The organism is Salinicola sp. DM10 (assembly GCF_017306975.2).
In the GTDB taxonomy this organism is placed as follows: Bacteria; Pseudomonadota; Gammaproteobacteria; order Pseudomonadales; family Halomonadaceae; genus Salinicola.
In genome coordinates this window covers 56,392-98,292 of sequence record NZ_JAFLEN020000008.1, presented here as the reverse complement: position 1 = coordinate 98,292, position 41,901 = coordinate 56,392, and the positions used below count along the sequence as shown (strand labels likewise).

29 protein-coding genes (1 of these 29 only partly in view) are annotated in these 41,901 nt (G+C 66.5%); 10 read left to right on the top strand and 19 right to left on the bottom strand.

Annotated features, from left to right (window positions below; genetic code table 11):
* The first annotated feature begins 389 nt into the window (after positions 1 to 389).
* Both rlmM and tusA read left to right on the top strand, forming a co-directional pair.
* A complete protein-coding gene (gene rlmM, locus J0A90_RS18290) occupies positions 390 to 1,460 on the top strand; it encodes a 23S rRNA (cytidine(2498)-2'-O)-methyltransferase RlmM (RefSeq protein WP_207034698.1) in 1,071 nt (356 codons plus the stop codon).
* A 20-nt stretch (positions 1,461 to 1,480) separates the two neighbouring features.
* Positions 1,481 to 1,726 carry a sulfurtransferase TusA gene (gene tusA / locus J0A90_RS18285; protein ID WP_035469728.1) on the top strand — a complete coding sequence of 82 codons (246 nt, stop codon included), beginning with the start codon at positions 1,481 to 1,483 and terminating at the stop codon, positions 1,724 to 1,726.
* Positions 1,727 to 1,742: 16 nt separating this feature from the next.
* Here the strand turns inward: tusA and J0A90_RS18280 are convergent, their stop codons facing one another.
* Both J0A90_RS18280 and J0A90_RS18275 read right to left on the bottom strand, forming a co-directional pair.
* Complete coding sequence (locus J0A90_RS18280; RefSeq protein WP_207034696.1) at positions 1,743 to 2,438, bottom strand: hypothetical protein; 696 nt, start codon at positions 2,436 to 2,438, stop codon at positions 1,743 to 1,745.
* Positions 2,439 to 2,675: 237 nt separating this feature from the next.
* Positions 2,676 to 4,124, bottom strand: a complete 1,449-nt coding sequence (locus J0A90_RS18275; RefSeq protein WP_233076920.1) for an MATE family efflux transporter — start codon at positions 4,122 to 4,124, stop codon at positions 2,676 to 2,678.
* A gap of 111 nt (positions 4,125 to 4,235) precedes the next feature.
* Between J0A90_RS18275 and J0A90_RS18270 the strand changes: the two genes are divergently transcribed.
* Complete coding sequence (locus J0A90_RS18270; protein ID WP_207034694.1) at positions 4,236 to 4,796, top strand: elongation factor P hydroxylase; 561 nt, start codon at positions 4,236 to 4,238, stop codon at positions 4,794 to 4,796.
* A 22-nt stretch (positions 4,797 to 4,818) separates the two neighbouring features.
* Here the strand turns inward: J0A90_RS18270 and J0A90_RS18265 are convergent, their stop codons facing one another.
* Positions 4,819 to 5,295, bottom strand: a complete 477-nt coding sequence (locus tag J0A90_RS18265) for a hypothetical protein (protein ID WP_207034692.1) — start codon at positions 5,293 to 5,295, stop codon at positions 4,819 to 4,821.
* A complete protein-coding gene (locus J0A90_RS18260) occupies positions 5,292 to 6,167 on the bottom strand; it encodes a TatD family hydrolase (protein WP_233076919.1) in 876 nt (291 codons plus the stop codon). Before J0A90_RS18260 ends, J0A90_RS18265 begins: the two co-directional genes overlap by 4 nt.
* A 142-nt stretch (positions 6,168 to 6,309) precedes the next feature.
* Here J0A90_RS18260 and J0A90_RS18255 point away from each other — a divergent pair, with 142 nt between their 5' ends.
* On the top strand, positions 6,310 to 8,259 hold the full coding sequence (locus tag J0A90_RS18255) for an ATP-binding cassette domain-containing protein (RefSeq protein WP_207034688.1): 1,950 nt from the start codon (positions 6,310 to 6,312) through the stop codon (positions 8,257 to 8,259).
* A gap of 74 nt (positions 8,260 to 8,333) precedes the next feature.
* Here the strand turns inward: J0A90_RS18255 and J0A90_RS18250 are convergent, their stop codons facing one another.
* Positions 8,334 to 8,789 carry a universal stress protein gene (locus J0A90_RS18250; RefSeq protein ID WP_207034686.1) on the bottom strand — a complete coding sequence of 152 codons (456 nt, stop codon included), beginning with the start codon at positions 8,787 to 8,789 and terminating at the stop codon, positions 8,334 to 8,336.
* 202 nt (positions 8,790 to 8,991) lie between these two features.
* Between J0A90_RS18250 and J0A90_RS18245 the strand changes: the two genes are divergently transcribed.
* On the top strand, positions 8,992 to 9,513 hold the full coding sequence (locus tag J0A90_RS18245; protein WP_207034684.1) for a preprotein translocase subunit YajC: 522 nt from the start codon (positions 8,992 to 8,994) through the stop codon (positions 9,511 to 9,513).
* Positions 9,514 to 9,522: 9 nt separating this feature from the next.
* Here J0A90_RS18245 and slyA read toward each other — a convergent pair whose 3' ends face one another.
* Positions 9,523 to 9,975 carry a transcriptional regulator SlyA gene (gene slyA / locus J0A90_RS18240; RefSeq protein WP_207034682.1) on the bottom strand — a complete coding sequence of 151 codons (453 nt, stop codon included), beginning with the start codon at positions 9,973 to 9,975 and terminating at the stop codon, positions 9,523 to 9,525.
* A 77-nt stretch (positions 9,976 to 10,052) separates the two neighbouring features.
* Positions 10,053 to 11,180: a DUF5924 family protein gene (locus J0A90_RS18235; protein WP_233076918.1), complete on the bottom strand. Its 1,128-nt coding sequence runs from the start codon at positions 11,178 to 11,180 to the stop codon at positions 10,053 to 10,055.
* 237 nt (positions 11,181 to 11,417) lie between these two features.
* Here J0A90_RS18235 and fadB point away from each other — a divergent pair, with 237 nt between their 5' ends.
* The 3 genes from fadB (at position 11,418) to J0A90_RS18220 (ending at position 15,496) form a co-directional block, all read left to right on the top strand.
* Positions 11,418 to 13,586, top strand: a complete 2,169-nt coding sequence (gene fadB, locus J0A90_RS18230) for a fatty acid oxidation complex subunit alpha FadB (RefSeq protein WP_207034680.1) — start codon at positions 11,418 to 11,420, stop codon at positions 13,584 to 13,586.
* Positions 13,587 to 13,612: 26 nt separating this feature from the next.
* Positions 13,613 to 14,788, top strand: a complete 1,176-nt coding sequence (gene fadA, locus J0A90_RS18225; protein ID WP_207034678.1) for an acetyl-CoA C-acyltransferase FadA — start codon at positions 13,613 to 13,615, stop codon at positions 14,786 to 14,788.
* A 231-nt stretch (positions 14,789 to 15,019) separates the two neighbouring features.
* Positions 15,020 to 15,496 carry a YbhB/YbcL family Raf kinase inhibitor-like protein gene (locus tag J0A90_RS18220; RefSeq protein ID WP_207034675.1) on the top strand — a complete coding sequence of 159 codons (477 nt, stop codon included), beginning with the start codon at positions 15,020 to 15,022 and terminating at the stop codon, positions 15,494 to 15,496.
* An 84-nt stretch (positions 15,497 to 15,580) separates the two neighbouring features.
* Here the strand turns inward: J0A90_RS18220 and J0A90_RS18215 are convergent, their stop codons facing one another.
* From J0A90_RS18215 to J0A90_RS18190, 6 genes are all read right to left on the bottom strand, one after another.
* Positions 15,581 to 16,465 carry an LD-carboxypeptidase gene (locus J0A90_RS18215; RefSeq protein WP_207034674.1) on the bottom strand — a complete coding sequence of 295 codons (885 nt, stop codon included), beginning with the start codon at positions 16,463 to 16,465 and terminating at the stop codon, positions 15,581 to 15,583.
* A gap of 28 nt (positions 16,466 to 16,493) precedes the next feature.
* The gene (locus J0A90_RS18210) at positions 16,494 to 18,650 is read right to left on the bottom strand and encodes a bifunctional diguanylate cyclase/phosphodiesterase (protein WP_207034672.1); all 2,157 of its coding nucleotides are present in this window, start codon (positions 18,648 to 18,650) and stop codon (positions 16,494 to 16,496) included.
* Between the two features lie 114 nt (positions 18,651 to 18,764).
* Positions 18,765 to 19,157 (bottom strand): MAPEG family protein, encoded by a 393-nt coding sequence (locus J0A90_RS18205; RefSeq protein ID WP_207034670.1) that lies wholly within the window; start codon positions 19,155 to 19,157, stop codon positions 18,765 to 18,767.
* An 86-nt stretch (positions 19,158 to 19,243) separates the two neighbouring features.
* Positions 19,244 to 20,689 (bottom strand): TolC family protein, encoded by a 1,446-nt coding sequence (locus J0A90_RS18200; RefSeq protein ID WP_207034668.1) that lies wholly within the window; start codon positions 20,687 to 20,689, stop codon positions 19,244 to 19,246.
* Positions 20,689 to 22,053, bottom strand: a complete 1,365-nt coding sequence (locus tag J0A90_RS18195) for an HlyD family type I secretion periplasmic adaptor subunit (protein ID WP_207034666.1) — start codon at positions 22,051 to 22,053, stop codon at positions 20,689 to 20,691. The genes J0A90_RS18200 and J0A90_RS18195 overlap by 1 nt, the downstream gene beginning before the upstream one ends.
* Positions 22,050 to 23,789, bottom strand: a complete 1,740-nt coding sequence (locus J0A90_RS18190) for a type I secretion system permease/ATPase (protein ID WP_207034664.1) — start codon at positions 23,787 to 23,789, stop codon at positions 22,050 to 22,052. Before J0A90_RS18190 ends, J0A90_RS18195 begins: the two co-directional genes overlap by 4 nt.
* A 770-nt stretch (positions 23,790 to 24,559) precedes the next feature.
* Between J0A90_RS18190 and J0A90_RS18185 the strand changes: the two genes are divergently transcribed.
* Positions 24,560 to 31,948, top strand: coding sequence for a carbohydrate-binding protein (locus J0A90_RS18185; protein ID WP_207034662.1), 7,389 nt, complete (start codon positions 24,560 to 24,562; stop codon positions 31,946 to 31,948).
* A 136-nt stretch (positions 31,949 to 32,084) separates the two neighbouring features.
* On the opposite strand, the gene holA is transcribed toward J0A90_RS18185, so the two are convergent.
* The 3 genes from holA to leuS all read right to left on the bottom strand — a co-directional run bounded on the left by holA (position 32,085) and on the right by leuS (position 36,342).
* On the bottom strand, positions 32,085 to 33,143 hold the full coding sequence (gene holA / locus J0A90_RS18180; protein WP_207034660.1) for a DNA polymerase III subunit delta: 1,059 nt from the start codon (positions 33,141 to 33,143) through the stop codon (positions 32,085 to 32,087).
* 30 nt (positions 33,144 to 33,173) lie between these two features.
* Positions 33,174 to 33,662 (bottom strand): LPS assembly lipoprotein LptE, encoded by a 489-nt coding sequence (lptE, locus tag J0A90_RS18175; RefSeq protein ID WP_207034658.1) that lies wholly within the window; start codon positions 33,660 to 33,662, stop codon positions 33,174 to 33,176.
* 94 nt (positions 33,663 to 33,756) lie between these two features.
* The gene (gene leuS, locus J0A90_RS18170; protein ID WP_207034707.1) at positions 33,757 to 36,342 is read right to left on the bottom strand and encodes a leucine--tRNA ligase; all 2,586 of its coding nucleotides are present in this window, start codon (positions 36,340 to 36,342) and stop codon (positions 33,757 to 33,759) included.
* Between the two features lie 246 nt (positions 36,343 to 36,588).
* Between leuS and J0A90_RS18165 the strand changes: the two genes are divergently transcribed.
* Positions 36,589 to 37,137 carry a zinc ribbon-containing protein gene (locus J0A90_RS18165; RefSeq protein WP_207034656.1) on the top strand — a complete coding sequence of 183 codons (549 nt, stop codon included), beginning with the start codon at positions 36,589 to 36,591 and terminating at the stop codon, positions 37,135 to 37,137.
* A gap of 177 nt (positions 37,138 to 37,314) precedes the next feature.
* On the opposite strand, the gene J0A90_RS18160 is transcribed toward J0A90_RS18165, so the two are convergent.
* From J0A90_RS18160 to lnt, 3 genes are all read right to left on the bottom strand, one after another.
* Positions 37,315 to 38,718, bottom strand: a complete 1,404-nt coding sequence (locus J0A90_RS18160; RefSeq protein WP_207034654.1) for an MFS transporter — start codon at positions 38,716 to 38,718, stop codon at positions 37,315 to 37,317.
* A gap of 136 nt (positions 38,719 to 38,854) precedes the next feature.
* Positions 38,855 to 40,222 (bottom strand): VOC family protein, encoded by a 1,368-nt coding sequence (locus J0A90_RS18155; RefSeq protein ID WP_207034652.1) that lies wholly within the window; start codon positions 40,220 to 40,222, stop codon positions 38,855 to 38,857.
* Positions 40,223 to 40,477: 255 nt separating this feature from the next.
* Positions 40,478 to 41,901, bottom strand: partial view of an apolipoprotein N-acyltransferase gene (gene lnt, locus J0A90_RS18150; protein WP_207034650.1) — the 3' portion only. 61 nt of this gene lie beyond the right edge of the window; 1,424 of the gene's 1,485 nt are visible here — the last part of the coding sequence; its start codon lies beyond the right edge, outside the window — the gene reads right to left on this strand; it ends in the stop codon at positions 40,478 to 40,480.

The window sequence follows — 41,901 nt, the reverse complement described above, 5'->3', positions numbered from 1 at the left end:
AACCGCTTAGCGCCGATGGTAGTGTGGGGTCTCCCCATGTGAGAGTAGGTCATCGTCAGGCACCTATACCGAACCCCCGGCTCATGCCGGGGGTTCATTCGTTTAGGGGTCTCTCTATGGAGAGTAGCGGAGCGCCGCCCGGGTCCTAGTCAGGCACCTATACCGAACCACAGTCTCGATAGAGACTGGGGTTCACTCGTTTCTGGGTCTCTCCTGACGAGTAGCGGCGTGGCCCAATAGAGCGCCGAATAAAAGATCCGTAGGCATCGATACAGACCCTCAGTCTTGCCGAGACTGGGGGTTACTTTTTTTGGGTTCGAGGCGGGCCCAGCACAACACATGGTATCGTGTCGCCCACGATTGATGAGTATTCGAGAGAAGAGGCGAGTGTGAGCCAAGTCCCCAATGCATGGCTGCTTTACTGTCGAGCCGGTTTCGAATCCGACCTGGCTGCGGAGATTACCGAGCGCACGGCGGCGGCCGGTGAGCCGGGGCGTGTCGCCCTGGCTGAACCCGATAGCGGCTTCGTCTGCTGGCAGACCGAGTCGGGCCCGGCCAACAGCGTGCATCGCCAGCTGCCGCTGGCGTCCCTGGTCTTCGCGCGTCAGTCGCTGGTGGCCTTCATGCCGCTGACCCTGGACCGGGAAGATCGGATCTCGCCCATTAGCCGCCTGGTCGAGGAAAGCGGCTGGAGCTTCGAGGCGGTCTGGCACGAGACTCCGGATACCAATGATGGCAAGGCACTGGGGCGCTTGGCGAAGTCACTCAGCCGCTCGCTGGAGAGTGCGCTGAAGCGCGGCGGCGGGCTGCGCCGTAAGGCCGGCGGTCGACGGTTGCATCTGTTCTGGCTGGCCGGCGATCGTGTCCAGATAGGGATCAGCTTTCCCGGCAATCGTAGCGAGCATCCCGGCGGCGTGCTGCGCCTGCGCCACCCCGCCGATGCCCCTAGTCGCTCCACGCTCAAGCTGGAGGAGGCCTGGCATACCTTTATCCCGCGGGAGAGTTGGGAGGCCCGGCTCTCTTCCGCGATGCAGGCGGTCGATCTCGGCGCGGCTCCCGGCGGCTGGACCTATCAGCTGGTGCGCAAAGGGCTGTTCGTCTATGCCATCGATAACGGCCCCATGGACAAGGCCCTGATGGCCACCGGCCAGGTCGAGCATCTGCGCGAGGATGGCTTCGTCTGGGAGCCGCCTTATCGTCTGGACTGGCTGGTCTGCGATATCGTCGACAAGCCGATGCGGGTGATCGACATGGTCGAGCGCTGGCTGATGCGGCGCTGGTGTCGAGAAGCGATCTTCAATCTCAAGCTGCCGATGAAGAAGCGCTGGGACGAAGTGCGGCGCTGCCTGATCCGGTTGGAGGAGACGCTGCATGCCAATGGTGTCAGCGCGACCATTGCCTGTCGCCACCTGTATCATGATCGTGAAGAAGTCACCGTGCACGTGCGGATCGACGGATGACGGCGCCGGAGGAGGGCGACATGCAGAGTCAGGACACAGCGCAGGAAGAGACGCTCGACACCCAAGGGCTTTACTGCCCGGAGCCGATCATGCTGATGCACAACAAGGTGCGCGATATGCAGCCGGGGCAGATTCTGCAGGTGATTGCCACCGACCCCGCGACGACGCGCGACATTCCCAAGTTCTGCAGTTTTCTGGGTCACGAGCTGATCGAGCAGAGCGAAGAGGAAGGACGCTATCGCTATCGGCTGCGGCTCGGCGGCTGAGCGTGGACGGCCGGGCTCAACTGCCCGGCATCACCATCAGTGCCAGTGCTTCCAGCGTGTCCGGGTCTTCGTTGCGAATACGATTGGCGATATAGCGCTGGAAGAAGTAGAGGGTCTCGTGCCGGCTACGCCCGGGATAGAGGCAGTCATCCCCCGGCAGCACCGGTAGCGAGGCGACGCGGTTATCGTCGACCAGCATGGCATCGACGCTACCGTCGCTGTAAAGGTGCCAGGCGACGATCTGCTTCAACTGCCAGGGACGCCCATCGCTGTCCATGCACAGGGCGTGGGTGCCCTGGGTCTCCGGCAGTTGCTGGGTCAAGGAGATTTCCGGCGTCTCTTCATAGTCGAAATAGGCCGCGGCATGCTCGAGTTCGGCGATCTTGTGCTCCGGGGCGAGGTGGAAGATCTCCCGCGTTTCGGGGTCGCGGTAGCCGACGAAATGACCGTACTCCGGGTCATCGAGTTCGTGGCAGGCGCTGAGACTCTCCATCCATGGCACCAGTCCCACCACTTCGCCATCCTCCCTCAGTCCCCAGGCCAGAAGTGGCATGGCGTAAAGGGTGTCGGGCTCGGACGCGAGATAGTAGAGCATTTCCAGCCCGTCGAGCTCGGGCGACAATCTGACCAGCCGCTTTCTTGCCCTTAGTCGGTGCCTCATGGTCTCAAGATCGATGATCTGCGCGGAGCGGGGGGAAAGTTGGCTTCCCATGGCTACCCTCCTGGTCGGCAATCGGTCGGCTTGGGCCTCGGAACCACCTGCAGCCGCTGTGGTTATATCACTCGCTGTTGCCTCGTGTGGCTGGTTACCGCGTCACGCCACTGTCTAAGATCTGCTCGCTACCCCTTGTCTGTCTATCACTTATCTATCATCTATAGCTACTGTCACGACATACGACCACTGTCATGAAGGCTTGAGGTCACTATTAGCATAGCCTCTGCCGGGGTGTTAAGCCCCGGCTGTCGATTTTCCAGCGTCGTGTGCGACCTGGCGCGATGTGCGGCCCTTGGCCAGCAGACGCCAGCCCAGCATCAGGGCGGCTGCGGTCAGGCCCGCGTTGAGGCCGATCCAGTAGCCATAGATGCCCAGCTCTGGGATTCCTGCCAGGCCACGCCCCAGGGTATGCCCCACGCCCAGCCCGATGATCCAGTAGGCGATCAGGGTGATGCCCATCACCACCCGGGTGTCCTTATAGCCGCGCAGCGCACCCGCCAGATTGACCTGCAGTGAGTCCGAGACCTGGAACAGCATCGCCAGCAGAATCAGCGAAAGCGCCAGTGACTGCACGGCGCTATCGGCGCTGTAGAGGGTGACGATGGGACGCGCCAGCAGCCACAATACGGCGCAGTTGAACAGCGCCAGCAGCAGACCCACGGCCACCCCGTTCCAGGCCACGAAGCGGGCTTCCCCCGGGTCGCCGGCCCCCATCCGGTTGCTGACCCGTACCGTCAGCGCCATGCTCAGCGACAGCGGCAGCATGAACAGGATCGAGGTGACGTTGAGCGCGATCTGGTGGGCGGCGACGGTGACTTCACCGAGATAGGCCACCAGCAGCGTGATCACGGTGAACAGCGTGACCTCGAAAAAGATCGCCAGCCCGATGGGCAGACCGATATAGAGTAGCTCGCCGATCTCTTTCAGACGCGGCGCGGTCGGCGCGGTCCAGATCACTACCGGGGCGTAAGCGCGGCTGCGGCGGGTGTACCAGGCCATGCCCAGACACATTGACCACATCGACAGTGCGGTGGCGATGCCACAGCCCAGCGCGCCCAGCGCCGGCAATTGCTGCAGCGGCGCGGGCACGCCGCTACCCAGCAGTTCGACCAGCCCCGGGCCGCCGTAGATCAGCAGGTAGTTGCTGGGCACGTTGACCGCCAGCCCGATCAGGCTGATCCACAGCGCCGGGCGCGTGTGATGCATGCCGTCGGAGAAGGCGCGCAGCGCCTGGTAGAGCGCGACCGCCGGAATCCCCCAGGCGACGGCACCGAGATAGTCGGTGGCCAGGGCCGCGACCTCGGTGGGCACCTGCATCCAGCGGAACACCAGACTCGAGCCCAGCCCGAGGATGAGGGCTGCGAGGCAGCCGAATACCAGTGCGACCCACAGCGCCTGGTGCACCTTGGCGCGCACGTGCTGGGGCCGGCCGGCACCCATCTGATGGGCCACCAGCGGTGTCAGACCCATCAGCGTCCCGGTCATCAGCAGCATCATCGGCACCCACAGGCTGGCCCCGACCGAGACCGCCGCTAGGTCGGTGGCGCTGGCCCGCCCGGACATGATCACATCGGCAGCGCTCATGCCGGACTGAGCCAGCTGGGCGCCGCAGATCGGCAGACTCAGACGCAGCAGCGCCGCCGTTTCGCGACGCCAGCGCGGCAGGCGGGGTAGGGTCGACACGGCTCGCTCCTTGACCGGACGGACAGGGCGGGAATATTAGCAGGAGTCGCTGGGGGATGCTCGGCGCCGGGCATGGACTTACGTATACTGCCGGCCGGTCCAGGAGGAGTCATGGTGCACGCAATCGACGATGTCATGGCGCTATTCGATGGGGTCTTCGCCGACACCTTCAATACGCGTCTGGTCAAGGGCGGCGACGAGCCGATCTATCTGCCCGCCGGTGGCGATGTCGGCTATCACCGTATCGTCTTCGCCCACGGTTTTTTCGCCAGCGCCCTGCACGAGGTGAGCCACTGGTGCATCGCCGGCACGGCGCGGCGCCAGTTGGAGGATTACGGCTACTGGTACGAACCGGATGGCCGCGATGCCGACCAGCAGGCGGTGTTCGAACAGGTCGAGGTCGCCCCGCAGGCGCTGGAGCGGCTGCTATGCGAGGCCTGCGCCAAGCCCTTCGAGGTCAGCGTGGACAATCTCGATGGCGTCGCCGTCGACCGCCAGGCCTTCGCCGCCAAGGTCGCGGCACGCGCCGAGCGCTATCGTGATCAGGGCTTGCCGCCGCGTGCCGAGGCTTTCGCCGCCACGCTGCGGGCGTTCTACCGTCGAGGCGAGATGCGTGACGTGGCGATCACTGCCGGTCGTGCGCGGCTGGCAGCGGTGCTCACCAGCGCTTGATCACCGCTGCCAGCCGCAGCCATCAACCCTGGGTCAGGCGCTGGTGCAGATAGAGCATCACCTGGACTTCGTGCTCCGGGCGCAGTGGCTCCAGCCCCAGCTCGCCGAAAAGCTCGCCACGGGCGCGCGACCACTCGCCGGGCGATAGATCCGGGTAGAGAATCTCCGCCGGTGCCAGTTCGACGAACGGGTCGACGCCGAAGTCGTCGAACATTCGCGACAGCGCCGCTTCGTCATCCTGCACGCCGGCGGTATAGAGCGTCTGGCTGAAGTGGTCGTTCTCCAGCTCGCGCAGCACGTCCAGCGGGCTCACGCCGAACTGGCGCAGCTCGTCCAGACCGTAGCCACCGAGCGAGAGCAGCTCCTCGTCGAGCCAGTCATCATCGGGCTGGATCAGAGTGTGCTTGACCTGGCCGTTGGGCAACGCCCAGGCGATCGCCAGCGGTATGGCGTTGTCATCGCCGGTCTCCACGGCAATGAAACCGGGAAATTCGCTCATGGCTCGAAAGTCTCCTGCAGACGGAAGAAGCGGCTGGCGGTCCGGGTGGTGACGCGGGCCAGCGTCTCCTCGTCTTCGCCGCGCCAGCGCGCCAGCTCCCTCACTATCCAAGGTAGCAGAGCCGGCTCGTGGCGACGGCCCTTGATCTTGGCCGGCAGATTGCGCGGTAGCAGATAGGGGCAGTCGGTCTCCACCATCAGGCGTTCGGCGGGCACCTCGGCAATGAACTCACGCAGATGGTGGCCGCGACGCTCGTCGCTCAGCCAGCCGGTCTGGCCGATGTGCAGATCGAGGTCGAGATAGCCGTAGAGGATATCGCGTTCACCGGTGAAGCAGTGGATAACCGCGTCGCTCAAGCGGTGGCGCCACTCGTGCAGCATCTCCAGCATGCGTCGGCCGGCGTCACGCTCGTGGAGGAACAGCGGCAGCCCGGACTCCGCGGCCAGCGCCAACTGCGCCTCGAAGGCCCGCACCTGTTCCGCCGGCGAGGAAAAATTGCGATTGAAGTCGAGCCCGCATTCGCCCACTGCCACCACCCGGGGCTGGGCGTGCAGTTCGCGCATACGACGCTCCAGCGCGGCATCCCAGTCGGCGGCGTGGTGCGGATGTACGCCGGCGGTGGCCCACAGGTTGGGGTAGCACTGGCTCAGCTCGCAGGCACGCTCGGAACCATCGGGGTCGGCGCCGGTCACGACCAGGGCGCGCACGTTGGCCGCCTCGGCCCGGGCGAGTACTGCCGGCAGATCTGAGGCGAAGCTCTCGTGGGTGAGGTTGGCGCCGATGTCGACCAGTGCCGCGGGGGCGGAGAGGCGCAGCGCTTCGGGGAGCGGCGAGTCGGCGGCGGACAGGGCATCGGGGGGCGTGTCGCTCAAGCGGCACTCCTTTGCGGTGGGTGTTTCGAAGCCGCCCATTGTAGAACGCCGGCCCCGCGAGTGCAGCCTGCTATCGGTGCAGCCGTCCCGGCAGGGTACAATGGCCGGCGATCATGCATGCATCACCACCGAGAGGATCAACGTGGCCCTGCTTCGCCTGGAACAACTGCAACTCGCCTACGGGCACCACAGCCTGCTGAATGGCGCCGACCTGGTCATCGAGAAGGGCGAGCGTCTGGCGCTGGTCGGCCGCAACGGTACCGGCAAGTCGACCCTGCTGCGACTGATCGCCGGCGACAATCAGGCCGACGACGGCCACGTCTGGCGCGCGCCGGGGCTCAAGATCGGGGTGCTCGAGCAGGCGCTGCCGGACGCCGATCAGGCGACGATCTTCGAGGTCGTGGCCCAGGGGCTGCCGGAGACCGGTGCCCTGTTGACCGAGTATCACCAGCTGGTGGCCCAGGCCGAGCCCGACATGCGCCGCCTGGAAACGCTGCAGACCCGTCTCGAGGCGCTCGACGGCTGGTCCTTCCATCAGCGTATCGACACCGTGCTGACCCGGCTGGGCCTGCCGGCAGATACCCTGATGAGCGATCTTTCCGGCGGCTGGCGGCGGCGTGTGGCGCTGGCCCGGGCGATGGTCGCCGGCCCCGATCTGCTGCTGCTCGACGAGCCCACCAACCACCTCGACATCGACACCATCGCCTGGCTCGAAACTCAGCTGCTGGCCTTCGAGGGCGCGGTGCTGTTTATTACCCACGACCGCGCCTTCCTGTCGCGGCTGGCGACCGCCATTCTCGAGCTGGATCGCGGGCGTCTGGGACGCTATCCCGGCGACTATGCCACCTATCAGGCGCAGAAGGCGCATGAACTCGAGGTCGAGGCGCGCGAGCGTGCCGAGTTCGACAAGAAGCTGGCCCAGGAGGAGAGCTGGATCCGTCAGGGCATCAAGGCTCGGCGCACGCGTAACGAAGGGCGCGTGCGTGCGCTCGAGAAAATGCGCGACGAGCGCGCCCAGCGGCGCGAGCGCACCGGCAAGGCGTCGTTCCAGGTGGACAGCGGCGAGCGCAGCGGCAAGCGCGTGGTCGAGCTGAAGGGCGTTACCCACGGCTACGCCGAGGCGCGCGGGGGCGACGGCATCGTCATTCGTGATCTGTCGCTGGAGATTCAGCGCGGCGACCGCATCGGGCTGATCGGACGCAACGGCGCCGGCAAGACCACTCTGCTCAAGATCCTGCTCGGCGAGCTGACCCCGAGCGCCGGCGAGGTGCGGCTGGGTACCAACCTGAGCGTGGCGTACTTCGATCAGCTGCGCGCGGGGCTCGAGCTCGACAAGAGCGTCTACGACAACGTTGCCCAGGGCAGCGACAAGGTCAGCGTCGGCGGCAAGGACAAGCACGTCATCAGCTATCTGCAGGACTTCCTGTTCACCCCGGAGCGGGCGCGCCAGCCGGTGCGCGCACTCTCGGGCGGGGAGTCCAACCGCCTGCTGCTGGCCAAGCTGTTCACCCAGCCGGCCAATGTGCTGGTGCTCGACGAGCCCACCAACGATCTCGATGTCGAAACGCTGGAGCTGCTCGAGGAGCTGCTCCTGGACTTCGACGGCACGCTGCTGCTGGTCTCCCACGACCGCGCCTTCATGGACAACGTGGTCACCGGCGTGCTGGCGTTCGAAGGCGATGGGGTGGTGCGTGAATACGTCGGCGGCTACAGCGACTGGGTGCGCCAGGGCGGCAAGCTGCCGCCGGCGCCCTGGGAGCAGCCGGCGGCCCCGGTGGACGCCGAGGCTGGCAAGGCGAGAGACGCCGCGCAGGGCGAGAGTCAGCCGGCAGCCCCCGCGGCACCGGAGAAGCGCCGCCAGAAACTCTCCTACAAGCTGCAGCGCGAGCTGGATGCGCTGCCGGCGACGATCGAAGCGCTGGAGACCCGCGTGGCCGAGTTCGAGACGCGCATGAGCGACCCGACCTTCTACCAGCAGGAGAGCAGCCAGGTCACTGCCACGCTGGAAGCGCTGGCGCAGACTCAGGCGGAGCTGGACGCGGCGATGGAGCGCTGGATGGCGCTGGAGGCCATGTCGGAAGGAGAGAGCTGAAGCGAAGGAGAGAGCTGAAGCCTCGATGTCGAGAGGCCCATCGCGCGCCGTGGCGCGATGGGCGGGGTACCGGGTTACTCGGCGCTTTCGCCATCCTTGCCCACGCGCACCGCGAGCACATCGCACTCTGCGCCATGCAGCACGCCGGTGGAGGTGGAGCCCAGCAGCAGCGCGAAGCCGTGACGGCCGTGGGAGCCGACCACGATCAGATCGACATCGTGATCCTTGGCGAAGCGCTGGATCTCGGTATCGGGCATGCCGATCACGATGTGCTGATCCTCGCGCGGAATGTCGTAGGGATCGGCGATGTCGCCCAGACGCTGGGTGGCATGCTCGTCCAGCTGGTCCTGAATGCTGGTCAGATCCATCGGAATGTCACCGCCGTAGGCAAAGCCGAGCGGTTCCAGCGTGTGCATGATCGAGAGCTTGGCCTGATTGCGGCGGGCAATCGGGATCGCGCGCTCGAGCACCTTATGCGAATCCTTGGTGAGGTCTACAGCGACCAGCACGTGGTGATATTCGTTGCTCATGGGTGAACCCCCCATCCGGCGAATGACAATACCCACTCTAAGCTGGGTCCATTGGGCGTACAACGGCGGCGACGCGCGCAGGCCGCGACGTGCTGCCGCAGCCGATCATCGTTCATGCCGGCGCTGGGCGCAACGCTTTGTAAACACGACCGAAATCCCGCAGTCGGGGTGGCGGGAACAGATATTGGGGAGAATAGGTGGTATGGCGGTACTGGGATTTCTGCTGGTGGCGGTGCTGTTGATGCTGTCGCCGATGATGTGGTTGCGCCCGAGTCGGGCGGAGTCGCTGCGTGGGCGGCTGAGGCGGCACGCCAAGGGCAACGGCGGCGAGCTGTCGTTCGCCAAGGCGCCGTTGGCGCAGCCGGATCTGCCGCTGACCGGCTATCGGCTGCGTTACCCCGGCACGCTCACCGGTAGCGACTTCACCCTGGTCAGGGACCGGGTCGGCAGCGATGCCCTGGCCCCGGCAGCCATGGGCTGGCGCTGGCGGCAGGCACCACTGCCGTCGCTCGATGCCGAGCGCCTGGCCGCGCTCGAGGCGTGGCTCGAGACGCTTCCCGAGGATGCGCTGGCGGTCGAGTCGCATCAGCACACGCTGTGCGTCTGGTGGCAGGAGGCGGTGGAACTGGCGCGCTTCGAGCGCGAATGGCCGAGCTGGCAAGCGATGCGCGATACCCTCGCAGGCAGCGGCAACCCGGCGCTACCGCCCGCCCGGCCGAGTTGAAAGGCGGGCTCAGCCGGCCCGGTTCTGCTCCGACTGGCGCTGCAGCGCCACGCCGTTCTTCTCGATGCGATCGAGCATGCTCTCGAAGGTATCCATCTCTTCGGCGCTGAAACCGGCCAGCATCTCGTCGCGCACCTCGTCCACGATCGCCTCGATCTGCTCCAGCAGCGGCGCCGCCTCTTCGGTGAGGTGCAGGCGTTTGGTACGGCGATCTTCGGCGCACGGGCGGCGCTCGATCAGATTCTGCTCGGCCAGCTGGTCGAGCGTGCGCACCAGTGAAGGCGCCTCGACGCCGATCGCCCGGGCGAGGTCGCACTGGGCCTGGCCGCCGCCCATGCGGCGCAGATTGTAGAGCGTCACCCAGCGGGTCTGGGTCAGTCCCAGCGGCGCCAAGCGTTCATCGATGACGGCACGCCAGAGTCGTGGAAGGCGCGCCAGTTTGAAGCCGATATGTTGCGGCATAGCGGATTACCTAAAATCGTGAACGTCCTAACATTCTCCAAAGCGCCGCAGGATAATGCAAGTCGTGGCGGCTGCGGTCACTCGCCGCGGCTGCCGAGCAGATGGCGAATGTTCCAGCCGGGAATGCCCGGGGGCCGATGGATACGCCCGTCGGCGCGGGTGGCGTCGGCGTCGTCGGCCACCGTGAAACGCAGGGTACCGATACGCTGACCGACCGCGGTGGTGACGTCGATCTGCCAGCGCCCGCTGACATCGCCGCTGAAATTCTGCTTGTGGGTCCAGGCGCGGTAGCCCTGGTCGCGTCCGCCGTGGATGATCAGGGCGATACGCTCCACCACTCGGCCGTCGTGGCGCCAGACGTGGTAGATCTTCTCGCGTAGGCCGCGCGGGGCACGAATCGCGGTGTAGGCGTAGAGGCCGCGAGCGCGCAGGTTCTCCGGCGTCAGCACCATCTCGCCACGCGGCGTGCGGGCGGCGGTGTCGAAGCCCGGCGAGAGCGCGCTGCCCGAAAGCCACAGCGTCGCCGGCGGGATCCAGGCGCGTCCGCTCCAGGCGATGCCGCCGAGCAGGATCAGCAGGCCGAACATCGCCAGCCAGCGCACCGCGCCCGCGGGGCGCAGCAGGCCGATCAGGCTGGGCAGGCTGAAGAAGGTCATGGCGGCGATCGCCAGCACCAGGCTTTCACCGGTGGTCAGGCTGAACATGATCGGTAGTGTCACCAGCATGACCACGAACACGCACAGCGAGTGGAGCAGAAAGTAGAGCCAGCGGTGACGCTGGGAGAGGCCGAAGTAGAGCGGATCGAGAATCGCCAGCAGCGCGCAGCCCACCAGCAGGCCGGTGAACAGCGCCTGGCCGCTGGCCCAGATCGTGGTCGCGAGGAAGAAGGGCAGGCAGAAGAACAGCGTTTCCTGGTGCACCATCTGGGTGATGAAGGTGGTCACCGCGCGGGGCAGCCCCGACTGCCTGCCGCGCCGCGAGAGCCAGCGGCTGGCCACGCTCTCGACGATCAGCAACAGCCAGGTCAGCAACAGCCCGATCGCCAGCACGGCGCCCAGCCACTGCTGGCGGTTGACCAGGAAGAACCCCAGCAGGCCGAGTACGAAAGCGATGGGTGGCCACAGCCACAGATAGCGCTGCAGCCGAGCGATGAGTGGCTCCAGCCAGGCGAGCCTGGCGGGGACTGCGACCTCCTTGTCGATCACGATGAAAACGTCCTCGTTGTGCCTATCCGATGGGGTGCGTCGAATCACTTGGCCTACGCTGAGAGACGAAAGGCCGTTGGGGCGTCATTCTAGTCGCAGCCAGGCATCGGTCGCGACTTTGGTTGAGCTTGACGCTGCCCTCGGCGCGGCTCAAGCTGGTGCTATTCAAACGCTCGTATGATTCGCTTTCGGGGCTGATCCCGGAGGTGGTTTCGCAGCCATGGCACGGAGAATCCCATGCTCTATCAAGGCGATGCCATTCGGATGGCGCGGGAGGCGGACAACGTCGTCGTCCTCACGCTCGATCTCAAGGCGGAATCGATCAACAAGCTCTCGTCGCAGGTGATCGCGGAGCTGCAGGAAGCGGTGACGGCGCTGGAGCGCGAAAGCGACGTCGCAGGGCTGGTGATCGCCAGCGCCAAGGACGTCTTCGTGGTCGGTGCCGACATCACCGAGTTCCACGCCATGTTCGCCAAGGACGAAGCTTTCCTGGTCGACATGAATATGCAGATCCATGCGCTGTTCAATCGCATCGAGGATCTCGCCTTTCCCAGCGTCACCGCGATCAACGGCCTGGCCCTCGGCGGCGGCTGCGAACTCTGCCTGACCACCGATTTCCGGGTCATGGCGGAGAGCGCCCAGATCGGCCTGCCCGAGACCAAGCTTGGGATCGTGCCCGGCTGGGGGGGCTGCGTGCGCCTGCCGCGCCTGATCGGCGCCGACAACGCGGTGGAGTGGATCGCTGGTGGCAGCCAGAACGACGCCGCCACTGCGTTCAAGGTGGGCGCTGTGGACGCTGTGGTATCCGGTGATCAATTGCTGGACGCCGCGCGTGACGTGCTCACCAAGGCTCGCGCCGGCGATCTCGACTATCAGGCGCGGCGCGCCGAGAAGAAGGGCCCGCTCAAGCTCAACGCGGTCGAGCAGATGATGGCTTTCGAGACCGCCAAGGGTTATGTCGCCGGCAAGGCCGGCCCCCACTATCCGGCGCCGGTAGAGGCGATCCGGGTGATCCAGAAGGGCGCCGGCGAAGAGCGCGAGCGGGCCCAGCAGATCGAGGCCAACGCCTTCGCCAAGCTGGCCAAGACCGATGTCTGCTACAACCTGGTGGGGCTGTTCCTCAACGATCAGTTGGTCAAGAAGCGCGCCAAGCAGTACGAGCGCGACGCCAAAACGGTAGCCCAGACCGCGGTGCTGGGTGCCGGCATCATGGGCGGCGGCATCGCTTACCAGAGTGCCTACAAGGGCACGCCGATCCTGATGAAGGACATCAAGTCCGAGGCGCTGGAGCTGGGGCTGAAAGAGGCGCGCAAGCTGCTGACCAAGCAGCTCGAGCGCGGCAAGCTGAGCCAGACGCGCCTGGCCGAGGTGCTGAGTAACATTCGCCCGACGCTCTCCTATGGTGATTTCGGCGAGGTTGACCTGGTGGTCGAGGCGGTGGTCGAGAATCCCAAGATCAAGGGCGCAGTGCTCAAGGAGGTCGAGGCGGCAGTGGGCGAGGAGACCATCCTCGCTTCCAACACCTCGACCATCTCCATCGACCGCCTGGCGGCCAACCTGTCGCGGCCGCAGAACTTCTGCGGCATGCACTTCTTCAACCCGGTGCACCGCATGCCGCTGGTCGAAGTGATCCGCGGTGAACACACTTCGGATGCGGCGGTGGCGGCTACGGTCGCCTATGCCCGCAAGATGGGCAAGACCCCGATCGTGGTCAACGACTGCCCCGGCTTCCTGGTCAACCGCGTGCTGTTCCCCTATTTCGGCGGCTTCAGCCGCCTGGTCGAGCTAGGTATCGACTTCGAGCGCACCGACAAGATCATGGAGCGTTTCGGGTGGCCGATGGGGCCGGCCTATCTGCTCGACGTGGTCGGCATCGATACCGCGGTTCACGCCAGCGAAGTGATGGCCGAAGGTTTCCCCGAGCGCATGGGGCAGGATGGCAAGTCGGCGATTCAGGTCATGCTCGACAACCAGCGCCTGGGGCAGAAGAACGGCCAGGGCTTCTACCGTTACGAAGAGGACAAGAAGGGCAAGCCCAAGAAGCTCCATGACGACGAGGCCCACCGGCTGGTGGCCGAGGTCAAGCGCGAGACACGCGAGCTCGACGACGACGAGATCATTGCGCGCATGATGGTGCCGCTGTGTCTGGAGACCGTGCGCTGTCTCGAAGAGGGCATCGTCGGCTCTCCCGCCGAGGCCGACATGGCACTGATCTACGGCATTGGCTTCCCGCCGTTCCGCGGTGGTGCCCTGCGCTATATCGATGCCATGGGCTGCGCTGAGTTCGTCGCCCTGGCCGAGCGGCTGGCGGCGGAACTCGACGCACTCTACGCGCCCACCGAGCGCCTGCGCGAGATGGCCAGCCGGGGCGAGCGCTTCTACGCCGAGGCCGGCGGCGACGCCTGATTTCACCACCAACCGGAGTCAACGTTATGAGTTTGCATGCAAGAGATGCCGTGGTGGTCGATGCCGTTCGCTCTCCCATGGCCAAGGCCAAGCATGGCGCCTTCCGCAACGTGCGCGCCGAGAATCTTTCCGCGGCGGTGATGCAGGCGCTGTTCACGCGTAACGCCGGGCTCGATCCGGCTGGGGTCGACGACGTGATCTGGGGCTGCGTCAACCAGACCCTGGAGCAGTCGATGAACATCGCCCGCAATGCGGCGATCCTCACCGGCATTCCGCGTTCGGTGCCGGCGCAGACGGTCAATCGCCTGTGCGGCTCGTCGATGAGCGCGCTGCACATCGCGGTGGCCAACATTCGTGCCGACATGGGCGACTGCTACCTGATCGGCGGTGTCGAGCACATGGAGCACGTCCCCATGACCCACGGGGTCGACGTCAACCCGGGGGCGAGCAAGCACGCCGCCAAGGCGGCGATGATGATGGGGCTTACGGCTGAACTGCTGGGCAAGATGCACGGTGTCACCCGCGAGCAGCAGGACGAGTTCGGCCTGCGCTCGCACCGGCGCGCCAGTGAGGCCAACCGGCAGGGCTGGTTCGACAACGAGATCGTGCCGATCGAGGGGCACGATCAGCAGGGGTTCCGCATGCTGGTCAAGCATGACGAGGTGGTGCGCGAGGATGCCAGCCTCGAGCAGATGGCCTCGCTCAAGCCGGTGTTCGACCCCAAGAACGGTACCGTCACCGCGGCGACCTCGTCGGCGCTGTCGGTGGGCGCCTCGGCGCTGATGGTGATGAGCTACGAACGCGCCAAGTCGCTGGGGCTCAAGCCGCTGGCCAAGGTCGTCTCCACCGGCGTGGCCGGTTGCGACGCCTCGATCATGGGCTATGGCCCGGTGCCGGCGTCGCAGAAGGCGCTCAAGGCCGCCGGGCTCAAGGTCGCCGATATCCAGACGGTCGAGCTCAACGAAGCCTTCGCCGCACAGTCGATCCCGGTGCTCAAGGATCTCGGCCTGCTCGATCGCCTCGACGAGGCGGTCAATCTCAACGGCGGTGCCATCGCCCTCGGCCACCCGCTGGGCTGTTCCGGCGCGCGCATCTGCACCACGCTGCTCAACGTGATGCGCCAGAAGGATACCAAGCTGGGGCTTGCGACCATGTGTATCGGCATGGGGCAGGGCGTGGCGACGGTGTTCGAACGGCTCTGATCGCACCGTGTTCTGAACGCGAGGGGGGTTGAATCCGCCGTCGCGTTTCTCGCTACGGCAGCCGACGCCGGCAGCTCGCGGACGCGAGCTGCCGGCGTCATACTTGGTGGGGTGCTGCGTCAGTGGCTGCGTGCGTCCATGCCGGGTTGAATCTCACGCTGGCGCCACCACCTCTAATGCACGAGCAGACGCGCTGGCGTCACCGTCCATCGCTTTTCAGGAGAGCAACCTATGCCTTTTGCACCGTCGAGCATGCACGTAGAAAGTAGTGCCTTCGCGGCTAACGCGCCCATCCCCAAGCGCCACTCGGCGGAAGGCGACGATCTCTCACCGGCCCTGAGCTGGCGGGGTGCGCCGGCGGGTACCCAGGGGTTCGCGGTGATCTGCCACGATCCGGATGCGCCGCTGGTCAAGGATGGCAGCTACGGCTACGTGCACTGGCTGCTCTACAATCTCCCGGCGGACGTGACGTCGCTTTCGGAAGACACCCGAGAAGGCACCGCAGGCGTCAACGATGGTGGTGCCGTCGGTTACGGCGGCCCCATGCCGCCCGAGGGCCACGGCGTGCACCAGTACTACTTCTGGGTACTGGCGCTGGATGCTGTGACCGAGCTGCCCGAAGGTCTCACCCAGCGTGAACTGCTCGATGCGCTGGAGCCGCACATTCTGGGCATGAGCCGGCTGGTCGGAACTTATCGGCGTGACTGAATGAGGTCTATCGTCACCGCGTCATTTGGATACGGCGCCATCCTTCGGGTGGCGCCGTGTGTTTTTGTGCATGGCGTTCAGCTCTCAGGCCGAGAAGTGCAGGCGTGAGTCGACGATGCTGGCCGGCGCGCCGTAGCGCCAGGGCAGGTTGTCGCGGCCGTGGCCGATGGGCAGGCCGCTGAACAGGGGGATGCCGCGCGGCGTCAGCCAGGTCTCGAACAGCGTCTCGAGACGCAGATCGGCGTAGGGCTCGCAACCTTCGAAGGTACCCAGGCAGACCGCGCTCGCCGCGTCGAGGGCGCCGGATTGTGCCAACTGCCACAGGTCGCGCTCGAGACGATAGTAGGGCTCACCGACATCCTCGAGGATCACGATGGCCCCCGGCGGGGCGCGAAACGCCAATGGCGTGCCGGCCACGCTCGCCAGCACCGCCAGATTCCCTCCCACCAGCGGGCCACTGCTGCGGTGGTCAGGTGCCGCGGTAACCGCGCTCAGCGCCACGCTAGGGGGCGCTTCACCCTGCAGCAGGCCCTTGAGCGCTGCCAGGTCGCGGCGGCTGGCGCTGCGTACCGCCGGGTCGTCGGCCACCAGCTTGAGCCCCTCTTTCATCACCGGGCCGTGGATCGCCGGCAAGCCGTGGCGCTGGCACTGACTCAGCAGCACGCTGAGATCGGAATAGCCGATCAAAGGTTTGGGCGGCAGGCGCGACCAGTCGATCTCGGTGGCCAGATGAGCGCAGCCGTAGCCGCCGCGCACGGCCCACACCGCGTCGGTGTCGGGGTCGGCGTAGGCGGCCTGCAGCACCGCCAGGCGGTGAGCCACGTCCCCGGCGAGATAGCGGCAGCGCATCTGTAGCTGCGGCGGGAAACGCACGCGGATATCCAGCTCGGCCAGCGCTTCGGCGGCCTTGTCTAGCAGTTCGGGGGCGGTGAACGAGGCTGGGGCGACCAGACTCAGCGTCAACGACATAGGGCGCTCTCGGGCAGCGGGTGGAGCCCTACCTTAGCCTGCCCTTGGGTGCGCGGCCAGCGTCCTCGGCGCAGGTGCCGAGGCGCTCCAGCAGCGCTTCCAGGGGCATCGGCCGGCCCAGGAAGAAGCCTTGGTACTGCTTGATGCCCAGCGCTTGCAGTAGCTGCCACTGGGCCTGGGTTTCCACCCCCTCGGCGATGGTCTCCATGCCGAGCAGGTCGCACAGCCCCACGATCCCTTCGAGCAGTTGGCGCGAACGCGGGTCGGCCTCCAGGTCGCTGAGGAAACTGCGGTCGATCTTGATGGTGTCGAACGGCAGACGCTTGAGATAGCCCAGCGACGAGTAGCCGGCGCCGAAGTCATCCATGGCCACGCGAAAGCCCTGGCGGCGCAGCTCCTCGATGCGCGCCTCGGGGGCCCGGGTATTCTCCAGAAAGACCGATTCGGTAACCTCCAGCTCGATCAGCTCGGTGGGAATGGCGTGGCGGCGGCAGGCGCTGCGCAGGGTTTCCGGCAGCGCCTCGTCCATCACGTGCAGCGCCGAGATATTGACCGCGACGGGAATAGGGTGGCCGCTGGCCGCCAGCCGTGCGGCGCCACGCGCTGCGTGCTCGATCGCCAGGGTGCCGAGGGCGCTGGCCATGCCGTTGTGCTCGGCCAGGGGCACGAAGATGCTCGGCGGTACCTGAACATGGCTCTCGCCATGCCAGCGGGCCAGCAGCTCGGCGCCGACGATCCGGCTGTGCTGATCGAACTTGGGCTGGACCAGGAAGTCGAGGGTCTCCTGGGCGATCGCATCGCGTAGCAGCGATAGCATCGACATCTTTTCCAGATCGTGATGCTTGAGCTGGGCGTGATAGATCGCAAAGCCGTTCTTGCCTTTGTCCTTGGCCGCGTACATGGCAACGTCGGCGTGCTTGAGCAGGGTCTCGCTGTCCTTGCCGTCGAATGGCGCGTGGACGATGCCGATGCTGGCGGTGACGCTGATCTGATGACTGCCGATCACCATCGGCTGGGCCAGGACTTCCAGCAGGCGCCGGGTGATCCGCGGGGCCAGCTGGCGATCGCTGCCTACGTCGATCACCACCACGAACTCGTCACCGCCCCAGCGCGCAATCAGATCGCGGCTGCGCAAGGTAGCGCGCAGACGCTTGACCATGATCCGCAGCAGGGTGTCGCCGGCCTGATGGCCGAGCGAGTCATTGATGTGTTTGAAGCCGTCGAGATCGATGAACAGCACTGCCAGAGCATGGATCGGCGAGATCTGGCGCAACTGCCGATTCAATGCGTACTGCAGGGTGGCGCGGTTGGGCAGCTGGGTCAGAGTGTCGATACTCGCCAGGTGCTCCAGCTCGCGCTCCGAGCGCTTGCGGGCCGAGATGTCGCGCAGTACGGCGATGTAGTGTATCTGTTGGCTGTCGCCGAGGGTGAAGTCGCTCAGCGTCAGCTCGACGGGGATGGCATCGCCGCTGCCGGCGTCGAACATCCCTTCGTGGTGGTGACTGCGCTCACGACTGACCGCCGTGGCTGGCGGCCCGGAGAGCGCGTTGGCGCTGACATAACGGCTCAGCGGATGGCCCAGGATGTCGCTGAGCGGTCGGCTACCCAGTTCGAGAAAGGCGTCGTTGGCCTCGAGAATCTGCCACCGCTCGCCGACCACCAGCATCGGGTCGCGGGAGGCGACGAACGCATGGGCGCGCACGCGACTGCCGATATCGCAGACGTTGTCCTCGGCCACCACTTCCCGCACACCGGCGGCAGCCAGCGGGTAGCCCTCTGCGCTGCGCAGTGTGACCGCGCCGCGGATTCGCCAGCGCAGCTCGGGTCGATGGCGATCGGGCTGCAGGGTGAGGTCGAAGCGGTCGTCGAGGCCGCAGATAAGACGTCGCCATTGATGCACCAGGCGCTGGCGCTGCGCGGGCGCCATCGGGCGCAGCAGCTCCCGGAAGTTCAGCTGGAGCGGCGGCGCGTCATGCGCGACGCCCGACGAGAGCAGCCGGAAGAAGGTATCCGGGAGCGCCCAGTGCCAGGGGACCAGGCCGAGTATCGTCAGCGCATCCAGCGGCCAGCCACCTGACGCCTCCTGACCGTTCGACGCCGGGGCCGTGCCGAGGTCGGTCTCCTGCGTGGCTGGCAGCGCCTCGCCGGAAGTCCGGCCGAGGGGAGCGTCGTCGTCGATGGGCATGAGCTATGAATCTCGGTGTCTGGCAAGGAACATTCGTCCTTAACCCGAATCTTATCGACGCCATGGGCTGAAACTTGAACCGGGCCCAGGCGTACCGCGCCTTGGCCGCAGCGCTTACAGGAGCGCCAGGGCGAACAGGCAAAGCGCCGCGAGAAAGGCGACGATGAACACCGTCGAGCGCAGCGTCGCCAGGTCCAGGGCATAGCACACGCCATGGGCGACCCGTGCGAGCACGAACACCACGCAGGCGGCGCTACCCAGCCAGCCCCCGCCGCCGGCGTAGCCATAGGCGACCACCGCCGCGGTGAACAGCGCCAACGCCTCCCAGGCGTTCTGCTGGGCCGCCCACAGGCGTGCGCCCTTGCCCTCCAGGGTGGCGTACTGCTGGCGCGGATGATGGTTGTCGAGCCCGCCGGGCGCGCGCCGCCGCACGCTGCTGCCCCAGAAGGCCAGCCAAAAGGGGAGCAGGGCGGTGATCAACAGGCACCAGAGCGGTAGCGTCGTCATGGGAATCTTCCTCGAGCCAAGGTGAGTCGTCACGCCGTCTGCGGCGTGAGTGCTTACAGCCAAGGTAGCAGAAGCCGTTCGCGTCGCTAGCCGAGCGGGGGTAGCGCTTGGTCGTGGCGCTCGAGACGTCCGAGCACGCCGAACAGCGCGGTGATCGACGCCGAGTCGAGACCACCGATGGCGGCATCGAGATGGGCACGATCGCGCAGATAAGCACACACCGACTCGACGTAGCGAATGCGCAGATCGTAGAGCGACGAGCGCGCATCCAGCACATCGACCAGATCGCGCAGCCCGAGCGCCTCGCCGCGCTGAGCCGCGGCCAGGAACAGGCTCGCCGATTCGGTCGAGCGCTGCAGCGCCTGGAGCTGGCGCTGATCCGCCTGCATGCCGCGCAGGCGCTTGCGTACTTCCTGCTGGGCCAGGCGCTGTTCGTCGTCGAGCGCAGCGGCGCCGGCCAGGGCGCTGAACTCGGCCTGGCGGATGCTGGCGGTGGTGTAGCCCCCCTGATAGAGCGGCAGGTCGACCTCGACACCGGCGCTCAGGTCGCGGCTGGTGCGCAGTGGGTCGTCGCTGTCGAGATCGTTGTAATCGAGCACCAGGTCGACCTTGGGGTAGCGTGCCGCGTGGCGCAGATCGGTATCCGCCTCGGCGACCCGCTGACGGCGCGCGGCCAGTTCGACCTGTGGATTGCCAGCGGTCAGTGCCAACAGGTCGTTCAGTGGGCGGGGCTCGGGGTCCAGGGGCAGGGTCTGCGGCGGTTCGATCAGTGCGGGGGAAAAGTCGAGCGTGGCGCCGCTGAGACGTTCGAGATCGCTGACCGCATTGGCCATGTCGCTCTCGGCGGCGGTCTGATCGGCGATCGCCTGATCCAGCCGCGACTGCGATTCGAGCAGGTTGATGCGATCGCCCACGCCCAGCTCGTAGGCGCGCTGGGCCTGGCGCTGCTGCAGTACCAGCGCCTCGCGCTGGGCGATCAGCAGGCCGACCTTGCGTGAGGCCTGATAGGCGTCCAGATAACTGTCGATGACCCGTAGCGCGAGATCGCGTTCGGCCACCGCCACCTCGAGTGTGGCCGCATCCACCTGGGTACCGGCCTTGTCGACCTGACGCCAGCGCTCGAGGTCGAACAGCGGCTGGCTCAGGCGCAGGCCCCAGCTGCTGTCGCGGGTGCGTCCGGAGACCCGCTTGGCATAGTCGGCATCGGGGTAGTCGTCGGGATTGCGAGTATAGATATTGTCGGCATCGCTCATGCGGTAGGCGGCATTGGCGCTGACCTGCGGGCGCAGACGCGCGCGCGCCATCGCAATCTCCTGCGCCACCGCGCGGCTGTCGAGGCGCCGGCTGCGCAGACCACTGTCGTTGTCGAGGGCTAGACCCACCAGCGCCGGCAGTGGCGGCAGCGCTGGCGGGTCGGGCTGCGCCAGCACGCTGCCGCTCAATGCAAGGCCCAGGGCCAGCCGTGGCAGATGCCGAAGGGCCAGACGCCAGCGGGGCAGAATCGAGAGAGGCACGAATGAGTCGCGGCGCATCACTCTTCTCGCAGCGCACGGGCGAGCATGTCGTCGAACGGCTTCAGCAGATAGCTGGCGAAGGTCCGTTCGCCGGTCTGCAGCATCACCTCCGCGGGCATGCCCGCAAGTAGCGGCATCGAGGCGTTGATCTGGGCCTGGCCAGCACTGGTGACTCGAATGCGCGCCTTGTAGTAGTGGGCCCGGGTGGCCTCGTCCTCGAAGGTATCCGCGGAGACGTGGGCGACCTCGCCGGGCACCACCTGGGTCAGGCGCTGGTTGAAGGCGCTGAAACGGATCTCGGCGGGCTGTCCGGCGTGCACGTTGTCGATATCGCGATCGGGGATGCGCGCCTCGACCACGAAAGCCTCGTCGGCGGGGACGATCTCCATCAGCGTATCCCCCGAGCGGATCACCGCACCCTGGGTATGGATCTGCGAACCGACCACGGTGCCGGAGACCGGGGCCGCGATGGTGGTCCGGGTGACCTGGTCGCCGAGGGCGGTGATGCGTTCCTGAGCATCGGTCACCTGTGCCTGTACCGTCTTCAGCTCCTCGCCCACCTTCTGGTGGTACTCCTGACGCTGAATCTCCTGCTGCAGGCCGTTCTCGCTGATCTGCGAGCGCAGCTGTGCCACCTCGGCGGCGTGCTGGGCATTCTCGCCGCGATACTGCAGCACCTGGCGCTCCAGTTCGCGCAGATGCTGGTTGTCTCCCAGCCCCTCGCTGAACAGCGTACGGTAGTCGCCGGCTTCGCCGCTGAGCGAGGCGATGCGCGAGCGGTTGATACGCTGCAGCGATTCCAGACCGGCGATCTGCTGGTTCATCTGGCGCGCTTTCTCGTCGAGCGCTGCGAGCGCGTCGGCCTGGGATTTGCGGCGCACCTCGAACAGCCGACGCTGGACATCGATCACCGCCCGCACTCGGGGCGATGGGTCATTCAGCAGTCTGGCAGGAAACTGGAGCTCATCACGATCCGCCTGCTCGGCGTTGAGACGGATCTCGCTGGCCAGCGCGATGCGGTACTCGGACTGCGCGATCGCCAGCTTGGAGAGGGGCTGGGTGTCGTCGAGCACGATCAGGGTCTGGCCGACCTTCACGTGGTCGCCGTCGCTGACCAGGATGCGTTTGACGATGCCACCCTCGAAGTGCTGGATCTTCTTGGTCGCGCCCTCGACCGTGACGGTGCCGGGGGCGACCACCGCGACCGCCAGATCGGCGCTGGTCGCCCACAGCACGAAACCGCCCAGGGCGATCGCCAGCAGAGCGAAACCGGCTCGGCAGGTGGCACGATCATGAGTCGGGGCACCGCCCGACGATGTGCTGGGACCATGTCCAGAACCATGTCCAGGACCGAGTGACAGGGGCGTGGTGGCGGAACTCATGAGGGCGAGGACTCCTGTGGGGGGCGCGCCGTGGCCACGGCGTCGCCGACACGGCCGCGGGCACGCAGGCGCAACGCCTGTACGCCGCCACTGGCGGTAGGCGTATCGGGTCGGGTGCGGGCATCGATGCGCACGATGCGTCCGGCTTCCATCTGAATGACGCGATCGACGTGATCGAGAATGGCCGGGGTATGCGTGACCACGAATAGTGTCGTGCCCTCGCGCTTGAGCTGTGCCAGGCAGGCGATCAGGGCGCGCTCGCCGAGGGTGTCGAGATGCGCATCGGGCTCGTCGAGAACCACCAGACACGGTGAGCCGTAGAGCGCTCGCGCCAGCCCGAGACGCTGACGCTGGCCGCCGGAGAGCACGCCGCCACTACCCTGGATGAGCGTGTCGTAGCCCTGCGCCTGGTGCAGGATCATGTCGTGGACCCCTGCCTTGTGCGCCGCCTTGAGCACTTCGGCGGGATCGAGCGGGCCGAAGCGAGCGATGTTGTCGCCGATACTGCCGTCGAACAGCTCCACGTCCTGCGGCAGATAGCCGAGGTGGGGGCCGAGGCGTTCCCGCGGCCACTGGGCGATGTCGCTGCCGCCCAGGCGCACCTCGCCCTGCTGCACCGGCCAGACGCCCAGCAGCACGCGTGCCAGCGTCGACTTGCCGGCGGCGCTGGGGCCGACGATGGCGACGTGCTCACCCGGCACGCAGTGGAAGGCGATCTCGTGCACCGTGGCCGCCTGCGCCCCCGGCGGGGCGGCGCTCACCGCGGTCAGCGCCACGTCGCCGGTCGGTGCCGGCAGCGGCATGCGCTCGCTCTCGGCGGGCAGCTTGGCCAGCAGCGCGTCGAGCCGGGCATGGGCGGCGCGCGCCTGAATGAAGCCCTTCCAGCCGCCGATCATCTGATCGATTGGCGCCAGCGCCCGCCCCATCAGAATCGAGCCGGCGATCATCATGCCCCCGGTCAGGCTGCCTTCGATGACCAGCAGCGCGCCCAGCCCGAGCACCAGCGATTGAAAGGCCACGCGCAGGGTCTTGGAGAGATTGCTCAACACCCCGGCGCGGTCGCTGGCGTGTGACTGGTGCAGCAGATAGGTCTGCTGGCACTGCTGCCAGCGCCGATGGAGGTTGGGCAGCATGCCCATGGCCTGGATCACTTCGGCATTGCGCAGATTGCTCGCCGCCATCTCCTGGGCCTGCGCATGGGCGCGGTTGGCCTCGCCGAGCAGCCCCTGGGTGCTCTTCTCGTTGATCCACGCCAGACCCATCAGGATGATCCCCGCGGCGGTGGCAAAGGCGCCGAACCAGGGGTGGAAGAGTGTCAGCAGACCGATATAGAGCGGTATCCACGGAGCATCGAAAAAAGCGAACAGAGCATTGCCGGCGATGAACTGACGCAACGTGGCGAGATCGCTGAATGCCTGTGCCGAGGGCTTTCCGGCGCTCGCCAAGGCGCGCTGGAAAGCGGCCTGATAGAGCGGCTCGCTCAGTGCACTATCGAAGCGATTGCCGACCCGCACCAGAATGCGTGAGCGCACAACCTCCAGGCCGCCCATGATCGCGAACAGATAGAGCACGACCAGAGTCAGCATGGTCAGCGTTTCGGGGCTGCGTGTGGTGATGACCCGATCATAGACCTGCAGCATGTAAATCGAGGGAACCAGCATCAGCAGGTTGATGAACAAACTGAAGAACAGCACGCAAAGAAATGACTTGCGGCAAGCGAGCAGCGCTTGATGCATGGCTGTCTTTGACGGGGGTCGATTCACGTGATGGCCCAGTGAAGTGGTGTGGGGCGCCTGGGAAGGGCGCTTTTTCGGCGTCAGAATGCGGAGATTGTGAAGATATTTGCAAGCCTGGGGCTGCGGTGAGATTTATCAGGTGTCGATTGTATCGATGTTGTCTTGAGCGGGAATTATATATAAAAATCAATGATTTTTAATCATGTGTCGAAGGCTTTGTGCGCCTGCCTGATGCCTATGTGCCTAGAACAACCGCGCTGAAGTAGCGATTTAGGGCGGCTTTGTTTCTGCTACATGGTCTGATGTTTCTCATGCTGCGTTCACGAGTGACTTCGTTATTCTTATGTTGGTAATGAAATGTTAACGCGGTTTTTGGCGACGATTGCCGATAAATCAACGGTCTTGAATTTGGCGCCGAGCGGCGTCATTGGATCGGCGTTATCCATTTCCTGAAACTCACCTTCGAGGTGGGAGAAGTTTCAACTTTCGCAGGCTTCAGCGACAGGTTAGTTTCCGTCGAGTCAGACTTTAGTCCCGCACTCGAGCCATGGGTCCAGCCGTCCCAGGGCGCGATAGTGGGGCGCCTTCAATATACCCACCCGCCGGGATCGGCGTGTCTTCTCCACCGTTTCCCGGGACTGTGCGAGCGTGATTCAGGCGCCGCATCGTGACCATTCACTCTTTGCGTAGGGGCGCCATCCATGTTCTCGCTTGCCATTGTCGATGCTCAATCCGGAACCCTCGTCAGGACGTTGGCGCCTGGCGACGCGGTGACGCGCGATCTGATCGGTGACGGCTATCGCTTGCAGGTGACGCCGCTCGACGGTGCTGATTTCAGCGCCAGTCAGGTTAGAGGGGTGGTGGTCACGCTCGATGATGCCGGCGGCAGCCAGCAGCAGCACAGCACCTTTATCACGCCCTATCGCGTGGCGCTGGATCAGGACACCGGGCGTGGCGGTGCGCTGCTCAAGATCGAGGCGGTGAATGGTGCCGGTACCACGATTCTGGGCAGCGCTCAGACCCAGGCGCTTGAGATCGTCAACGACGAGGGCTGGTCCAGCGATGTCTATACGCTGCAGGGGACCTCGCTGATCGCCGATGACGGCAGCTCGCTGGCGGATACTGGCGTGCGCGATGCGGATCACCGCGAGAGCAGCCCGGCGGCGGGCAGCGACGGGCTGTGGAACGGCCACAGTGGCAGCGGCTACCTCGACATGGGCAGCCAGGTGGGGGATGCCGCCTACTTCGATGTGACGGTGGAGACCGCTGGCACCTATCAGCTCGACGTGCGCTATGCGGTCAGCGGCAGCGCCGCCACATCCCGGCCGATGGCGGTCAAGGTGGATGGCGAGGCGCAGGGCGTGCTCGGCTTCACCGGTACCGGCAGCGGCAGTGCCGGCTGGGAGACCTGGAACCATGCGACGCTGACACTGGCGCTGGAGGCCGGTAGCCATCGCATCCGCATGGAAAATCTGCTGGCGGAGGGGCCCAATGTCGACAGCCTGGCGTTGTCGCTGGTGAAGGCGGCGGTCGGCATGCCGCCCAGCTTCACTCTGCAGGCCGAGGATACCGGCCGGGTCGAGATCCATGACCTGGGTGCGAGCACGGACCCGTCCCTAACCCGCGTGGTCGACGCCGCGCACCCCGATGCCGGTGGCAGTCACCGTGCCGGGGCGATCGGCGACAGCTATGTCGATCTGGGCACCAACCCCGGAGACAGCGTCATTTTCCACGCCGAGCCCAGCGTCGAGGGGCTCTACACCGCCACCATTCGTTACGCCAATGGCGGAAGCGGTGACCGCCCGCTGCTGCTCAACCTGGACAACGGCGCCGCCATGCTGGTGTCGTTCCCGCCTACCGGTGGCTGGGCCAGCTGGCGCGAGGTGCAGGTGACGCTGCCGCTGTCGGCCGGCTCCAACGCGCTGACCCTGAGCCTGCCCAGCGCCGCCGAGGGCGGCGTCCCCAATGGCCCCAACATCGATCAGATCGCCTTCGACTATGCCGGCGAGATGACCGCGCCGCCGACCCTGGTCGCCAGCATCGAGGGCGAAGCGATGGGACGCGACGACGGCAGCTCGCCGGCGGATACCGTGGTGCGCGATGCCAGCCACCCGGAGAGCGACCCCGCCGCCGGCAGCGACGGGCTCTGGGGTGATTACAGCGGCAGCGGTTATCTCGACATGGGAGGGCAAGCCGGCGATGCCGCCACTTTCCAGGTCTCGGTGGTGCAGGCTGGCACCTACGACCTGGTGGTGCGCTATGCCAATGGCGCCAGTGATACCCAGGAGATGAAGGTGGTCGTCGCCGGTGAATCCCAGGGCAAGGTCGCCTTCGTCTCCACTGGCGATGGCGCGAGCGGCTGGGAGAACTGGACCGAGGTGCACTACGCAGTGACGCTGGAGGCGGGCAACAACGCCATTCGCCTGGAGAACATCGGCGCCGGCGGCCCCAATATCGACAAGCTCGAGGTGCACCATGTGGTCGATGCAGTGGTCGAGCCGGGCGAGCGCCCGGTGATCAAGATCAACTTCCAGCCCGCGAATGCGGCCACGCCCGAGGGTTATGTGGCCGACACCGGTCTCGCCTTCGGTGCCCAGTCGCTTCAGGTCGATGGCAAGACGCACGCCTACGGCTGGGTCACCGAGGCGTCGATCGCCGATGGCACCGCCAATGGCACCACGCCGATGGGCATCAGCGGCCAGGATCCCGATGCGCTGGGCAATCGCGCCGGCACGCTGGCCGGTGTCGATGGCCTGCAGGCGACCTACGCCGGTTTCGCCAAGCCGGGCTACGCCCAGCACGCCGGTTGGGAGATCGAACTCGAGGATGGCTATTATGAAGTCACCCTCTCGCTCGGTGACAGCGGTGGTCGCTACGACAGCGTCAACGTGATCAACGCCGAAGGCGAGGCTTTCGGACGTCTGGTGCCTATGCGCCCGGATGGTTTTCCCGCCGACGCCAACCCCGCCGACGACAGCCAGGGCTATCGCTCCACCTTGATCACCAAGGTGGTGCATGTCACCGACGGCCGTCTGACGCTGGACTCGATCGGCGCCGACAGCGCCAATACCGAAATCCAGTACCTCGAGATCCAGCCGCTGCCCGATCTCACGCCCGACGACGATCGCGCCGCGCCGCTCGACTACGCCCACTTCACCGATCCGCGTGCGGTGGCCGGGGTCGGTCAGAATCAGGTCGAGGTCGACCTGCAGCCGAGTGACGGCAGCCCGCCGGTGGGGATCGACCCAACCTCGGATATCTTCATCGGTATCTCGGTGGTGGAAGGGCGCGGCGGGGCTCTGCTGGAGAGCCTGCAGGACGGCTCGGTGCGGCTGTTCAACACCGTCACCGGGGAGGCGGTGGCGTTCAATATCAACACCACCGGTGGCTTCGACTCCCTGACCATCTCGCCGGTGGATGGGCTCGACCCCTACACCAGCTATACCCTGGTGATCGATGGTTTCCAGGATCGTGGCAGCAACACCGACGCCGCGGCGCCGACCCGTGATTTCCAGAAGTTCACCACCACCTTCGTCACCGGTGCCGAGGCCGAAGTCCCGGACAGCGAGGTGGCCTTCAACTCGACCGTGGAGCTGAACGGCGCCGAGGACAACGCCTACCAGTTCACTTCGATGACGCTATCGCCGGACAGCAGCAAGCTCTACGTCTCGACCATGAATGGCGAGATCAGACGCTTCGATATCGATCCAATCACCGGTGCCCTGTCCCACGAGCAGACCCTGGCACTGGACTACTTCCAGGATGATGCCGGCGCCCGCGGCATCATCGGCCTGACCTTCGACCCGACCGATCCCGACGTGATCTGGGTCACCGACAACTACCCGATTCCGCTGACCGGGCGCGACAACGGCGTACCCGACTTCAGCGGCCGGGTGAGCAAGATCACGCTGGATCCCGACGATACGGTGTTCAGCGGCAGCGCCCAGACTTACATCACCGGGCTGCCGCGCTCCAACGGTGACCACGTCACCAACAGTCTGGTGTTCCACGCCAACCCGGACTACGGCGCGCTCACCAATCCCGACGTGCCGCCCTATCTGATGTATGTCTCCCAGGGGGCCAACACCGCCATGGGACAGGACGACAGCGCCTGGGGCAATCGGCCCGAACGCCTGCTCAATGCCGCCGTGCTCGAGATCGACCCCTACCGCGAGGCTCCCCCTGGCGGTTTCGACGTCTCCACCGAACCGCTGCCCAGCGACGGCTCCAACACGCGTTATCCGGATAGCGACGGTGATCTCAAGAATGGCCCGATCGACATGGGTGGGGGGCAGTATCTGGTATTCGCCGCCAACGGTACCGCCAGTATGCAGGATGCCGACGGCAACCTGCTGATCCAGTACTACGACCCCTACGCCGCCGATGCGGTGCTCAAGATCTATGCCACCGGCATTCGCAACGCCTACGACCTGGTGTGGCACTCCAACGGTTCGCTCTACCTGCCCACCAACGGCTCGGCGGCAGGCGGCAGCACGCCGGACGATCCGGCGACGGCGGTGAACGAGGGGCTGATCAACGTCGGTATCGAAGACGACTTCCTGTTCCAGATCGAGAAGGGCGGTTACTACGGTCATCCCAATCCGCTGCACGACGAGTACGTGCTCAACGGTGGCAATCCGACCAGCGGCAAGGATCTCAACGAGACCGACGAGTATCCGGTGGGCACCCAGCCCGACCCCAACTACCGCGGCGAGGATGCCTACTCGCTGGGGACCAATCGCTCGCCCAACGGGGCGATCGAATACACCAGCGGGGTCTTCGGCGCCACGCTCAAGGGGAGCCTGCTGTTCGTCGAGTACTCCGGTGGTGACGACATTCGCTGGATCACCCTGGATGCCGACGGCAAGGTCAGCGGCGACAGCGTGCTGCGCGACCCCGATGGCAAGGTGATCAGCTTCGTCGACCCGCTGGACATCATCCAGAACCCGCTGACAGGACAGCTCTATTTGATGACGCTCAATCGTACCAACGGCCAGAGTCAGATCATTCGTCTCGACCCGGTCCCCGGCGACGTCGTGGTGCCGGGCGACGATCTCAAGAGCGTGGCCACGATCCAGGCCGAGGACGATACCCTGGCGACGATCGCCAGCGGCGCCGGCGTCCAGATCGTGATCCGGGACGGCGACAACCCCGAACCGGCCTCGGCCAATGTCGGTACCGCCTCCGGTGTGCGCCCGGGGGCTTATGGCCTGGATGGCAATACCGACGACAGCGACGGTGTGGTCGGCGGCTATGCCGATTTCGGCAGCACCAACAACGACTTCATCACCTTCGACGTCGATGTCGCGACGGGCGACGCCGGCGCTGCGGTGCTGCGGGTGCGCTACGCCAACGGTGGCACCGGCGAGCGCCCGCTGGAGGTCTTCGTCAACGGCGAGAGCGTGGGTACCTACGGCTTCGCACCGCCGAGCGGGATGGGTAGTGGCAATGCGGCCTGGAACACCTGGCAGACGCTGGATATCCCGGCAACGCTGCTAGCCGGCGCCAATAGCGTCACGCTGCGCTCGGTCAACAACACCGGCCCCAATATCGATCAGCTCGAGGTGCTGGTGCACGACACCACCCCTGGCTACACCCTCTACGAAGCGGAGAGTGCCACGCTCGAGGGCGGTGCGGTGGTGGTACCGTCGACGGTCAGCGACCGCGACGCCTCGGGTGAGGGCTATGTCGATTTCGTCGGCAGCAGCGATCAGACCCTGAGCTGGCAGGTAGAGGTCGCGCGCAGCGGCGTCTACGAGATCGGCTTTCGCTACTCGCTGACCACCGGCAAGGCCGATCGCCCCCTGGCACTGGAGGTCAACGGCAGCGACTATCCGGCGGTCAATTTCCCCGCCAAGAGCGCCACGGTGAGCGACTGGGTCTATCAGACCGTGCAGGTGACCCTCACAGCCGGCAGCAATACCATCGCGGTGACTGCGCCCAAGGCCAATGGTCCCGATATCGACCTGCTGCGCGTGCCCGACGAGCCGCTCAGCGTGGTCGCCGACGGCAAGATCAGTGCGGTCAGCGCCGATCCCGCCTTCTTCAGCGACCGGCTCGCCTTCAACTATCTCGAGAATAACCACGCCAGCGGGTCGGCACCGGAGGCGCGGGAGTACAAGGACAGCGGTACGGTCATCGTCACCAATCATGGCAGCGGTGATCTGACGCTGACCGGGGCGACGCTGGATGGCCCCTTCCGACTGAGCGATCCCGATGCCCTCGAAGGGCGGGTGCTGGCGCCGGGCGCGGCGCTATCGGTGGAGGTGCTGTTCGACCGTGCCGCCTACACCCCGCCGAGCAGCAATGCCGACGACGGCGTGTTCCAGGGGTCGCTGACGATCTACTCCAATGACGTCGACACGCCCACTACCCGGATTCAACTGGCGGGATTCTGGCAGGCCCGCGACGAGGGCGGCTGGGAGCCCAATCTCAACGAGATCTGGCGCGTCTTCGGCTTCGGTAATCATATCGACGGTCTCTCCACCCTCGACGGCGGCGGCGAGTCGGTACTGCAGGACTTCGATCTCTATCGTGCGGTCAACGATGAGGAGGTACTGTCGCGCTACTGGCAACTGGCCGATGGCGTACAGAGCGCCAAGGTGACCCAGCTCGCGGCGCTGCACGGCTACAGTGGCGCGCTGCTGGCGCTGCATGCACCGGGTGACAAGAGTGAGCGCACCTCGCTGATGAATCACGATTCGCTCTACAGCCAGTCGTTCCTGCCGCACGTCGCCAATGGCAACTATGCCACCGCCACCTTCGACCGCGGCCGCATCCCCGACAGCTGGGCCGGCGACGACGTCTTCGGCATCTCGGTCGCCAACCTCTCCACCGATCCCTCGCTCAACCCGCACGGGGGCGGGACGCCGCTGGCGGAGGATGCGGGCATCGAGCGCGGCTACACCGTGCGCGTGTTCCAGGCCTACGACAGCGAGCGCAAAGCGATTCCCGACACCTACTTCGTGGTGATGGACTACACCGGGATCAACTACGACTACAACGACAACGTCTATCTCATCCAGGGTATCCAACCGGCGCTACGCGCGCCGTTCAACGATACCCAGACGCCGTGGGCGGTGGATGCCGACGGTCTTACCCTGGACGCTGCGCTGTTCGACGAGGGGCCTGCGCACCTGACCTACAAGGATTCGAGCGAGACCCAACTGGGCAACCCCGATTTCCGCGACACCGGGGTCGATATCCAGGGCAACGGCGATGCTATCGGCTGGATCGAGGAGGGCGAGTGGGTGGAGTACACCCTGGAGGTCGACACTGCCGGCGTCTACGATCTCTCCTTCCTGTCCGCCATGGGGGCCCAGAGCGGCACCGCGCGCTCGATCAGTGCCACCTTCGATCAGGGCAGCGGGGTCTATGCCGTGGCCGATGTGGGTGTCGGCTACTCTGGCGGCTGGAGCACCTTCCTGCCCACTCAGGGCCATCAGGTGATGCTCGAGGCGGGTGAGCAGACGCTGCGTCTGACCTTCCACGGCGGTGCCATGAACCTGGCGTCGTTCACCCTGACACCGGCCAGTCAGAGCGCCTTCAATGCCGACGGCAGCCCTTGGACGGTGGATAGCGAGTTCACCCTGCAGGCGGCGCTCTACGATCAGGGCGGCGAAGGGGTGGCCTATCACGACAGTAGCGAGACGCAGTTGGGCACGAACTTCCGCGGTGAAGGCGTCGACATTCGTGGCAATGGCGAGGCGATTGGCTGGATCGACAACGGCGAGTGGGTGGAGTACACCCTGGATGTCGCCGAGGCCGGCACCTATCAGCTGTCGTTCGCCGCTGCCACCACCGCCGGCGGGCGCAGCATCACCGCTAGTGTGGCCCAGGCGGGGCAAGTCTACGATAGTGAGACCTCGGCCAGCGTGATCAACACCGGCGGCTGGAACAACTACCAGAGCAATGAGGGCGTCACCCTCGATCTGGCGGCGGGGGAGCAGGTGCTGCGGCTGACCTTCAACGGTGGCGCCATGAACCTGGCCAACTTCACGCTGACCGCCACCGCGGGGTCGAGCGTAAGTGGCAGCAGCACGCCGAGCGCCGGCGACACGACGCTCTCCACCAGCGACAGCTTCGACAGTGAACCGGCGATGAGCGACGACGTCGCGATCAGCGGCGTCGACACGCCCCAGCACGTCGAGATCGCCTGACGCGACGCGGCCCGGCGTCTGTCTACTCCGGGCCGCGGCTAGGGGGGCAGTGTCGAGGAGCCGCACCGAGAGGCAGGGGCGATAGGCAGCGCAGACTGTCGGTCGTCGAGCGCTGGCCGTGGGACGGCGACGACTGTCAGCCGATGCGATAGGCGTGGGGCATCTCTGCCAGCAGGCCGCGTCCGCCGGCCAGCGTCAGCGCCAGATCCTGCAGGCAGTCCCACACCGGTAGCGTCAGCGCGCCCTTGATCGCCAGATCGATGCGCTGGGAGAACAGCAACAGCTTGTGCAGCCGCCGCAGCGGCAGGCGGTTGAGCGCCTGCTGATAGCCGGGGCGACGCTTTTCGGGAATCATCGGACGCTGCGCCTTGCAGGCGTGGTCGAGGCTCTGGCCCTGATCGAGATGCTGGAAGATCGACAGCAGGGTACGCAGCTCACGGGTCAACGACCACAGTACCACCGGCGCTTCGATGCCCTCTTCACGCAGGCCCCCGACGATGCGTGCGACCCGCTCGCGCTCGCCGCGCAGGCAGGCGTCGGTAAGGGTGAAGACATCGTAGCGCGCGCTGCTCTCGACGCCGCTGGCGATCGACTCGAGCGTCAGCCGTGCATTGGGCGGCATCAGCAGCGCCAGCTTCTGCAGCTCCTGATCGGCGGCGAGCAGATTGCCCTCGGTGCGCTCGCCGAGCAGGCGCGCGGCGTCCATGTCGAGATTCAGCCCGTGGCGCGTGGCGCGATCGCGCATCCAGAAGCCCAGGCGCTGATGATCCACCGGCCACACCGGCACGAACAGGCCGATCTTGTCCAGCGCCTTGAACCACTTGCTCGACTGCGCCTTGCGATCCAGCCGCTGGGCGCTGAGCAGCAGCACGTTGTCGCTGTCGCCGGCCTTCTCGGCATAGGCCTCCAGCGCCTTGCCGCCCTCCTGGCCCGGTGACTGGCCGCCGAGCCGCACTTCGATCAGCTTGCTGGAGGCGAACAGCGACAGGCTCGCCGCCGACTCCAGCAGTTGGGTCCACTGAAAGCCCGACTCGACGTGTAGCACCTCGCGCTCTTCGATGCCGCGCTCGCGGGCGACCCGGCGCACCGCGTCGCACGCCTCCATGTGAATCAGCGGCTCGTCACCGGAGACCAGCACCACCGGGGGCAGGCGCTTGGCCAGCGCCGCCTCCAGCTTGTCGGGAAAGACCTTCATGAACTAAAACCCTTCATGACCTGAAAACCTTCACGGCGTGTCGAGGGCGGCCAGGCGGTCGATCAACTGGTCGGCGGCCTCGCGGCGCAGGCGCTCGACTGTCTGCTTGCGCATCTCGTCACTGGCGTAGAGGTTGTTGTCCGAGAGCAGGACCGTGGTCGAGGTCTCTAGCTGCTGCTGGTTCAGCAGATAGGCGCCGTCACTGACACGCTGCACCGAGAAAGGCGCAGTGAGGGTGATCTCGGTTTCACGGCTGCCGGAGTCGGCGCGGGTCAGGCGGCGGTCGCGGATCTGCTCGTCGCCCAGATTGAGACGCAAATCGGCGCTATCGTCGATCCGGGTACCCGCGCTCTGGAGCCGCTGGCGCACGGTTTCACTGAACGGCGAGACATTGGCGCTCAGGGCGATGTCGGAGAAGGGCAGTTCGGCCTGGCCGAGGCCGCGGAGCTGGAAGCCGCAGCCCGCCAGCGTGGTCAGTGCCAACGCCATCAGGCCGATCACTACGGGGCGACGCATCATCAGGTAACTCCTTGTCGAGAGCGGCGCCACCAGGGCGCCGCCGGGGGCGGATGATCCCATCCGCCCGCTGGTTCGGGTTGCGCGGACGCGGGGCTCAGTTGGCGACGATATTGACCAGCTTGCCCGGCACCACGATCACCTTGCGTACGCTCTTGCCTTCGATGTGGCGCTGGACGTTCTCCGCCGCCATGGCCTGGGCTTCGATGGCTGCCTTGTCGGCCTCGGCGGGTACTTCGAGACGCGCCCGCAGCTTGCCGTTGACCTGCACCGCGAGTTCGATGCTGGCCTTGATCAGTGCCTGCTCGTCGACCTCTGGCCAGGTCGCGTCGATCACCGGGCCGGCGTGGCCGAGGGCCTGCCACAGGGCGTGGCAGGTGTGCGGGGTGATCGGCGCCAGCAGCAGCACGCACGCCTCGAGCGCTTCGCGCGCCACGGCCAGGCCCTGGGGCGAGGTGTCGGCGTAGCGGCCGAGGGCGTTGGTCAGCTCCATGACCGCGGCGATGGCGGTATTGAAGGTGGTGCGGCGGCCGATGTCGTCGCCCGCCTTGGCGATCGTCTCGTGGGTCTTGCGACGCAGATCGACCGCGGCGTCGTTGAGCGCGGCCACCTCGAGCGCGGCCGGAGTGCCGGCGGCCAGGTGGTCGGCGGTGAGCTTCCACAGCCGCTTGAGGAAGCGGTGGGCGCCCTCGACGCCGGAGTCGGACCACTCCAGCGACTGTTCCGGCGGTGCCGCGAACATCATGAACAGGCGCACGGTGTCGGCGCCGAAGCGATCGATCATCGCCTGCGGGTCGACGCCGTTGTTCTTCGACTTCGACATCTTCTCGATGCCGCCCATCTCCACCGGTTCACCGTCACTGCTGAGGCGAGCGCGCAGCGGCCGACCCTTGTCGTCACGGTCGACTTCGACATCGGCCGGATTGAACCACTGCTTGGCGCCGTTGGCGGATTCGCGGTAGAAGGTCTCGGCGATCACCATGCCCTGGGTGAGCAGGCGCTGGAACGGCTCGTCGCTGCCGACCAGGCCCTCGTCGCGCATCAGCTTGTGGAAGAAGCGGGCGTAGAGCAGGTGCAGGATGGCGTGCTCGATACCGCCGATGTAGAGGTCCACCGGCAGCCAGTAGTCGGCGCGCTCATCGAGCATCGCCTCCGGGTTGTCGGCGCAGCAGAAGCGCGCGTAGTACCAGGAGGACTCCATGAAGGTGTCGAAGGTATCGGTTTCGCGGGTCCAGCCGTCGCCCAGGTCGTAGAACGCCGGCATCTTCTTGAGCGGCGAGCCCGAGGCGTCCACTTCGACCTCCAGCGGCAGCGCCACCGGCAGTTCGGCATCGGTGAGCGGTACGGTTTGGCCCTCGGGGCCGTACTTGACCGGGATCGGTGCGCCCCAGTAGCGCTGGCGCGCCACGCCCCAGTCGCGCAGGCGATAGTTGATCTTGACCTTACCGCGGCCCTGGGCTTCCAGGCGCGCGGCAATGGCGTCGAACGCCGCTTCGAACTCGAGACCGTCGAATTCGCCGGAGTTGATCAGACGGCCATGCTCGACGTAGGCGCCCTGGCTCAGATCGGGGGCCTGACCGTCGGCGTCGGCGATCACCGGCGCCAGCGCCAGGTCGTACTTGGTGGCGAACTCCCAGTCGCGCTGGTCGTGGGCCGGCACCGCCATCACCGCACCGGTGCCGTACTCCATCAGCACGAAGTTGGCGACGAAGATCGGTACTTCCTGGCCGGTGAGCGGGTGGATCGCGCGCAGCCCGGTATCGCGGCCGCGCTTCTCCATGGTCGCCAGCTCCGCCTCGGAGTTGCCGCCCTGCTGGCACTCGATCAGGAACTCGGCCAGAGCGGGGTCGCGCTCGGCGGCGTGCTTGGCCAGCGGGTGGCCGGCGGCGACCGCCACGTAGGTGACGCCGAACAGGGTGTCGGGGCGGGTGGTATAGACGTCGAGCGCGCGCAGGTCATCGGCGAGGCTCTCGCCGGCCACGTCGAAGGTGAGCTCCACACCGCGCGACTTGCCGATCCAGTTGCGCTGCATGGTCTTGACCTGCTCCGGCCACTCGACCTTGTCGAGGTCGGCCAGCAGCTCATCGGCGTAGTCGGTGATCTTCAAAAACCACAGCGGGATCTCCTTGCGCTCGACCCGTGCACCGGAGCGCCAGCCGCGGCCGTCGATCACCTGCTCGTTGGCGAGCACGGTCTGATCGACCGGGTCCCAGTTGACCGTGGACATCTTCTTGTAGACCACGCCTTTCTCCACCAGCTTGGCGAAGAACCACTGCTCCCAGCGGTAGTAGTCGACGTCGCAGGTGGCGAACTCGCGGTCCCAGTCGTAGGCGAACCCCAGCGCCTTGAGCTGACTGCGCATGTAGTCGATGTTGGCGTAGGTCCACTTGCCCGGTGCCACGCCGTTGTTGATCGCGGCGTTCTCCGCCGGCATACCGAACGCATCCCAGCCCATCGGCTGCAGCACGTTCTTGCCGCGCATGCGCTGGAAGCGGCTGACCACGTCACCGATGGTGTAGTTGCGCACGTGACCCATGTGCAGCTTGCCGCTGGGGTAGGGGAACATCGACAGGCAGTAGTATTTCTCGCGAGTCAGATCCTCGCTCGCCTTGAAGCTCTGATGCTCGTTCCAGAATTGCTGTGCGGCGCGTTCGATCGCTTGCGGGTTGTAGTGGGCGTCCATCGGTTCGGTCATGCACCTTGCGTTCGGCGTGAGAGAGCGCCAGGCGTCCCGCGAAAAGCTATACTCTGAAGAGACGGAAAGTGCGGGGCCGGCGTCGATTTTCAGGCCCACAAGCATACCCCAGACCCGCTGCGGCAGGTAGGGGCGCGCGATGCCGGCCGGCGCTGCGATGGACGCCGCCGCGGCCCCACAGCGGTCGACGTGTGACAGACAGCGGTCAATGCAGAAACGTAGAAGGAGATGGCCATGACGGAACATCAATCAGCGCCGCAGGACCCACAGGAGCGTTCACGCCTCAGTGAGGCCTATGAGCGTGTCCTCACGCGGCTGAAGGATGGCGGTGGCGAACTCTCCTGGGAGAGTTTTCAGCGCGAGCTCGACGAGGCGGTGGCCTTCGAGGCCGAATTCGAGGAGTTCACCAAGGACGAGATGGCGCTGCTGCGGGCTTGGGTCGAGCGCGACATGCGCGATTTTCGCCAGTTCCTGGCCAAGGGTGGCGAAGGCGTGGCGAGCTGGCTGGGTATCGACCTCGACGTGCTCTCGCGACGGGTCTCGGAGGCGCTGTTCTCGATCGCCGACCGTACCACCATCGACCGTGAGCGCTTCGAGGACGATCTCGAGGCGGCGCGCGCCGACTACACCGCCGGCGAGATCGCCCTGCCCGGGCGCATGAGCTGTGTGCACTGCGGCGCCGGCGTCACCTTCGCTCAGGTCAAGCGTCTGGAGGCGTGCCACGCCTGCGGCCATCGCTACTTCCAGCGCGACTCGGGCGCACCGCGCTCCACGGCCGACTGAGCCGGGCGCAGGTCGTTTTCGTACAGGACCCAGCGCTTGGCGCGACCCACTCCAGGGCATTATAGCCACGACATTCAATAGGCCAGACATGCAGCGGCCCCGATTCACTTCGGGGCCGCTGCTTGCTTTGCGCGGTCGTCTCGCGCCGCGGTGGGCGCTCAGCGCGCGATGTTCGCCTCAGCGCGCCAGTGGCTGTTCCCGACCCGGTGTCACCGTGCGCCAGGTCGACTCGTCGGCATCCAGCGCCCGATCCGCCGTTTCCGGCAGACGCATGCCGCCCCACAGTGCCAGCAGGGTGATCGCGATCAGGTAGTAGGCCGGGGCCAGATGGTAGCCGGTGCTGTCGATCAACCAGGTGGCGACCAGCGGTGCGGTGCCGCCGAAGATGGTGTAGGAGACGTTGTAGCAGAGTGCGGAGGCGGTGTAGCGCACCCGGGTGGGGAACTGCTCCGACAGCAGCACCGCGGTGACCACGCCGCAGATCACCGCGCCCACGGCCATCAGAGCCGCGCCGATCAGCGACGACAGCCACTCGCCGCTGGCGGCCAGGGTGTAGGCCGGGAACACCGCCGCGATCAGCGCGATGCCGGCGGAGAGGATGGTGCGCCGGCGCCCGACCCGGTCGGCGTAGCGGCCGATCAGCGGGCACAGCGCGGCGGCGAACAGCAGTGCGCCGAGGCTCGCCAGCAGGGCCGTGGTCCGACTCGCGCCGCCGACCACCTGCATGTAGGTCGTGAAGTAGGTGGTGAACATGTAGAACGACAGCGCCGTCGCCGAGATGAAAGCGCTGAGGCAGACGATGGTGGCGCCGTGGGAGCGCAGGGTCTCGCCCAGCGGCGAGTGGGGCACCGCGTGCTGCGCCTTGAGCGCCTGGAAGGCCGGCGATTCGTCGAGTCGCATGCGCATGTAGAGGCCGACCAGCCCCAGCGGCGCGGCGATCAGAAAGGGCACGCGCCAGCCCCAGTCGGCCATGGCCTGCTCCGAGAGCAGCGTACTGATGGCGTAGGTGAGCGCCGCCGCGGTGGCGAAGGCGGCGAAGGTCGAGACCGGCACGAAGCTGCCGTAGCGCGCCTTGCGCGTGCGCGGCGCGTGCTCCATCACGAAGGCGCAGGCGCCGGCGTACTCGCCACCGGCGGAGAAGCCCTGGATGCAGCGCGCCAGGGCCAGGGCCAGCGGCGCCAGCAGGCCGATGCTCGCGTAGGTCGGCAGCAGGCCGATCAGGGTCGTGGCGCCGGCCATCAACATCACGGTCATCGCCAGCACCCGCTTGCGGCCGATGCGATCGCCGAGCATACCGAAGAAGACACCGCCGAGCGGGCGCAGGGCGAACGAGACGGCGAACACGGCGAAGGTCTGCAGCAGTGCCAGCGACGGGTCGCCGGGCGGGAAGAAGTGGTTGGCGATCACCACGGCGAGGAAGCCGTAGACGGCGAAGTCGAACCACTCGACGAAATTGCCGATCGCCGAGGCGGCGATCACCTTGCGCAGCGTCGACAGATCGACCTGGGCTGCCGTGTGACTGGCGTCGGGATGGTCGTTGTTGAAATGGCTGTTGTCGACATGATTGTTGTTGTTGGGCACGTGCGGTCACTCGCAGGCAGAGGGTTGACCCTCAAGCCTAGAGCCGAACGTCTTGGCCGCGCGCTGCGCCAGCGACGAACACTGTTCCCGCTGCGACCTCGGGGGGGAAGAGCCGGCGCCTGCGCGCCGGCCAGACTCACTGCCCCAGCTGCTGGCGCAGCCGCTCGCGGGAGTCCCCCTCCAGGCGCGCATAGAGCGCGAACTCATCCAGCACCGGGCGCCCCAGGGCCAGTTCGAAGGCGGCCTGGTTCGACTCGCTGGCGTAGGCGGCGTGGCGGGTATCGCCCAGATTGGACTGGAAGATGCCGGCGGCGCTGACGGGCAGGAAATCCTCGTAGGTGATCGGCAGTGCCTCGACCCAGTGCCGGGCGATCAGCTCCTCCAGGTCCGTCGGCGGCGTCTCTCCCGCGGCCAGGGCGGCATGACCGGTATCGCTCAGGCGATAGCGGAAGTAGGCCAGGCCCTGCTGGCGCAGGCTGTCGAGATCGTCGGAGAAATCGGCGAAGACCTCGCCGAGCTGGCGCTGGTGAGTGGCGTTGTCGGCCGCAGGCGGCAACTCGCGCGAGCGCGCCAGCAGGGCGTCATAGCGCTCGCGGCCGGCTCGGGTCAAGGCGATGCCGCGCTGCTCGATCTCGCCGAAGCGTGCGGTATGGGTTCCGTCGTCGCGGCCGGCGAAGCGGATCGACTCCTCGAGCGCCTTGAAGCTGGTCTGGCGCAGCAGGATCGGACAGCGCCGCGGCGGCGGGCCCTCGATCACCGCCTTGGGGGCGATGCCGTAGGCGGGCATCGCCGCCTGGGCGGCGTCGATATCCAGGGTGCGCGGCGTCAGATGGTTGATGTGCGGGCCACGGAAGCAGACCACGTCGGCGACCAGACGGTGGGTATCGTGCAGCGCCTGATAGGTGGCGTGGTCGACGGTGGCGTTCTGGTGCCAGCGGAAGGTCTCCAGGATCGCCTCGACGAAGCGTTCGGCCTGATGAGTGTCGAAGCCGCCCTGGCGTTCGCCGAGTTCGAGCAGCTCGCGTGCCTCCTCGGTGAAGATGTCACGGCCGGCGAGGATGGCGGTGGCCTGGCGCCGCAGCTCGTCATCGCTGATCAGCTCCAGGCGCAGCAGCGAGGTGAAGACGCGGAACGGATTGCGCTTGAGCGCCGCCTCGTCGACCGGGCGGAACGCGGTGGAGTGGACCGGGACGCCGGCCTGGGAGAGGTCGTAGTAGCCGACCGGTTCCATGCCCATCAGGGCGAAGACCCGGCGCAGCAGCGACAGCTCCTCGGCGGTGCCGACACGGATGGCGCCGTGGCGCTCGACGTCGAGGCGTTCGAGTTCGCCGCCCGCGGCCAGCGTCTGCTCGAGCGCCGGGTCCGCTGCCAAGGCCTTGGCGTTGATGTCGGCGACCAGTTCGAGCAGGGTGCCGTACTGCGGCACCTCGTGGCGGTACATGTCGGACATCGCCTGCGAAAAGGCGGTGCGAACCTCGTCGGGGGGTACCAGGGAAAGCGTCATGATGGGATGGCTCGATGCGCGAAGGATGAGTTCAGACTCCCATCCTTCGCCATCGCGAGCGGGCTGACAAGGGCGTGTGGGCGCGCCGGGCCCAATCGATAAAGCCGGGTCGCATTTGCGGAAATGACAGCATTGGCGGCGCCCGCCGGCGCCGCTTCTCTCGACCCGGCTTCGAGCGCCTTTCACAACCGCTAGACGACGTCGGCTTATCCGACTCCTATCGTCAGAGCGTTTGGGGATGGGCTCTTGGCGGCCTCAGGCGCGCTGGAAGCGGCGGGTCAGACCCGGCAGCAGCAGTAGCAGCGCAAGCCCCCAGGCCGGCCAGCTGCCGGTGCGCGTGAACGGCGTCAGCCCGGTCATCGGGACCACCTCGCCGACCACGCTGGCGGGGGTGAACTGAGGCGCTCGCTCGCGCAGCCGGCCCTGGTCGTCGATGATCGCGGTGACCCCGTTGCTGGTGGCGCGGACCACGTAGCGGCCGTTCTCCAGCGCGCGCAGACGGGCCATCTGCAGATGCTGCAGCGGGCCGATCGAGCGTCCGAACCAGGTGTCATTGGAGACCGTGAGCAGCACGTTGCTGTCACGGGCGCGCTCGGCGACCAGATCCGGGTAGACGATCTCGTAGCAGATGGCGCTGCCGATGGCGATGCCATGGGTCAGGATCGGCGGCTGCGAGTCGGCGCCGGCGCTGAAGTCCGACATCGGCAGGTTGAAGAAGTCGATCACCCCGCGCAGCAGGAAGTCGAGCGGCAGAAACTCGCCGAACGGCACCAGGTGCGCCTTGCGGTACTCGCCGCGGGTGGCGCCGACGCCGATGATGGCGTTGTAGTAGCGCTCATCGGCATCGCGCTGGACGATCCCGGTGAGCAGCGCGCTCTGCTCGGGCAGCGTTGCCTGCAGCCGCTCCAGATAAGGCAGCGCCTGCTGCGCCAGCATCGGCAGCGCGGTCTCCGGCCAGACGATCACATCGACGTCGTCGGGCAGCTCGCGGGTCATGCGGGTATAGGTGTTGACCGCCTGGCGCTGGCCCTCGGGGCTCCACTTGCTGAGCTGGGGCAGATCGCCCTGGAGCAGCGCGAAGCGCAGCGGGTCGGCGGCCTGCTGGGTCCAGTGGGTCGGCAGCGCCAGCGGCAGCAGCCAGAGCGCGGCGAGGGGCGCCGCGGCCCACCAGCGGCGGCGGCAGAAGGCCACCAGCAGCGTGCCCGAGAGCGCCACGATCAACGACAGCAGATAGACCCCGCCGACCGGCGCCCAGGGCGCCAGCGGCGAGTCGACCTGGGCGCTGCCCAGCAGCAGCCAGGGGAAGCCGGTGAAGGCCCAGCTACGAAAGGCCTCGCCCAGCACCCAGGCGCCGGCGAAGCTCAACACGGCCCAGCGTGGCGTGGTGAAGCGCCGGTAGAGGCCGAAGATCAGGGCATGAAACAGCGCCAGGGTGGCGACGAAGAGCACGGTCAGGAACAGCGCCAGCGGTACCCCGGTGTAGCCGTAGTCGTGGATCGAGACATAGACCCAGGAGGCGCCGCTACCGAACAGCGCGACCCCGAACAGCCAGCCGCGCAGGGTGGCCTGGCCCAGGGTCAGGCGATGCTGGTCGAGGGCCATCAGCGCGACGGCGATCGGCCCCAGCCACCACAGATGAAAGGGGGCAAAGCTCAGCGTGGCCAGCACCCCGGCGACCA

What these genes read in the sequence shown, in the direction of transcription:
- J0A90_RS18215 (WP_207034674.1), bottom strand. Translation starts at nt 16,465, where the DNA reads ATGTCGTTGACGCTGAGTCTGGTCGCCCCAGCCTCGTTCACCGCCCCC.
- J0A90_RS18265 (WP_207034692.1), bottom strand. Translation starts at nt 5,295, where the DNA reads ATGAGCGAATTTCCCGGTTTCATTGCCGTGGAGACCGGCGATGACAAC.
- J0A90_RS18210 (WP_207034672.1), bottom strand. Translation starts at nt 18,650, where the DNA reads ATGCCCATCGACGACGACGCTCCCCTCGGCCGGACTTCCGGCGAGGCG.
- J0A90_RS18200 (WP_207034668.1), bottom strand. Translation starts at nt 20,689, where the DNA reads ATGCGCCGCGACTCATTCGTGCCTCTCTCGATTCTGCCCCGCTGGCGT.
- J0A90_RS18280 (WP_207034696.1), bottom strand. Translation starts at nt 2,438, where the DNA reads ATGGGAAGCCAACTTTCCCCCCGCTCCGCGCAGATCATCGATCTTGAG.
- J0A90_RS18165 (WP_207034656.1), top strand. Translation starts at nt 36,589, where the DNA reads ATGACGGAACATCAATCAGCGCCGCAGGACCCACAGGAGCGTTCACGC.
- J0A90_RS18190 (WP_207034664.1), bottom strand. Translation starts at nt 23,789, where the DNA reads ATGCATCAAGCGCTGCTCGCTTGCCGCAAGTCATTTCTTTGCGTGCTG.
- J0A90_RS18270 (WP_207034694.1), top strand. Translation starts at nt 4,236, where the DNA reads ATGGTGCACGCAATCGACGATGTCATGGCGCTATTCGATGGGGTCTTC.
- J0A90_RS18205 (WP_207034670.1), bottom strand. Translation starts at nt 19,157, where the DNA reads ATGACGACGCTACCGCTCTGGTGCCTGTTGATCACCGCCCTGCTCCCC.
- J0A90_RS18250 (WP_207034686.1), bottom strand. Translation starts at nt 8,789, where the DNA reads ATGAGCAACGAATATCACCACGTGCTGGTCGCTGTAGACCTCACCAAG.
- J0A90_RS18195 (WP_207034666.1), bottom strand. Translation starts at nt 22,053, where the DNA reads ATGAGTTCCGCCACCACGCCCCTGTCACTCGGTCCTGGACATGGTTCT.
- J0A90_RS18155 (WP_207034652.1), bottom strand. Translation starts at nt 40,222, where the DNA reads ATGACGCTTTCCCTGGTACCCCCCGACGAGGTTCGCACCGCCTTTTCG.
- J0A90_RS18245 (WP_207034684.1), top strand. Translation starts at nt 8,992, where the DNA reads ATGGCGGTACTGGGATTTCTGCTGGTGGCGGTGCTGTTGATGCTGTCG.
- holA (WP_207034660.1), bottom strand. Translation starts at nt 33,143, where the DNA reads ATGAAGGTCTTTCCCGACAAGCTGGAGGCGGCGCTGGCCAAGCGCCTG.
- leuS (WP_207034707.1), bottom strand. Translation starts at nt 36,342, where the DNA reads ATGGACGCCCACTACAACCCGCAAGCGATCGAACGCGCCGCACAGCAA.
- J0A90_RS18220 (WP_207034675.1), top strand. Translation starts at nt 15,020, where the DNA reads ATGCCTTTTGCACCGTCGAGCATGCACGTAGAAAGTAGTGCCTTCGCG.
- fadB (WP_207034680.1), top strand. Translation starts at nt 11,418, where the DNA reads ATGCTCTATCAAGGCGATGCCATTCGGATGGCGCGGGAGGCGGACAAC.
- slyA (WP_207034682.1), bottom strand. Translation starts at nt 9,975, where the DNA reads ATGCCGCAACATATCGGCTTCAAACTGGCGCGCCTTCCACGACTCTGG.
- tusA (WP_035469728.1), top strand. Translation starts at nt 1,481, where the DNA reads ATGCAGAGTCAGGACACAGCGCAGGAAGAGACGCTCGACACCCAAGGG.
- lptE (WP_207034658.1), bottom strand. Translation starts at nt 33,662, where the DNA reads ATGATGCGTCGCCCCGTAGTGATCGGCCTGATGGCGTTGGCACTGACC.
- fadA (WP_207034678.1), top strand. Translation starts at nt 13,613, where the DNA reads ATGAGTTTGCATGCAAGAGATGCCGTGGTGGTCGATGCCGTTCGCTCT.